Genomic DNA, 57,671 nt, shown 5'->3' with positions numbered 1-57,671 from the left:
TAAAAGTGCCGATCCACGCTCCATCTGCCCTGTTGTCCCCGGTGAGGCGCTCGCAATTTATTTGGTAGCCATAGGTAAGCAAAACAACCCTGCGTGCGAGTCTACTAATATTCTTGTACAGGACAGAGTACCGGGGAAAAGTGACAACTTGTTGAACCCCACTATGGATGCTGACCATATGAACTCCTCCGTCAATCGGAAAGAACTCCATGCACGATCACGCCCATCATCACCGTGGCAGTGAACATCTCAGGCCCCTGATTTGGGGGCTCATCATCACACTCGCCTTCGCCATGGTCGAAGCCATCGGCGGCTGGATTTCCGGGTCCCTGGCACTGCTCGGCGATGCTGGGCATATGCTCACCGATTCATTCTCGCTTGCCCTGGGTGCAGTTGCCGCATTACTTGCACAGAAACCTGCCAGCCGGGAAATGTCATTTGGTTGGGGGCGCGCGGAAGTGCTCGCTGCTTTGACCAATGCGGTGTTGATGCTGTTGATCGTTATCGGAATTTCCATTGCCGCTTTTGATCGCCTGCGGGACCCGCAGCCGGTGCAGGGTGGCATGGTGATGGTGATCGCGGCCATCGGGCTGATGGTCAATATTGCCGTGGCCTGGGTACTGCACCGGGGTGAGCAGACCCTGAATATTCGCGGCGCCATGCTGCATGTGATGGGGGATTTGCTGGGGTCGGTGGCGGCACTGGTTGCCGGCGCGATCATCTATTTTACCGGCTGGACGCCCATCGACCCGCTATTGTCGATTTTGATCTGCCTGTTGATCCTGTTTGCCAGTGTGAAACTGCTGCGGGATGCGGTCGATGTATTAATGCAGCGGGTACCGCGAGAGCTGAGCTTGCCGGTGATTGGGGAAGCTATGGCAGCGGAAGAGGGGGTGCGGTCAGTGCACGATCTGCATATCTGGCGTCTGGACAGCAGTATGATTTCACTGTCTGCCCATATTGTTGTGGACGACCTCGCAGCATGGCCAGATGTACTGGGGCGCCTGCGAAAGACACTGATGGAGCGATTCGCCATTCAGCATATTACGCTACAACCTGAGCCGTTGCGCCCGGATCCGATACGGATTATTGATCGTGTGAGCCCGGGTAATAAATAGTTTCAGTCTTCCTCGCGATCCTCATCAGGATCCATGGTTGATTCGCCGCTCTTGTTCAGCGGTGTTTCGTCATGGCTCCCGTTTGAATCTTCTGACGCGGCTTCTGTTGAGGGGGTGGCGGTTGCCGCTCCTGCTCCCGTTTCTGCAGAAACGGGCTCTGCTTCCGCTGTAACCTCCTCTGGTGCCGGAATCTGTTCTTCCGGTGCCTGAATGCCTATGTGGTAGGCGGCAAAGCCCGGTTGCACCACCTGGTTCATCGCCATACCCAGAATGCGGCCGTTGTATTCGGAGCGGATTTCCTTGCGGACGTTGGTGATGGGGTTGGTTACCGTTCCCAATAGGTCCCCTTTGCTGACGGATTCACCCAGCTCCACCTTACTGAAAATAATGCCGCCAGTGGTGGCGCGTTGCCAGGTGGAGTTGTAGTACACCGGCTCGGGGTCACCCCACAGGCGGAATTTGCTCACCATCCCCAATTGGTTCAACAGGGTGCGAATGCCTTTTACGCTGTGGCTGACGGAGGGTTCGTCCAGCACCATGGGCGCGCCGGCCTCTAATGTGACCGTGGGAATACCGGCTTCTACTGCCGCACGGCGCAGGGTGCCCTCGGCGCCGTCGCTGTGCAGCACCACGGTGGAACCGAAGCCCTTGGTGAGTTTTACCACTTTCGGATTCGTCAGGTCGCCGCGCAGCTGCGGCAGGTTGGTGCGGTAGAAGGAGCCGGTGTGCAGATCCACAATGGCGTTACAGTGAGTGACTACTTCATCGAAAAACGAACGTGCGATACGGGAGGCGGATGAGCCCTGCTGATGGCCGGGGAAGTGGCGGTTCAGATCCCGGCGGTCAGTGAGATAACGGGAGCCGCGGTGAAACCCCTGCAGGTTGACGATGGGGACACCGATAACCGCGCCTTTAAGTGTTTTCGGGTTCAGGTTGTACATCACCCGGCGCACGGTTTCGATGCCATTCAGCTCATCACCGTGAATCGCGGCAAACAGGCACAGGGTAGGTCCGGCTTCGGCACCGTTGACCACCAGCACCGGCGTTGCGCTATAGACCCCTTCAAAATGCTGGCTGGGAGACCAGGCCAGGCGGGTGGAGGTCGCCGGAGACACTTCCGAGCCGAGTAATTGCAAAGGCTGGCCGACGGGCTCTTCCGGCTCTGATGCTTCCGGGGCGGCGCTCTCGGCGGGTACCTGAGGCATGGTTTCTGACTTGGCTTCGGTATTGTCCGCTTGCGGGGGCGCTACCAGTTCCTGTTCACTGACCGGCTTATCCAGCTCGATGCTTTTTGCCTTCGGCATCGGCTTTTCCGGCTGGGCATCGGTTTCCAGCTGCTCGCCTTCACTCAGTCCTTGCGCGGGCGGATCACTCTTGGGCTGTTCTGATTCCTGTGGCTGTGATTCCTGTTGTTGCTTTTCCGTTACCGCCTCAAGCGGCTGCTGGATTTCCACCGGCTCGCCGTTCTCGTCAGACTCCTCCGCCGGCAGGTTTACGGCATAACTGGCGAGAGCAAAAAACAGGGGCAGACTTGCAGAGAGGCTCAGAGAGCGACGGCGCATGAAAAACTCCATTGCGGGAAAACAGGTGTCAGGTTGCTGAGAGCGCGAGTATAGCCAATCGGTTCCCGCAGATTTGCGCGGCATTTGGCGATTTCGGAATGCAAGCGGGTTAGTGGGGGCGTACCAATGCTTTGTGGCTGGTGCGGCGCAATCGCAAGATCAGTAATACCGCAGCGGTACCGAGGCCGATACAGATGCCCACCCAGTAGCCGTATACCCCCCAGAATTGCTCGCCCAACCAATAGGCAGAGCTGAGCCCCACGAGCCAGTAGGAAAACAGCTGCAGGTACATGGGCACTCTGGTGTCCTTGTACCCGCGCAGAGCGCCCCAGGCCATGGCCTGAGCCACGTCCACCAGCTGGAAGGCGGCGGCCAGCAACAGCAGATTGGTAGCAACGGCAATGATTTCCGGGTTGTCGGTGTAAGCGAGCACCAACAGATTGCGCAGGCTGATCAGCACGATGCCGGTACACAGGGCGTAAATCAGGCCGCTGCCGACGCCGACGATACTGACAAATTTGGCCCGTTTGGGGCGCCCCTGACCGAGTACCTGGGCGGTGCGAATACTCACGGCCTGCGCCAGTGCCAGTGCCACCAGATAGAAAATCGAACCGATACTCAGGCCGATCTGGTGCGCGGCAACGATGGTGGCGCCGTAGGCGGCCAGCAGCAGGGTAAGGCTGGCAAAGAAGGTCACTTCACTGGCGGCGCCAATACAGATGGGCATACCCACTGCCAACAGGTGCTTCAGGGTAGGCCAGTGGGGGCGCGGAGGTAGCAGTTTCAGGCTTAGCGCGCGGTAGGCGGGATCGTGACCCGCGTGCCAGTATAGGGCGATGGCAATACACCAGCACACCAGACTGGTGGCCCAGCCACAGCCGGCACCACCCATTGCGGGAATCGGCCCCCAGCCAAATACCAGCAGGACATCCAGGGGAATATTGAGCGCTGCGGCGGCGAGATAGATCCGCATCACCGGTCGCACCTGCGCCATTCCCTCGCAGTAACCGCGCAGGGCGCTGCCAAACGCAAAGGGCAGGGTGCCGGTGGCCAGTGCCAGCAAATATTGCACCATCACCTTGCGTACCGGCTCCTCGGTCTGGATCCACTGGCTCCAGAGGGGCGAGGCCAGCAGTGCGCCGGCTACCAGTAATCCGCCGATCAGCGCAATCCACACCGACTGGCTCATCTGTCGCGCGCAGCCCTGTTCGTCGCGAGCACCGCGCAGGTTTGCCACCACCGGCGAAACAGCGGCGAGCATGCCGATCAGCGTCACCGCACATACCGCCCAGATACTGGAACCCAGCGCCAGCCCAGCCAGGTCCACCTCGCCGGACTGGCCGGCAACGATGGTATCGGTGACGCCCATGCTGACCACCGCCAGATTGCTCACAACCAGTGGCCCACCGAGATTGGTGAGATGGCGCAGCTCCGTGGCTGTGGCGCGTTTGTAGAGTCTGAACATGGATTTGGTATGGGTAAAAGCTAGAGGCTGGCTAAACTGATCGAACTTGGTTCGGGACAGCGTGTAAGAATCCACTGTCTCCGGCGACCAGTCTTCAGTGAACAGTATGTTACTGAATTCAGTATTGTCGAAAACGGGAGCGGATTATGGATGGGGCACACAGCGGGTTCAATCGGATTTACAGCTGTTTTCTGCACGCACTGCGGCCATTGAGTGGATTGGGCCCACTGGCACTGCGCCTGTTTCTCGGCCCAATCTTTATTCTCGCGGGCTGGAATAAAATCACTGGCATCGACAATGTGGCGGCTTGGTTTGGTAACCCTGACTGGGGCCTGGGGCTGCCAGCGCCGCTGTTAATGGCGTGGCTGGCGGCGTTGACCGAGTTTTTCGGGGGTATCGCCCTGGTGCTGGGTTTGGGGGTGCGCCTCGCGGCCATTCCGCTGATGTTCACCATGGCGGTTGCCGCGCTAACGGCGCACTGGCAGTACGGCTGGCACGCGCTGCCGGAGCAAACACTGACCATGCCCTGGGAGTGGCGCAAGGACCTGATCGAAGAGGCGGTGGTACGCAAGGAGAAGGCGGTAGAGCTGCTCAAAGCGCACGGCAACTACCAGTGGCTGACAGAGGCGGGCAGCTTCACCGTGCTCAAGAACGGGATCGAGTTTGCGGCCACTTACTTCGTCATGCTGCTGGCGTTGTTGTTTACCGGTGGCGGACGTTATGTGAGCCTGGATTACTGGATCGCCCGCCGGCGGGGGCTGCTGCGGGATTGATGGCCGGTAATGGCTGGAACAGTGGAGTTTGCGCCAGTAACTCGCAATTCGCATATAGATGATATACTCGCCGATTATTTAACCCGTTTCCGTGGCCCGCTGGTCACGGCTGCAACCCCGGCCCGGCCATTTCCGGCCCCGCTGGCGCAATTGAGCGAGCAATCTTTTGATAGGCAAGTTTTTCCGTCGTTCCGCTGAGCAATCAGGCGCAGACAAGTCTGACAACGCATCCAAAGGGCAGAAGCCCGAGTCCAAGAAATCCGCTTCTGGCTCTGAAAAGCGCGTCGCAGAGAGCGGCAAAGCGGACGGTCGCTCCGGCGGTCGCCAGCGCAACCGTCGCCGCGGCGGGGGTGAAGGTGGCGGACAGGGCGGTCGCGACAAGCGCAAAGACACTCGCCAGAAGGCACCGGAAAAGCCCTGGAGCCTGGACGAGTTCCAGGTCCCGGAGCAGGAAGGCAAGGTGCGCTTCCACGATCTGGACCTGCCGCTGCCGCTGATGCACGCCATTGCCGATCTCGGCTTCCAGTACGCCTCGCCGATTCAGGGGCAGTCACTGCCCCACACCCTTAACGGCCACGATCTGGTGGGCAAGGCCCAGACCGGTACCGGCAAGACCGCGGCCTTCCTTATTACCGTGATCGACGACCTGCTCAAGAACCCATTTGAGGGCGAGCGCTACGCCGGTGAGGCCCGCGCGCTGATCATCGCGCCGACCCGCGAGCTGGTGATGCAGATCGCCGACGACGCCAAGGGGCTGTGTAAATACACCGATCTTGAAATACACACCCTGGTCGGCGGTATGGATTACCAGAAGCAGCAGAAGGCGCTGAACGAGCGCCTGGTGGATATCCTCGTTGCTACCCCTGGCCGGCTGCTGGACTTCGTCAGCAAACGCGACTGCTTCCTCGACCAGACCGAGATACTGGTAATTGACGAGGCGGATCGCATGCTGGATATGGGCTTTATTCCCGACGTGCGCCGCATCGTGCGCCAGACCCCGCGCAAGACCCACCGCCAGACCATGTTCTTCTCTGCCACGTTTACGCCGGAAGTGGACGACCTGGTAGAGCAGTGGACGTCGGAGCCCGTCATCGTGGAAATCGAGCCGGAGCACGTGGCCACGGATACCGTAACCCAGCATGTCTACATGCTGTCCGGCGACGAAAAATATCCGTTGCTGTACAACATCGTGCAGCAGGACGATGTAGAAAGCCTGATCGTTTTTGCTAATCGTCGCGATCAGTGCCGTCGCCTCCATGAAAACCTGGTGGCTCATGGTATTGCGGCGGGCCTGCTGTCCGGTGAAGTGGCGCAGAACAAGCGTGTGCGCACCCTGGAAGACTTCAAGACCGGCAAGTCCAAAGTGCTGGTGGCCACCGATGTAGCGGGCCGCGGTATTCATATCGACGGTATCAGCCACGTGGTGAACTACACCCTGCCGGAAGAGCCGGAAGACTACGTACACCGCATCGGCCGTACCGGCCGCGCGGGCAAGAGCGGCACGTCTATCAGCTTTGCCTGTGAAGACGATGCGATGCGCCTGGAGCCCATCGAAAAGCTGCTGGGCAGTAAACTGAAATGTGAAGTCCCGCCGGAAGAGCTGCTGGTGGCACCACCCAAAGTACACGTGAAGCGCAGTAGCGGTGGTGATCGCAATGACCGCGGTGGTCGGGGTGGAAGCCGTGATGGGCGCCGCGGCGGTGGACGTCCGCGCCGTTAATTGAGCGGTAGATGCGCTGCGCTTATCTACCCTACAGGTGGGGTATCCTTGTGTTCGTAGGGTGGATAAGCGCAGCGCATCCACCAGGTTATTTATCCGGGCCCTGAATGCCTTTCGGCCATTTTTTTTCGGAGGCCGCCGACTGCTCTACCGGAATATTCCTTCCATTGGGGCCCTTGCCCGGGTCACCATCGGCCCAGATTCTCTCGACCCACAGCGCAGTTCCCCCCGCCACTGCGGCAGGCATTACAAAAATATTCAGGATCGGCACCATCTTTGCCAGCATCACCGCACCGCCAAAGCCCAAGGTGGTGAACTTCTTGCGCATCAGGACACTTTTAAGCTCACCGAAAGAGCGCTGATGGTTGTCCAGCGGATAGTCCACATACTGGATTGCCATACACCAGGCTCCCCAGAGTGCGCCGAGAATTGCGGGGATAAACACCGTCCAGCTGGTAAGCAAGGCGATCACAAAAATCACGAGTCCCCAGCCAATAAAGTACATCAGTTTGCGCAGTTCCCGGCCGAGCGTTCGGAGTACCATGCTGTGCAGGGCTTCCGGGGGCGGTGGGTGGCCGGTAAGAAGTTCTTCGACTTTTTCTGCGAGAAAGCCGTTAAACGGGGCGGCGATGATGTTGGTGATAATGCCGAACAGGTAGCCGTAGACGAAGAAGAACAGGAGCACCACGACAATGGCGATCAGCCATGCGAGCCACTGGAATACACTCGCGGCCCAGTCTGCGCCTTTGGCGAGAATCGCACGCCACCAGGACATGTTGGAGGTGTCGACGGGGGTATCGGAGAGCAGGCTGCCGATATAGCGGCCGAGGTCGTCGAACTGGCTGATCATCAGGACACCCAGTCCGATAAACAGTACCAGGTTGATGAGCAGGGGAATAATGATGAATGGGCGCAGCTCTTTCCGGGTAAGCAGCTGCGCCCCCCGGATCAGTGCGTGTACGCCATGTGCCGGGTTGGAAGTCATGTTTTACTGTGCTCCTGCTGCCTTCAGAATGGCGGCGTATTCCGCACTCTGGTTGTGTTCGCTGATGCGCGCGAGCAGAGTCTGGCCTTCGGGGCTCTGGCTGTTCAGGTCCAGGCCCTGTTCTTTGAACAGGCGCACGAAGGTTTCAAAGTTCTCTGCTTTCATACCGCGGTAGGCGCGCTCCAGCAGGTAGAAATCCCGATTGAATCCTTCCGGTGCGTCACCCTCCAGAAAACCGGCGATACGCTCATCGTCGAATACTTCACCGAGGATTTTTTGTTTGTCTTTTTTCAGGCTCACTTGTTAATTCCTTTCGTGGTCTGTTTTCTACGTTTGTGTCTTTACCACCTCCGCTCCTTGTCGGGCGGTTTGGTGGCGGCGCTGCCGCCGGTATTTGTTTGCGAAACACGAGCTAGGCGCCCCCCCGTTAACCCATCCATGGGGGCTCTTCCGCGAGGTCCCTCTCGCGGAAGGTTTCGCAAACAAATCCCGGCGACATCGCCTTCGCATCAATTTTTAGAGTGCTTGGTTAGCTCGCCGAGTTGATACGAAGTACATTTGTCGAAATTTAAGGTTGGGTGCCGGGTGAAGCTTTTCGAAAGCGTCGCAAACAGGGACGTTTGCGACGCAGCGTACAGGGACGTATTCCCAGGGGGACGCCTAGTTCGGTTTCGAAAAGCTTCACCCGGTGCACGACCGCCACTGAAGGTTGCTAGTAGGGACCTCTGAGCTAGAAGAACCCGACATGCAAGACTTCTACAGCAGTGCGTCCAGTTTCTCTTTCAGAATCTTGTTGATCATCTGCGGATTCGCCTGCCCCTTGGAAGCCTTCATGATCTGGCCAACAAAGAAGCCCATCATTTTCGGGCGCTTGTCCGGGTCGGCATTGCGGTAGTTTTCTACTTGAGAAGTAGAGGCCGCGATTACATCGTCCACCATCTTCTCAATGGCACCCGTGTCAGAAACCTGCTTCAGGCCCTTGGCCTCGATGACTGTGTCCGCATCACCGTCACCATTCGCCATCGCCTCAAACACCTGCTTGGCGATCTTTGAGGAAATGGTGTTGTCCTTGATGCGCGCGATCAGGCCCGCCAGGTGCTCCGCAGAAACCGGAGAATCGGCGATAGATTTTTCCTCGCGGTTCAACAGCGCCGCCAGTTCACCCATCACCCAGTTAGCTGCCAGTTTAGGCTCGCCAGACTTGGCTGCCACCTGCTCAAAGTAATCTGCAGTGGCGCGCTCCTGGGTCAGCTGATCCGCATCGTAGGCAGACAGGCCGTAGTCCTTCTCGAAACGCGCACACTTCGCATCCGGTAGCTCCGGCAGCTCGCTGCGAATCTGCTCCACGTAATCGTCGGTCAGAACCACCGGCAGCAGGTCCGGGCAGGGGAAGTAGCGGTAGTCGTTGGCCACTTCCTTGCTGCGCATGGAGCGGGTTTCGTTCTTGTCCGCATCGTACAGGCGGGTTTCCTGCGTCACCTTACCACCGTCCTCGATCAGATCGATCTGGCGCTGGGCTTCCACCTTGATCGCCTTCTCGATAAAGCGGAAGGAGTTCAGGTTCTTGATCTCGGTGCGGGTACCCAGTTCCTCTTCGCCTTTCAAACGCACGGAAACGTTGGCGTCACAGCGCAGGGAGCCCTGAGACATATCACCGTCGGAAATACCCAGGTAGGTGACGATGCTGTGGATCTTTTTCAGGTAGGCAACCGCTTCCGCAGCGCTGCGCATATCAGGTTCGGATACGATTTCGATTAGCGGCGTACCGGCGCGGTTGAGGTCGATGCCGGACATGCCGTGGAAGTCTTCGTGTAAAGATTTGCCCGCATCCTCTTCCAGGTGCGCGTGGTGCAAACGCACAGTCTTGCTGCTGCCATCTTCCAGGTGAATTTCGATCTGGCCGGCGCCGACGATCGGTTGTTCCAACTGGGTGGTCTGGTAGCCCTTGGGCAGGTCCGGGTAGAAATAGTTTTTGCGCTCGAATACCGAGCGCTTGCCAATTTCCGCATTCATGGCGAGGCCGAACATTACCGCAAAGCGGAAAGCCTCTTCATTGGGTACCGGCAGGGTGCCCGGCATGGCCAAGTCGACCGCGCAGGCCTGGGTGTTCGGCTCCGCACCAAAGGCGGTGCTGGCTCCGGAGAAAATTTTTGATTGGGTGGCCAGTTGCACATGCACTTCCAACCCGATGACGACTTCCCATTCCACGTCTCGTCTCCTTATTCTGCTGCCGGGGCGGTTTTCTGGTGCCAGTCACTGGCTTGCTGGAACTGGTGCGCGACGTTGAGCATGCGCGCTTCATCCAGATAGTTGCCAATGATCTGCAGGCCGACGGGCAGGCCGTGGGCAAAACCGCAGGGGATGGACATGCCGGGCAGGCCGGCCAGGTTGGTGGCGATGGTGTAAATGTCTTCCAGATACATGGCCACCGGATCGGCATTTTTCTCGCCCAGCTTGAACGCCGGGTTGGGGGCGGTGGGGCCCATAATGACGTCGACCTTGTCGAAGGCGTCGACAAAATCCTGTTTGATCAGGCGGCGCACCTGCTGGGCCTTGTTGTAGTAGGCGTCGTAGTAACCGGCAGACAGGGCGTAGCTGCCCACCAAGATGCGGCGCTTCACTTCCTCACCGAAACCTTCGCCGCGAGAGCGCATATACAGGTCGCGCAGGTCCGCCGGATTTTCACAGCGGTAGCCGTAGCGAACGCCGTCGAAGCGGGACAGGTTGGCGGAGGCTTCCGCCGGGGCGATCACGTAGTAGGCTGGCACCGCCAGTTTGCTGTGGGGCAGGCTGATTTCCACCAGTTCCGCGCCGAGTTTTTCGTAGTCTTTCAGTGCTTCCTGCACACGCGCACCCACTTCGCTATCCAGGCCTTCACCGAAGTACTCGCTGGGCACGCCGATCTTCAGTCCCTTGATGGAGTCGTTCAGATTGGCGGTGTAGTCCTGGGTCGGGCGGTCCAGGCAGGTGGAATCTTTCTTGTCCGGGCTTGCCATCACCGACAGCATCAGCGCGGCGTCTTCCGCGGTGCGGGTAATGGGGCCGCCTTGGTCGAGGCTGGAGGCGAAGGCAATCATGCCCCAGCGGGATACGCGGCCGTAGGTGGGTTTGAGGCCTGTGGTGCCGGTCATGGCCGCGGGCTGGCGGATGGAGCCGCCGGTGTCGGTGGCGGTGGTGCCGGGTACCAACAGCGCGGCCACCGCGGCGGCGGAACCACCGGAGGAACCACCGGGAATGCGCTCCACATTCCACGGGTTTTTTACCGCGCCGTAGAAGCTGGATTCGTTGGAGGAGCCCATGGCGAACTCGTCCATATTGGTTTTACCCAGGCTGACCGCGCCCGCCTGCTGGAAGTTATCCACAACGGTGGCGTCGTAGGGGGGCACGAAGTTGTCGAGCATCTTCGAGCCGCAGCTGGTGCGCACGCCACTGGTACAGAAGATGTCCTTGTGGGCGATGGGTACGCCGCACAGGGCCGGGGCGTCGCCCTGGGCCAGGCGGGCGTCGGCGGCGGCGGCTTCTTTGATCGCCTGGTCGCCGGTGACGGTAATGAAGCTGTTGAACTGGTTGTCCAGCTCCTGGATACGCTCCAGCAGATGGCTGGTGATCTCGACGCTGGAGAACTGTTTGTCGCGCAGGCCGCGAATGATCTCGGCGATGGTCAACTGATGCATTGGAAATCCGGTTTCTTGTCTATTCTGTATTCGCTCGGGACTGGTGATGCGATAATCAATGGCCTCTTAGTCGATGACCTTGGGCACCAGATACAGGCCCGCCTCTGTCTGTGGGGCCAGGGCGAGGAAGTCTTCGCGACGGTTGGACTCGGTTACTTCGTCTTTGCGCAGTACCTGCACTTCGTCCAGGGGGTGCGCCATAGGCGCGACGCCGTCGGTATTGACGGCCTGCAACTGGTCCACCAGTTGCAGTACATCGCCCAGGCGGCTGCTGACTTCGTCTATGGTTTCTTCGGAAATGGCGATGCGGGCCAGTTCGGCCAGCTTTTCAACGGTTTGCGCGTCCACGGCCATGGGGATAGAGACTCCAGCTTCTCATTGGCTAAATTGCGGCCAAACCCGGGTTTAGCCGGGCCGGCGGGAACAGAAGGTGCGCAAATTTAGCATATCTGTGGGGGAAACTCTTAATCCTCATTCTTTTATGCTTACTATTTCGCCTTGCCCTCAACCCGCGCCGTTGTTAGAGTTTGCCGATTCTGGCTAGGCTACGAGTGTGTCTGGCTAATTTGTCGAAAAGCGGACGAAAACGCCGTCCGGAACACAGAATTATTTGCGTGGACTAATTACCCTGTGGCGCATCTTCGCCCGGGGCTTCTGTCGGCGCCCGCGGCACCCGACCCGGATTGGGTGTTGTACATCAGAATTAAGGTAACCGAATTCCATGTTTAAACGTTTGCGGGGCATGTTCTCCAGTGATCTCTCTATCGACCTGGGTACTGCCAACACGCTGATCTACGTGCGCGATCGCGGCGTAGTCCTTGATGAACCCTCTGTTGTCGCCATTCGCCACTATAACGGCACCAAAATCGTGGAAGCGGTAGGTGTAGAGGCGAAGCGTATGCTGGGCCGTACCCCGGGCAATATCACCGCCATCCGCCCACTAAAAGACGGCGTGATTGCGGACTTCCAGGTCACCGAGAAGATGCTGCAGCACTTCATCAAGAAGGTGCACGAGAACAGCTGGATGCGCCCAAGCCCGCGGGTTCTGGTGTGTGTTCCCTGCCAGTCCACGGAAGTTGAACGCCGTGCGATCCGCGAATCCGCCCTGGGCGCCGGTGCCCGCGAGGTGTGGTTGATCGAAGAGCCAATGGCCGCCGCCATCGGTGCCGGCCTGAAAGTAGAAGAAGCCTCTGGTTCCATGGTGGTGGATATCGGTGGTGGTACCACCGAGATCGCGATCATCTCCCTGAACGGCGTGGTTTACTCCGATTCCGTACGTATCGGTGGCGACCGGTTCGACGAGGCCATCGTCAACTATGTGCGCCGCAACTACGGCAGTGTCATTGGCGATGCCACCGCAGAGCGTATCAAAGAGGAAATCGGCTGTGCCTACGCTGGTAGCGAAGTGCGCGAGATCGACGTGCGCGGTCGCAACCTGGCGGAAGGTGTACCGCGCAGCTTTACCCTGAACAGCGACGAGATTCTGGAAGCACTGCAAGAGCCGCTGACCGGTATTGTACAGGCGGTGAAGAGCGCGCTGGAGCAGTCTCCCCCCGAGCTGGCATCCGATATTGCCGAGCGCGGTATGGTGCTGACCGGTGGTGGCGCGTTGCTGCGTGATCTGGATCGCCTGTTGATGGAAGAGTCCGGTCTGCCGGTGATCGTCGCCGACGATCCGCTTACCTGCGTCGCCCGTGGTGGCGGTCAGGCGCTGGATATGATGGACAAGAGCCGTCTATACCTGGTTTCCAACTGATAACGCCTGCCTGATTGATGGTGGTGCTCATGGATAGGGCGCCGCCGCTGCACCCGCGCACGGAATCGCGCCACAGCCAATAACAACATCATTGCTGAACTGGTCAATGGGGGCCGCCCATTAAACCGCTATTTACCCGAGGACCGTCGCCGGAGTCCCGCATCATCGTGCTGGGGGCATTGGCGACGGCGCTGATTCTGGTCAACCTTTACACCGACTGGCTTGACCCGGTACGCGAGCGCCTCTCCAGTCTCGCTGCACCTTTCTACTGGATTACCGGAACCCCGTCCCGTGTGGGTGACTGGGCCGGTGAGCAGCTGCGTACCCGCGAAGAGCTGGTGGAGGAAAACAGTCGCCTCAAGCACCAGGTGATGCTGCTGGAACAGCAGGCTCAGCTGCTGGCCGCAGTGCGCGCAGAAAATACCCAGCTGAAAGAGTTGATGAACTCTGCGGAAAGCGTGGACGAGCGAGTACTGGTGGCTCAGGTGATCGGCGTTTCTCCGGATCCCCTGGAGCACGTACTGATTATCGACAAGGGGCGCAGTGACGGTGTGCGGCAGGGTACCGCGATCATGGATGCCAGTGGCCTGCTGGGGCAGGTGATTGAAGCGGGAGACTTTTCCAGTCGGGTACTGCTGATTACCGACGCCAACCACGCTCTGCCGGTGCAGGTGCTGCGTAACAGTGTGCGTGCGGTGGCCGAGGGCACCGGTGACCTGTACCGTCTCAAACTGCGTCATCTGGCGAATACCAGTGATATCCGCGAAGGTGATCTGCTGCTGAGTTCCGGTCTTGGTGGCCGCTTCCCCGCAGGATATCCGGTGGGCGAGGTGATCTCCGTCAAGCGCGACCCGGGGAGGGCGTTTGCCGATGTGGATGTGCAGCCTCGCGGTCTGATGAATCGCAGTCGCTTCGTGCTTGCGGTGCTCAGCGAGACGTTGACAGACGGGCAGAACTGATCTCATGGATGCCCACAATCGCTGGTTTATCCTGTTCACCTTTGTCGTCGCCCTGCTGCTGGCGGTGATGCCTCTGCCCGCAAACTGGTTGTGGTTTCGCCCCGCCTTCTGTGCACTGCTGGTGATCTTCTGGACCACCCGTATGCCCCAGGAGCTGGGAGTGGGGTTTGCCTGGATCGCCGGGCTGGCGGAAGACCTGGTCACCGGTTCTACCCTTGGCGCCCACGCACTGGCGTTGGCGGTACTGGCTTATTTCAGTCTGCTGACTTATCGGCGCACACGGGCGTTCAATCCCGGGCAGCAGTTGATGTGGGTATTTGTGCTGGTGGGGATCAATCAGCTCCTCGGCAATTGGGTGCACAGTCTGGCGGGAAAGACGGTGCCCGGGCTGACATTTCTGTGGCCAGCGCTGACTACCGCATTGCTGTGGCCGCTGGTGACTCCCTGGCTGCACCGTATGGCTACCAGTCTGCGAATCCGGTAGTGGCAAGTGGTAGGGTCCTTAAATAGACGGTTGTCTTATTTGTGGCGTTGCCGGAGTCGAGAAGAACAATTGAAAAATAGTGTTAAGTGTCCGCGCAGGCCGGTTATTTTTCGAGCGTGGCCGCTATAATCAGGCCTTCTGCCAGCAAACACATAATCATAAGCGTTGCCCGTGCCACGATCAGACTCCCGACAAGCCAGTCCTTCCTCGCGCCTCATTCTCGCCTCCGGGTCCCCCCGGCGTGCAGAGCTGCTGATGCAGATCGGTGTTCCCTTTTCCTCCGCAGCGACCTCAGTTGAAGAGATTCGCCAACCCGGTGAATCCGGGCGTGAATACGTGCTGCGGCTCGCTCAGGAAAAATCCCGTGCGGGCCTCGCACTGGCCCATAACGATGCGACAGCCTGGTCATTGGGGGCGGATACGCTGGGTCTGGTAGACGATGAGATCCTGGAGAAACCCCGTGATTTCACCGATTTTGCGCGCATGATGCGGCTGATGTCCGGGCGCGAGCATACCGTGTTGACCGCCATCAGCCTGACTGGCACGGAGCAGTCATTTTGTGACGTTGTCGAAACCCGGGTGCGTTTTCGCCCGCTGGACCGAGCGCTGATTGAGGGTTACTGGAATACCGGTGAACCCCAGGACAAGGCCGGTGGCTACGGTATCCAGGGTATGGGGGCGCTGTTAGTGGAATCCATCCATGGTAGTTACAGCAACGTAGTGGGGCTGCCGCTGGAAACCCTGGCCGGGTTTCTGCAGCGAGCGGGTATTCCCTACTGGCAATTTGACAAGCGCTCTTCTGGGGCGGATGCAGGGACGATTTAGGAGTTACGCCCGTGAGCGAAGAATTACTCATCAACGTGGCGCCCATGGAAACCCGCGTGGCGCTGGTGGAAAACGGTGTGCTGCAGGAAGTGTATCTGGAGCGAACCGCCAGCCGTGGCATCGTCGGCAATATCTATAAAGGAAAAGTTGTACGGGTGCTGCCGGGGATGCAGGCTGCGTTTGTGGATATTGGTCTGGAACGGGCGGGGTTTATCCACGCATCGGATATCGCGCCCCTGGACGATGAAGGCATGGAATCCCGCGAAGGCGAAGTTGCCGATATTCGCGCTCTGGTGCGGGAGGGGCAGTCGCTGGTGGTGCAGGTGGTCAAAGACCCCATCTCCAGCAAGGGCGCGCGTCTCACCACGCATCTGTCCGTATCCGCACGCTACCTGGTGTATATGCCCCAGACCCGTCATATCGGTATTTCCAACCGCATCGAGGACGAATCTGAGCGCGAGCGCCTGCGCGAGCTGGTGGATCTTGCCTCGACCAAACTCGCCGATGAAGGATTGAGCGGCGATGGTGGTTTTATCCTACGCACCGTGGCCGAAGGTGTCAGCGAGGAAGAGTTACTGCGGGATATCCCGTTTCTTTACAAACTGTGGAAAGAGCTGGAGCAGCGGATCAAGTCGGAGAAAGAGCCGGCCATCATCTACGAAGACCTGCCGCTGTTTATGCGCGCCCTGCGGGATCTGGCGCGGCCGCATACGGAAAAGATCCGTATCGATTCCCGCGAGGCACACGCCCGCGCGGCCAAGTTCACCAGCAAGTACGCGCCGGAAATTGCCCCGCGTATCGAGCACTATCCCGGTGAGCGCCCGCTGTTTGATTTGTACGGTGTTGAAGAAGAAATCCGCAAGGCACTACAGAACAAGGTGACCCTGAAATCCGGCGGCTACCTGATCGTCGAGCAGACCGAGGCCATGAGTACCATCGATGTGAACACCGGTGCGTTTGTCGGCCATCGCAATCTCGAAGAGACCATTTTCAAGACCAACCTGGAAGCGGCCACTGCCATTGCCCGCCAACTACGCCTGCGCAACCTGGGTGGCATCATCATCATCGACTTTATCGATATGCAGGACACCGAGCACCAGCGTCAGGTCCTGCGCACCCTGGAAAAAGCGCTGGAGCGGGATCACGCCAAGAGCAGCATTACCGGCGTGTCCGAACTGGGCCTGGTGGAGATGACCCGTAAGCGTACTCGCGAATCTCTCGGTCAGATGCTTTGTGAGCCGTGCTCCGTCTGTGCCGGCCGCGGCACACTGAAAACGGCAGAAACCGTCTGCTACGAAATCTTTCGCGAGATCATTCGCGAGGCGCGAGCCTATGACAGCGACAAAATCATGGTCCTGGCCAGCCAGGTGGTGATCGATTTACTGCTGGATGAAGAGTCCGCAAATGTGGCGGACCTGGAAGAATTTATCGCGCGCCCCATCCAGTTTCAGGTGGAACCCATCTACAACCAGGAGCAGTACGACATTGTTCTGGTGTAACCGCCCGACTGTGACGGCTTTCGCGCGTGTCACCCCTGTGGGGGAGGCCGGCTGATGCTGTGGTTGCGCTGGTTTGCCCGCAAGTTCTGGTTGCTGGTGGTGATCACTGTGATCACTCTGGCAATCCTTGTGCAGACCGGTCGTATGCTCTCGCCACAGGTTGGCAAATACAGCGCGCAGATTGGCCAGGCGCTATCAGAACGCCTGGGAGCGCCGGTAGCGCTGGAACACATTTCTCTACAGTGGCAGGCCCTGGAGGTCGCGCTGCAGATCGATGGGCTGAAAATTGGCGCCGAGGGTCAGGTAAAACTGCAACGGGGGCTGTTCCACCTGGATCTGCTGGCGAGCCTGTGGAATCGCGAGCTGATCTGGAAAAACCTGGAAGTGGACGGTTTTTCCGCAGAACTGGAGCAGCGTCCGGAAGGCGGCTGGCAGGTGCGTGGTTTTCCCCTGGCCAGTAAACCGGCAGAGGAAAGCCGTGGCGGCGTGCGCCTTGGTGATCCGGCGCGTATCTTTCAGCTCGGCCCCAAGGTGCTGGTGCGGGATGCCAGCATCAGCCTGTCTCTCACCGATGGACAGTCCGCCAATCTGAATCTTAAGGAAATTCTGCTGGAGAACAGCGGCGGGTTTCACCGGCTGGTGGCCCGGGCATTTGTCACTGGCGCCATGGAGAGTCTACACAGCGGCGAAGAAAGCCTGCGGCTGGTACTGGAAGGACGCGGTAACCCGCGGCGCAGCGATGATTTTTCTCTGCGCGGATACGTTCAGCTCAATGAGCTATTGATCGATGCTGATCTGGTGGGGCTTCTGTACCAGCTGTCACCGCTACCGGAAAAACTGTATTGGCCAGGACGCAAGCTCGCCGGTGGGCGCTTGTGGTTGAGTTCGGATGCAACCTCCGGGTACAGCCTGCGCGGTAATTTGAGTCTCGCCCAGCAATCGGAAGAAACCGCCGGTGCTGTCGCCTCGACAAGTGCCGCCGGCGCACTGGAGACTCTGAATGCGACTTCCAGCAATATTTCCGGTCATTGGCGGCCGGGGAAAAACTGGGAGTTGGTGTTACAGGATCTGGGGTTGAACTGGCAGCAGCTGGAAGTTCCCGCCGTCAATATTCAGGCCAGCGGTGACCAGGATGGTGGCTTGCAGCTCGCCGTGGATCAGATTGAACTGCAGGCCTGGCACCGGGTATTGAAGGTGCTGGAACTGATTCCTGCGAAAGCCGATGAATGGCTGCAGGCGCTTGAGCCCTCGGGGGAGTTGTTGAATGTGCGTCTGTCCCGGTTGGATGGTGAAGTCACGGTTTCCGCGAACTTGCGCGATGTCGCGGCGGGAGCGCATCGCGGCGCACCGGCGGTTACCGGGGTCAACGGTTTCCTGTCGTTGAATGGAAAGGGTGGGCGCGTCGAACTGGACAGTGAGCAGGGTTTCAGTGCCCATTTTCCCAAGTTGTATGACACCCCGTTTCACTTTTCTATGGCTCGCGGCACCGTAGCCTGGGAAGTCGACCGGGAACACGAAACCGTATCGGTGTATTCGGGGCCGCTGTCTCTGGACGCAGTGGATAATGCAGGTAATGAAACCATACCCGGTGGCGGGGTCTTTATGGGGCAGTTCCTGCTGCAGATCCCGCTGGTGCCATTTACCCGGGCTGCGGACTTTACCCTGGCGCTGGGGCTGCGTGATGTGGCCGTTTCCGAACAGCGCCATCTGGTACCCACGGCGGTGAGCGACGACCTGCGTAACTGGCTCAACAGCGGTATCGGTGCAAACAATAAGGGCCGTATCCCCGCAGCGGGCTTTGTCTACCGCGGATATAGCTATCGGGATGGGGAGGACCCGGCGCTCCTCGCACTGGGACAGCATGCTCAGCGTCAGACAGTGCAGTTGCAGGCCGATATTGCCGATAGTCGATTGCAGTACAGTCCTGGCTGGCCAGCTGCCGAAGATGTGGATGGACACCTGGGGATTAATGATACCGAGGTCGTCGTCATTGCTCCCACGGCAAGGTTGTGGAATGTCGAAGGTACCAATGTCGCGGTGCGGATATCTCCCGCGCCCGGTGGCTCGCGTCTGGATGTATTTGCAGAATTGCAGGGGCCAGCGGCGGATGGCCTCAAATTGCTGCGGGAGTCGCCATTGCGTAACAACCTGGGGGACGCCTTTGACAGCTGGTCGTTGGACGGCGCCATGCAGGGAACACTGGAGATTGCGCAACCTTTAGGGGGGGCCGAATTTACCCCACAACAAACCGTCGAGCTGGCACTTTCCGATGCCAGCCTGGAACTGCAACGTCTGAATCTGGAAATTCAGCAGCTCAATGGCAGCGTGCGCTATCACAGTGAGACCGGCCTCGAGGGCTCGCGTTTTCGCGGCCAGCTGTGGGGACAGCCGCTTCGGGCGTCAATTCAGCACCTGGGGCATGGCGATGAGCGAGATACCCAGGTCGTGGTGAATGGTACAGCGAGTACCGATGGTATCGGCGTGTGGAGTGGACGCCCGGAATTGCAGTGGTTGGACGGAGAGCTCGATTACCAGGCCCTGGTGACCATCCCTGCCAAATCCAAAGAAAAACCCTATCGTGCGATCCTGGAGCTGACATCTGACCTGCAGCAGGTTGCGGTCAACCTGCCAGTGCCTCTCGGTAAGCCCAGTGGCGACAAGTCCCGTTTCGTAATGCGCGTGCCTGTCGGCGATCAGGGGAACCTCTATCACATCAGCTACGGCGAGCATCTGCAGGGGCAGTTGTGGCAGGTGGATGGCAGGCTCGAGCGTGCAGCCATTGCCCTGAATGCGCCGGCGAAATTGCCGGATACACCCGGTATTTCGGTTGTGGGGGACCTCTCGCTGGTGGAGCTGGCGCCATGGAAGAAAGCGCTTGAGATATACACCGCGCCGACCGCCGAATCCAGCGCGGAACCGAGCGAGTCACCGCTGCCGATCAATCTGGACCTCAGCACAGATCTGTTGAAGGTGTCTGATGCGGTGCAGATTGACAATATTCACGTGCGTGGCCGCGGCCTTGGTGCGGATTGGCAGCTTGCGTTCGACAGTGAAATTGCCGCGGGTGAACTGAGTGGCATGCTTAACTCCGCGTCACCGCTGCGAGTAAAACTGGAACACCTGCGCTTGCCTGCGTTCGCAGCAGAAAACCCGCCGAGGGAAGACGCTTCAGAGGCGCAGCCTGTAGATGCGCTGATGTCAGACAGTGGACTTTCCCGGCCGGATCGCTGGCAAGGTTTTGATTTTACCAGTCTGCCACGAGTGGACTTTTCTACCGAACACCTGTGGTTGGGCGACGAGGCCATGGGGCCCTGGTCATTCCGCCTGCGCCCATCTGAGCAGCGCCTGGTCATCAGTGAAATTCAGGGTGCCATACGAGGTATCCGTGTCGAAGGGCGCGGTGAGGGCGAAAACAAGCTGGGCGCACAGTTGATGTGGATGCGCGATGAGGATGGTACCGAGTCCTCCCAGTTTATCGGTCGACTGCGTGGGGACAACCTTGGAGATGTCTTGCAGGCCTGGGGGCAGGAAGCGGCGATCGAGAGCCGCAGTGCGGTATTTGACACGGCTTTGCGTTGGAGCGGTTCCCCCGCCATGGTCAGCCCGAATGGTATGAATGGCGAGATCAGTATTGATATTCGCAATGGCCGTTTCCTGCGCGCCAGTGATAACGCGGGTACTTCACTGCTGCGTCTGCTGTCACTCTTCAATTTCGATACCTGGGCACGTCGCTTGCGTCTGGATTTTTCCGACCTGGTACAGAGTGGTCTTACCTTCGACCAGGTGCGCGGCGAAGTTTACTTTGAGGGGGATGGGGAGTTGCTGATCGCGGTGCCCATTCAGGTGGAAGGCCCGACCAGTGAACTACAGATGGCGGGGCGGGTGAATCTGCGCCGGGAAGACCTCAATCTGACGCTGGTGGCAACCTTGCCAGTGGGGAACAATCTCGCGTTTGTCGCAGCGTTGGCCGGAGGCCTGCCGGCGGCGGCGGGTGTCTACCTGATCAGTAAGGTGTTCAAGAAGCAGGTGGACCGGGTGGCTAGCGTGAGCTATCGGATCAGTGGCGAGTGGTCGGATCCGAAAGTGCAGTTCGACCGCCTGTTTGATGACGGTGCCGGGGCACAGGAGGCTGAGCGCGCGGGGGCGAACTGAATCTGTCTGTTGGTCAATCTGCATACGGATGGTTGCATAAACCGAACAATTATTCGATATTTACGTATCTTGCCGTGGATTACTGGCCGTTGGTTCTCGGTTAGGGCTGGGCAGAATAAAACAATAATTACGTGATCGAGGTGCGTCGCCAATGTCCGAGGTGGTTTCTTTGGCTGGTCTTTCTGCTAACCGCTATACCCTGTTCAAAATCTTCAAGTACACCGTTTACTGCCTTTTGGCGTACAACGTGTATGCGTTCTTCGTCGAGAACCACGCAGCGGCCGGTACGGTATTTGCCGACGGTGTAAGCCTGAGCAAAATCATTGAGGCCTATAACGATTCCATCGATACGCTGGCGTGGGTATTACTGCTGTTGGTGTTCGAGCTGGAAACCTGGGTGCTCTCTGATGAGCGGCTTAAAGGCGCTACCAAGTGGGCGCTCAATGCGGTTTCCGCATTCTGTTATGTATTTATCATCTATTCGTTTTATGGCTATTTCTCGGAGATGGTGTCGCTGACGCATCTTTTGCCGGTAACCGGTTCTGCCTGTGATCTGGCGGCCAGCGGTGGCTGGTCGATGGTGCTGGAACAGGACGATTACGTGGCGCTGACGGCGGCAAATTGCGGGTCGCTGGCGGATACGAGCTTGCTTCGTCTTGCCGATGCACAAATCGTGGGTGATGCGGAGATCTGGCGAGAGATTCAGTGGCTGGCGTGGGTGGATGTGATCAATGCCGGTGCCTGGCTGCTGGTGGTGGCGATCCTGGCATTCGATGTGTGGCTGCAACTGCGTCACCAGCTGTCGGACTCCATCATGCGTTATTCCCAGGTCATCAAGGGCCTGCTCTATTTCACCCTGCTGCTGTGCGCCATTTACTGGGGTATCAACGGCAGCTTCCTGGATTTCTGGGACGCCTTCCTGTGGCTGGTGGCCTTCTTCTTTATCGAGATGAACCTGTTCGAGTGGCAGGCTGAGACTAGCGCTGAGTAATGTGTTTGTAGTCTTGTGGTTCACGGGCGCTTCGTATCTGGCACCGTGGCGGTTCCGCTGTCGGGGGCAGTCTTACGAGACACGCCGTGAACCCATCCCTGGGGGCTCTGCAAAAAGTACCCAGCCGCTCCATGTATTCACGGCGCCTTCAGCCCTGTTTTTGAAGGTCTCGTAAGACTGCCCCCGACATCGGCACCTTCGATTCAGGCTTCAGTATTTCTTACGTGATGCGTGAATCGCGATATCAATCGGTACGGCTAGTTACTTCCAACAGGTGATAACCAAACTGGGTTTTCACCGGACCGTGTACCTTGTTCAACTCATCGTTGAAAACCACCTTGTCGAATTCCGGCACCATCTGACCCTGACCAAACTCACCCAGGTCGCCACCGTTGCGGCCGGAGGGGCACTTGGAGTATTGCTGGGCAACCTTTCCGAAATCGGCGCCGTCTTCAATTTGCTTTTTCAGGTCCTGACACTGGGCTTCGCTTTCTACCAGAATGTGGCGGGCTGTTGCTCTTGGCACGGGAATCTCCCTAATAGTTTGGTAATGAATAATTTCGTGAGCGGCAAGCTTAGTGTGTAACGAACTAAGGAGCCAGCATACACAGCCTTATAAGGACTCAAACGCCGAAGCGAAAGTGTCGATACCGGGTGCGGCTTCGCGAGACCTTCTAAAACAGGGATGTTTTAGGAGAGCCCCCATGGATGGGTTGAGGGGGGCGCCTAGCTCGTGTCTCAAAAGGTAGTACCCGGTAGCGGCGCTGCCACCGGGCTCGATTTCGACGTTTTTTTCGGACTACGAGGTACTGAACTGTTACTGCCCAGATAGTGCCGCAAAGGTATTGCACTTGTTGACGTCACCGGTGCTGAACCCCTGCTGGAACCAGTAGGCCCGCTGTTCGGCGCTGCCGTGGGTGAAGGCGTCGGGGGAGACGGCGCGGCCGGCTCGGCGTTGCAGGTGGTCGTCGCCTACCGCCGCAGCGGCACGAAGGCCTTCTTCAACATCACCGGGCTCCAGCATCTGCTTGTCGCGATTGGCATAGAACGCCCAAACTCCTGCATAACAGTCTGCCTGTAACTCCAGCATTACCGAAAGGCGGTTCGCCGTTACCTTGTCTGCCTGCATGCGCGCTTGCTGTACTTTCGCGGAGATACCCTGCAGATTCTGCACATGGTGACCCACCTCGTGGGCTATCACATAGGCGAATGCGAAGTCACCCGGCGCCCCCAGTTTTTTCAATTCGTTTAAGAAGCTCAGGTCCAGATACACCTTCTGGTCCCCGGGGCAGTAAAAGGGGCCGACTGCTGCGGAACTCAGGCCACACGCGGAGCGCACAGCATCCGTATAAAGTACCAGTTTGGGGGCAGAGTACTGTGAGCCCGCTTGCTGGAAAATCTGCCCCCAAACATCCTCAGTCGTTCCCAGAACAACAGAAACAAACTCCGCGACCTCGTCGTCCGCTGCCGGCGCTCCAGGTGCCGTCTGCGCGTCGGGCCCAAGGCTTGGAGATTCCGTGCTCGGCATACCGCTGAACAGGTTACCGCCAAAGTAATACAGCGCTGCCAGTGCCAGCAGAATCAGCCAACCTTTCTTGCTGCGCAGTAGGAAGGGTGCCAGTGCCAGCAGGTTGCCCAGGCCGCCCATGCCCCCGCCGCCTCCCGCAGAGCGTTGCCCGCGGCGATCTTCAACGTTCGAACTTCTGCGACCTTCGCGCCAGCGCATGGGATACCTCTCACTGAATAACCGTTCGCATATAGATTTGAGCATAGAACAGTTGGCGCGAGTTTTTGTTTTGAGGTGGGGAGATTATTCTTGTGCCATCCACAGGAGTGGTATCTTTGTCGCCACCCCAAAATAGCCAGAGAGTCGAAATTTTGTCCCTTATCCCACTCTTTCCCCTCAACATGGCGCTGTTTCCTGGTGTGACCCTGCCGTTGCGAATTTTTGAGCAGCGTTACCTGCGGCTGGTGACCGACTCGTTGAAATCCGATACCGGCTTCGGGGTGGCACTTATCCGTAGTGGCAGGGAAGTGGGGCCGGCGGAAGTCTGGCCGCTGGGGTTGTATGTGCGTATCGTCGACTGGAGCCAGGGAGAGGAAGGGCTGTTGCATATCGATGTGGCCGGCGAGTCCCGCTTCCGCATTGTGGAAACGTTCCCCGAGGAAGATGGCCTGTTGATGGCAGAGGTAGAGTGGTTGCCGGATGAAGACGCCCACCCGGTACCGGAAACCTACGACGGGCTGATGGCCGTGTTAAACGAACTCAAGCAACACACCGCCACGCTCTCGCTGAAGTTTGCCCCGGTGGAAACTGCCGAAGCATTGTCCTGGCAGCTCGCCCAACTGCTTCCCCTGGACGATGCCGCACGTGTGGAGTTACTGGCCAGCCACGACCCTCTGGAGCGGTTGGCAAATATCGCGGCGAATCTGGATCGCTGGGCTAAAGAGTAACCGTCGCGTGGTGACATTGCGCAATGGGGTTGCGCAGGCGGACAATAAATAAACATAAAGAAACCCGATTTTTCCTATGGATAACTTTGTCTTTATCGGTGTGATGCTGATTCTCGCCATCATCATCGGTTCCTTTCTGGGCATTTTTGCATTCGCCGAAGTCAGGCAATTGCGCCGCGAAGTCACTCGCCTGCGAGAGCGGCTGGATGAGGTCGTGGATGGGCTAGCACAACCTCCTGCCACAGTGTCTCCGCCTCAAGAGCCGGCACTGGATGAGCTGAAACTCGATATCGAAATTGACGAACCAGAAACGGCGAGGCCGGCTCCGTCCCCGGCTCCGCAGGCCCCCAGCGATAAGGCGCGCTGGTCGAGTGCTCAGAATGCCAGGCCCGGGGCGCCAACGAAAAGTGGCCGTGGCAACCCCATTGTCGAAAGTCTGCAGGAAAACTGGATGGTGTGGCTGGGCGGCGCCTGTGTTGCGTTGTCCGGGGTTTTTCTGGCCCGTTACGGTATCGAGCAGGGGCTACTGGGGCCGAAGGTGCGGGTGATCCTGGGACTGCTGACCGCGCTTGCTCTGTATGTGGCAGCAGAAGTGCTGCGACGCAAAACCGGTAACACCCACCCCACGTTTGCCGCACTCGCCGGTGGCGGCGCCATTACCGCCTTTGCCGCGGTATTGTCCGCGGTGCACCTGTACACCCTGGTGGAGCCCGGCGTGGCCTTCGGCGTACTGACGCTGGTGGCCCTGATCACCATGTGGCTGGCGCGACTGCATGGCCCGGTACTCGCCGCCATTGGCATGCTAGGCGCCTATGCGGTGCCCATTCTGGTATCCACAGGCTCAGGCAATGTGCTGGGTGCGATGGCGTACGCACTGATTATTTCCATCTCGGTATTGTTGCTATTGCGTTATGTATACCGCAGTTGGCTATGGCTCGGACTGATGGCTGGCGCGCTGATGTGGTGGTTGATTTCACTGGTCGGGCACCAGGCCGATGGCTGGCGCGGTCCATACCTGGCGGCGCTGGGATACCTGGTGATTGCGGTCATTCCCGGGAACTGGCTGCTGCGGGAGCGGCTGCCGGCAAGCGGGTCGTCGGCGGCACTGGTGCTGCCGAGCCTGCTGGTGATTGCGACGGCTCAGTGCTTGTCGATTTTCCGTGAAGGTATTGAGCTTTCGGCGGTTTCAGTTCTCTCTCTGCTCGTCACCTGGAGCCCGCTGGCCCTGGTAGCGCTGATCGCCGGGCGCAGAAATTCCACACTGGCGCCGGTGTCATGGGCGCTGTTCCTTGGACAATTGGCGGCCTGGTTCGCTAGCCGACTGGATCAGGGGGACGCGGTGCGCCTGTTACCTGTGGCCGCGGAGGTGCAGGGCGCTTTTCTGTCGTACCTGCTGGTCACTGCGGTTCTGTTCAGCGCTATGGCCATATACAACTATGTCTCAATCAATCAGGCGAAACAGGGTAGCCATCGCGCTGCAGGTGCCTGGTGGGCGTCCCTTGCGGTGATGGTCCCGCTGCTGTCTCTGCTGATCGGATACGCACTGGCTGGGGACTATCTCTCCAAGTTCTGGTGGTGTCTGTACGCCGCTATTTTTGGTGCGGTGTTTATGTTTTTGGGCAGTCGCGGTGTCGGCCGGCACTGGTCCCGGGGCATGGTGGTGTGGCTGTTTATCGCCGCCCATTTCGCCTACAGCCTGGCGGTGTGCCTGTGGTTGAAGCAGGCGAGCCTGACCCTTGCGCTGGCGCTGCAGGCAATTTCTCTGGCCTGGGTGATTCGCCGGTTTGAAGTGCCGGCGCTGGGCTGGCTGCTGAAAGCAGTACTGGTACTGGTGGTTGTGCGCCTTACCCTGAATCCCTGGCTGCTTTCCTATGACAACGTGGCCCACTGGTCCCTGTGGACCTACGGTGGTTCCGCCCTGTGCGCGTGGCTGGCTGCGCGTCTTTTGCGGGAATCTCAGTTGAACCTGGCCCGCTGGGCTGAGGCGGCGGCACTGCACCTGCTGGTACTGACTCTGTGGGCGGAATGTCGCTACTGGCTTTACGACGGCAATGCCCTGGCCGGGGAATACCGATTTGTCGAGGCGGTGATCAATATGTGGCTGTTTACCGCCCTGGGGCTGGTGTATTACCGCAAAAGCCTTATTGCCGGCAGCTTTGCCAACTGGTACGACCGCTACGGTCGGCTGCTGATGGCTGGGGGGCTGATCAATTACCTGTGGATTCTGCTGGCCACCGCCACCAGCGAGCCCTGGGCGTGGCGCGCCATCGGCGAGCGGCCACTGTTCAATATGCTGCTGCCGGCGTTTGCCGGGCCGGTGTTGCTGGCTTTCGCTGTGAGTCGTCTCTATCTACCTGCGGTACGCCGCTACGCGGCGCTGCTGGCGGCATTTGCGGCGTTTGTATGGGTATCCCTGGAGGTGCGGCACCTGTGGCAGGGCAGTATCCGCCTGGATACATCTGCTGCCACCGGTGAGCTCTACACCTATTCTGCGGTATGGCTGGCGTTGGCGGTCACGGCCATTTTACTGGGTAGCTGGCGCGGCTGGCGCAACTGTTACCAGGGTGGTATGGCGGTGCTGGCACTCGTCATCGTCAAGTTGTTCCTGGTGGATATGTCGGGTCTTGAAGGACTGCTGCGGGTGGCGTCGTTTATGGGGATGGGGCTGGCGCTACTGGGTATTGCCTTTCTCCACCAGAAACTGGGGCAGCAGCGGCCGGAAGAAACGGTTCAATAACCATTTCTGGCCAATAACCGCTTTCGTTGGGCAATTTTCCGGCGCTGTTGCGGTATACTGCGCGGCCGTTTTCCGGCGGCCATGCCGGGAGATGAGAGATTTGAAGCGGGATTGGCGAGAATCCCGGCGAGATAGCGTGTTTTGCAAGGAGATCAGCAATGAACAGTGTCAGCGCCACCGAGCGAGAGCAGGAATCTACCGGCTCTACATCTGCCATGGAAACAATGCAGGCCATGGGCCGTGCCGCCCGCGCCGCTGCCCGCCTGATGGCTCGCGCTGACACCGGAATCAAGAATGCTGCCCTCAAGGCCATCGCCACGGAGCTGAACAATCAGCGACCACAGCTGGCGGCGGCCAACGCCCAGGATATGCAGAACGGCCGCGACAACGGCCTGGATGCGGCCCTGTTGGACCGCCTGGAGCTGAACGATGCGCGCATCGACGCCATGATCGACGGGCTCAACCAGATTGCCGAGCTGCCGGACCCGGTGGGTGAAGTCAGCGACCTCAAATACCGCCCTAGTGGTATCCAGGTGGGCAAGATGCGGGTGCCTCTCGGGGTAGTGGGGATCATCTATGAGTCCCGCCCCAACGTGACCATCGATGCGGCCAGCCTGTGCCTGAAATCCGGTAACGCCACCATTCTGCGGGGCGGCTCCGAGGCGCTGCACTCCAACCGCGCCATTGCGGTCTGTATCTCTGCAGGCCTGAAGCAGGTCGGCCTGCCGGAAACCGCGGTACAGGTGGTGGGTACCACCGATCGCGCTGCGGTTGGCGCACTGATTAGCATGCCGGAATACGTGGACGTGATCGTCCCCCGCGGTGGCAAAGGGCTGATCGAACGCATCAGTAACGATGCACGGGTGCCGGTGATCAAGCACCTCGACGGTATCTGCCACGTGTACCTGGACGATCGCGCGGATACGGAAAAGGCGTTCAACATTGCTCTGAACGCCAAAACCCACCGCTATGGTGTGTGTAACGCCATGGAAACCCTGCTGGTGGCGGAAGCGGTGGCGGCAGAGTTCCTGCCGCGCCTGGCCGCGGCCTACGGGGAAAAGGGCGTTGAGCTGCGGGGTTGCGACAAGACCTGCGCCATCCTGCCCCAGGCACTGCCGGCAACGGAAGAAGACTGGGGTACGGAGTACCTGGCCCCGGTACTGGCGATTCGCGTGGTGGCGGATATGGACGGCGCCATGGAGCACATTGCCCGTTACAGCTCCGGCCACACCGAGGCCATTGTCACCGAGGACTACAGCCGTGCCCGCCGGTTTATGGCGGAAGTGGATTCCAGTTCGGTGATTGTCAATGCCTCCACCCGCTTTGCGGACGGCTTTGAATACGGCCTCGGTGCGGAAATCGGTATCAGTACCGACAAGATTCACGCCCGCGGGCCGGTGGGCCTGGAAGGCCTGACATCGCAGAAATGGATCGTGTTCGGGGACGGCCAGATTCGTCAATGAACCCGAACCTATAATGAACCAGACGTCAAAAACCCTGGCCCTGTTTGGCGGCACCTTTGACCCGGTGCACTTCGGTCACCTGCGTATGGCGCTGGAACTGAAGCAGGTCCTGGGTTTTCAAGAGATGCGCTTGCTGCCGTCCCATCAGCCGGCGCACCGCGCCGCCCCTGGCGTCACCGCAGAAAGGCGGCGGGACATGCTGGCACTGGCATTGCAGGGCTGCCCTGAGCTGGTGCTGGATCCACGCGAGTTGCAACGAGCCGGCCCCACCTACACGGTGGATACCCTGGAAGAACTGCGCAGTGAGCTGGGAGATCAGATCTCTATCAGCTTCTGTATGGGGATGGATTCCCTGCTGGGCCTGCCCGGTTGGCATCGTTGGCAGCGGCTGCTGGAGCTGGCGCATCTGGTGGTTGTCGCCCGCCCCGGATTCGACATCCCCGGCGAAGGGGAGGTGGCTGAACTGGTGGCGGCAAAGCGCGGCGCCTTGGTGGACATCCAACAGCAGCCAGCGGGCTCTATTTTGCTGCAGGAACTCAGCCTGCTGCCGATTTCCGCTACAGACATTCGCGCTCAAATTCACAGCGGCCATTCTCCGCAGTTTCTACTGCCGGAGCGGGTGCTGGACTACATTCAAACTCATCGGCTCTATCTGTAAGAAAGAGCTCGGATCTCAGACTAGAACGGCGGAGCCCAGGCTCCCGAAACAGGTGTTATGACGGATATCAGATCAATTGCGGTAAACGCACTGGAAGACCTCAAGGGTAAAGACATTGTATCCATGGACGTGTCGGAGCTCAGTGACGTGATGGACACGCTCATCATCTGCACCGGTACCTCCAACCGTCAGGTGAAGTCCCTGGCCAACAATGTGGTCGAGGACGGTAAGGAAGCGGGCATTCGCCCCATCGGTGTGGAAGGCATGGAGCAGGGCGAGTGGGTACTTGTCGACTATGGCGACGTGGTGATTCATGTGATGCAGGCGGAAACCCGCGGCTTCTATGACCTGGAAAAACTCTGGTCCATGACCCCGAACACCCGCGAGGATGCGGACGGGTCCGACCCTCACTAAGCCCCAGGTGTCATTGTTCTTCCTATGAAGATTCGAATCATCGCCGCCGGTGGCAAGATGCCCGGGTGGGTGCAGGAGGGCTACCACGAATACGCCAAGCGCCTGCCCCGGGAACTGACCCTGGAGATGGTGGAAATCCCCCTCGGCAATCGCGGCCAGAAAAATTCCCCGGCACTGGCGGAAAAGGCTCGCCAGAAAGAGGGAGAGGCGATGCTGGCGGCGATCAATCCGCGGGAGCATGTGGTGGCGCTGGAGGTAAAGGGCAAGGCCTGGAGCACCGAGCAGCTGTCCCGAGAGCTGGCGGACTGGCAGATGGGCGGCGACAATGTCTGTCTGCTGATCGGCGGTCCAGACGGGCTGGCACCGGCGTGCGTGGCGCGAGCCAATCAGAAGTGGTCCCTGTCCGCGCTCACCATGCCCCATCCTCTGGTTCGGGTGTTGCTGGCGGAACAGATCTACCGGGCCTGGACATTGCTTGCCGGGCACCCATACCACAAATAACGGCTAGCCAGTTCCCTATCAGCGTCGCGGTAGAGTGAACTGCTGCCAGCACTGGTTGTCATATTTCTGTGGCGCGGTGTTCAACCGATTTGCCCGTTGACCTGTTTCGAATTTGGCGTCATCTCCGCCGTTATCTCCGCATGAGCGGCAAACTTGTGTACACTCCGTGGTCATTTTCGCGCCACCGAAGAATCTGTTTTCACCAGCATGTCTGAAAACCTGCACTTTAAAGATCACCACTCGGAACAGCGGCTATTCCGCAACCGTATGCTGGTGGCCATCTTCGGTGTCGTGGCGCTGCTGAGTGTGCTGGTGGCGCGTCTGTACAATCTGCAGGTAGTCAATTATGAAGACTACCGCACCCAATCCGATCAAAACCGTATCCAGGTTCGCCCGGTGCCGCCCACCCGCGGGCTGATCTACGACCGCAACGGGGAACTGCTTGCGGACAACCGCCCCAGTTATACCCTGTCGATCGTGCGTGAACGGGTCAAAGACCTGGACGCGACCCTGGAGCTGCTCGGCCAGCTGGTAGAGCTGGATGATAGCGATGTAGAAAAATTCAAGCGCCGTCTGCCTCGTCGCCGTCCATTCGAGCCCGTTCCCCTGCGCTACCGCCTGAGCGAGGAGGAAATTGCCCGTATCAGCGTCAATGAGTTTCATCTGCTCGGGGTATCTGTAGAGGCGGAGCTGGTCCGCTACTACCCGGAGAGGGAACTGTTCGCCCACAGTGTCGGGTATGTGGGGCGGATCAATGAGCGTGAGCTATCGAGCTTTTCCGAGGAAGACGTGAGCCGCTACCGGGGCACCCAGAGTATCGGCAAAGTGGGATTGGAGCGTTCCTACGAGGACTTGCTTCTGGGTGAAGTCGGCTATGAAAACGTCGAGACCAATGCCCGTGGCCGGGTTCTGCGGGTGTTGGAACGCCAGGACCCCAAACCCGGCGCGGAGCTGACCCTGCACCTGGATACCCGTCTGCAACAGGTGGCGACCGAGGCGTTGGGAGATAACCGCGGCGCGGTTGTGGCCATCGATGTGAAAACCGGTGGTGTACTTGCCTTTGTCAGCCAGCCATCCTTCGACCCCAATCTGTTTGTGACCGGCATCAGTTTCAAGGACTACAGTGCGCTGCGGGATTCCCTGGACGTGCCGTTGTTCAATCGCGTGGTGCAGGGGCAATATCCGCCGGGCTCAACCCTTAAGCCGATGATGGGGCTGGGTGGGCTCGCCGCGGGGGTGATCACCGCTGAGACCAAGGTGGCGGACCCGGGTTTTTTCAAGTTACCCAACGATTCTCGTATCTATCGCGACTGGAAGCGCTGGGGCCACGGCAAGCACGTGGATCTGATCCAGGGCCTGGCGCAGAGTTGTGATGTGTACTTCTGGGATATGGCGCATCGCTGGGGCATTGACGGCATGTACGATATCGCCACCCGTTTCGGTCTCGGCGAGAAGACCGGCATTGACCTGCCCCGGGAATATCCGGGGCTGTTCCCCTCACGGGACTGGAAGCGCGGCGCGCGCGGTGTGCCCTGGTTTCCTGGCGATAGCCTGAATGCGGTGCTGGGGCAGGGCTTTGTGCTGGCGACGCCTCTGCAGCTTGCGGTGATGACCGCCACCATCGCCAATCGCGGTACGCACTATCGGCCGCAGGTAGTAATGGCGGTGGATGGGATCGAACAGCCACCGGAGATACTGCACCACGTGGACGCTCGCCCGGAACACTGGGATCTGGTGTTCGAAGGTATGGAGGCGGTGGTCTACAGCACCCATGGCACCGGTAAGCGCGCCGGTGCCGGCCTCGACTTCAAGGTGGCGGGCAAGTCCGGTACTGCTCAGGTCGTCGGTATCGCCCAGGGGGAGAAATACGACTCCGAAGCGCTCAAAGAGCGCCATCGGGACCACGCATTGTTTGTGGCCTTCGCGCCGGTGGACGACCCGCAGATTGCGGTGTCGGTCCTGGTGGAAAACGGCGAGGGTGGAGGCAGAGTCGCTGCACCGGTGGCCCGGGAAGTGTTCTTTGACTGGATGTCGCGGACCTATGAGGATAGCGCTATGGGCACAGGCTGGCGGCCGCCAATGTCGCCGTCCGCCTTAAACGGACACAGGGAGGCGGGGTAAGTGGCGAGCCGCGATTATATGAACCGGCTGCCGGATACCGGCAGTAGTCTGCGCCGCCCGGAAAGCTTTTCCCGCCGCTGGCATATCGACTTGCCGCTACTGCTGTTGTTGTTGGCACTGGCGGGTGTTGGGCTGGTGGTGCTCTACAGTGCAGCCGGCGAGGAATTCCATTACGTGAAACGCCAGGCTGTGTTTATGGGGCTGGCGTTTATCGGCATGCTCATTGCGGCGCAGATCCCTCTGGAATTTTATCGCCGCTGGTCCCCCTGGTTTTATCTGGCCGGCTGTTGCCTGTTGGTGGCGGTACTGTTTGTGGGGGTCGGTGCCAAGGGGGCCCAGCGCTGGCTGCAAGTGGGTGGGTTTCGCTTCCAGCCATCTGAAGCCCTCAAACTGGCGGTGCCCATTGCTGTGGCGGCCTATTTGCACAAACGCACACTGCCACCGTCGTTGCTGACGGTACTGGGCGCGCTGGTGATTATCGCGGTGCCGGCGGTACTGATCGTGCGTCAGCCGGATCTGGGCACTTCCATTCTGATCGCCGCCTCCGGCATTTTCGCCCTGTATCTGTCTGGTCTCAGCTGGAAGATGATCGGCAGTGCCATCGTCATGGGACTGATGGCGGCCTGGCCCATGTGGATGTGGGGACTTCGGGATTATCAGAGACAGCGGATTCTCACCCTGTTCAATCCGGATGCAGATCGGTTGGGCGCCGGCTGGAATATTTTCCAGTCCAAGGCCGCTATCGGCTCCGGGGGGTGGTCTGGCAAGGGCTTTATGCAGGGCACCCAGTCGCAGCTGGATTTCCTGCCAGAAAGTCACACGGATTTCATCATCGCGGTACTGGCAGAAGAGTGGGGAATGCGGGGTGCACTGATCCTGTTGGCCCTGTACCTGTTGATCATCGCTCGGGGCATCTATATTAGTTTTATGGCCCAGCACGTATTCGGTCGGTTATTGGCGGGCAGTATCACGCTGACCTTCTTCGTGTACGTGTTCGTGAATATCGGAATGGTGACCGGCCTATTGCCAGTGGTAGGGGTACCTCTGCCGCTGGTCAGCCACGGTGGCACATCGGTGATTACCCTGATGGCGGGGTTCGGTATTCTCATGGCCGTCAGCACGGAAAGGCGCAGAGTACTTTTCTGACGATGCAGGCTGGAATTCCATCGCGAACGCAAGAACGTGAGCCGGTTCAGGCTGCCTTCACTTTTTCGGGTGTATCGTGCCACTTTTTGGCGCGGTTGTAGTCACAATAGCCAAACGCATCGGTCACCGGTTGGCCAGCGGGCGCGACTGAACAGCAAACATCGATAAGTGAAAAGTAGTTGGAAGTACTTTATGAAGACAGGAGCGGTTGTTTTGAAGTGGACCACGGGATTGTTGGCCGGCTTGGGGCTTGTGCTTGGCGCCTGTGCCCAGGAGCAGGGGCACGATGAAAATGCCCAGGCCAAGGCCTTTGTGGATTACATGGTGGCCGAGCACAATTTCAGCCGCGATGAACTTCAGGGGCTGATGCGGGAAGCCAAGCGTAAGGAGTCCATTCTCAAAGCCATCAAGCGCCCGGCGGAAAAAGCCAAGCCTTGGTACGAATACCGCAAAATCTTCATTACCGACTCCCGTATTCGCGGCGGAGTGGACTTCTGGGATAAAAATGCCGAGGCGCTCAAGGCCGCTGAAGAAAAGTACGGGGTGCCACCGGAGCTGATTGTGGCGATCATTGGAGTTGAAACCCGCTACGGTGGCAATATGGGAAGCTACCGGGTAATTGATGCGCTTTCCACGCTCTCGTTCAACTATCCCCGTCGCTCCAAGTTTTTCACCAAAGAACTGGAAAATTATCTGTTGCTGACCCGGGATGAAAAAATCGATCCCACCAGCCTCAAGGGATCTTACGCCGGTGCCATGGGGTTCGGCCAGTTTATGCCGTCCAGTTATCGCCACTACGCGGTGGACTTTAATGGCGATGGCCGAGTGGATATCTGGGAAGATACCGAAGATGCCATTGGCAGTGTGGCCAACTATTTTGTGGAGCATGGCTGGAAGACCGGTGAGCCGGTCACCGTAATTACCCAGCCGTTACCCAATGCGGATATGACCATCGTCAACGATGATCTCAAGCCCAACTGGACGGTGGGTGAGGTTGAGGCCAAAGGCTTCCCAACCACGGCACAGGTGACCAAAGATATGCCGGCCAATGTGTTTTCATTGAAAACCGAAGACGGCGAGCAGTTCTGGATCGGGCTGAATAATTTCTACACCATCACCCGGTACAACCACAGCCGCCTCTACGCGATGGCGGTTTACGAGCTGGGGCAGGAAATCATAAAAGCCCGTGGCGGCCGGTCCTGAACCGCCGCGAGCTCCAGCGACAAAGTGAAAACATAACGAATTAGAGCGATAACACACGGTTGCGGGCGGCGTCTGCCCGGCACCAGGGGGAAGTCATGATAAAACCACGATTCGGGTTTTCCGCCCGAATAGGCGGCGCCTGTGCGCTGTTATTGCTGTCGGCCTGTAGCACCGTGCCACTGAACGATAGTGGCCGTGCCAAGGTGGAGCCGGATGATGTGCCTTTCGATCAGATCCGCGACAGCGGTCCGGCTGTGCCCGTAGACATGCTGGCGACTCCGGAGGTGACGCCGGTGCGTGAGCCAATAGGTGTCGCTGGTAACAAATCCCCGTATGTTGTGAATGGCGTCAAGTACCGGGTGCGTGAGGATGTAAAAGGGTATCGTGAACGGGGCCACGCCTCTTGGTACGGTACCAAGTTTCACGGACGCAAGACCGCAAATGGTGAGGTGTACAACATGTACGCCATGTCTGCCGCCCACAAAACCCTGCCATTGCCAAGTTACGCAAAGGTCACCAACCTGGATAACGGCCGCAGTATCATCGTGCGGGTAAACGACCGCGGTCCCTTCGTCCCCGGGCGTATTATCGATCTCAGCTACACCGCTGCGCAGAAGCTCGGTTATATCGACAAGGGGGTAGCGCGCGTCGAGGTAGAGGCGCTCGACCCAGAAAGTCTGCCCAGTGCCATCGAAACCCTTGCTGTGGAAAAAGATGCCGCAGCACGCAAAGGGCTTCCGCAGGATGCCAGCTTCAAACTCCCCGATAATACCTACCTGCAGGTAGGTGCCTATAGCTCATCCAGTCAGGCAGAAGAGATTCGTGCGCAGCTCGCCGCCGCATTCGGCTATCCTGTATCCGTTAGTCCGGTAAATCGCGGCGGGAAAATGCTGTACAGGGTCCGGATTGGGCCTATTGAACAGCAGCGGGCACTGGCTGCCTTGAGGGAATCCGTTGAACAGAAAAACTTCGGTCAACCTCAGGTAGTGGTGGATTAACCCTTATACTCGCACCGTCTTTTCCCCTGGCAGGCGCCGGGGATCTGACACACATTGATTGCAAGGAATAAAGAGAGACCCATGTTCAAACGCTTATTTGCCTGTCTGCTCCTGATCGTCAGCGCCAGCGTGGCCCAGGCCGATAAACCCCTGATTCCCGCGCCCCCGCAACTTGCGGCTACCGCTTACATCCTGGTAGATGCCCACACCGGTCAGGTACTGGTGGAACACGACGCCGATAAACAGATTCCCCCGGCCAGCCTCACCAAGATGATGACCAGCTACATCGTTTCTGAAGAGCTGGAAAAGGGCACCATCAAAGAGCAGGACTCAGTCAATATCTCTGAGAAGGCCTGGCGCAAGGGTGGCTCAAAAATGTTCGTCAAGGTTGGCGACAAAGTGCCGGTCATTGACCTGTTGCGCGGCGTTATCGTCCAGTCCGGCAACGACGCCAGCATCGCCCTCGCGGAATACGTCTCCGGAAGTGAGGAAGTTTTCGCGGAAGTCATGAACCAGCAGGCGCAACTGCTCGGTATGGACGACACCCACTTCGTCAACGCCACCGGCTGGCCCGCGGAAGGGCACCTCACCACCGCTCGTGACCTCAGCAAACTGGCGCGCGCGTTGATTCAGGATCATCCCAGCCATTACGCGCTGTACTCGGAAAAATACTTCCGTTTCAACGGCATCAACCAGCCCAATCGCAACCGCCTGTTATGGCGTGATCCCGCTGTTGACGGCATCAAGACCGGTCACACTGAGGAAGCGGGGTACTGCCTGGTAGCCTCCGCGGTCAAGCGGGGTATGCGCCTCATCTCCGTTGTCGTCGGCACCGACAGTGACGAAAAGCGCGCTGCGGAAACCCAGAAGCTGCTTGCCTATGGATTCCGTTACTTCCAGACCCACAAGGTGTATGGCAGCAACGACGTCTTGCAGACCGAACGCGTATGGGGCGGTAAAGCCGACACCGTCGGCGTCGCCGTCTCCCGCGATGTTTTCGTCACCATCCCCCGCGGCGGTGAAGAGAGCATCAAAGCCGACCTGATCATTGACGGCGAGCTCAAAGCCCCACTGGCCAAAGGCCAGCAGGTGGGTAAAGTCGTGGTGAATCTGGACGGCGAGACTGTTGCCGACGTAGCGGCGGTGGTAGCCGAGGATGTGGAAGAGGCCGGCTTCTTCAAGCGCCTTTGGGATTCCATCAAGCGCTTTGTGATGGGGTTCTTCCAGTAAGTGGGTCCAAAACTCAAGAACGGACAAAACCAGATGCGAAGGCACTGCTAGCAAGGTACCGCCTTCTGAGACCTTCGCCGCCATGGATGGCGGTACAGAGCCCCCAGGGATGGGTGCACGGCGTGTCTCAGTAGGCGGTACCTGCTGGCAGTATCGCCACCGCACTTTCCAAGAACTAGAACCCGGCAACTGCCCAGCATGTTTCATCTGCAATCTATCATCCCTGTCCAGTGCCTCGTCGGCACTGTATAATCGCCGCCCGGCCGCAACTCTTGCCGGAATAGTGACCGGCGATCCCACTTCTGACCTGCGGCCCAGTGAGAGTGGTATGACCCAGGATTCAGAGCAGCAACCTCCCAAAATCGAGTTTCCCTGTGAAGACTACATGGTCAAAGTCGTACGCGACTCCGATGACCAGGTACACGAATTCGTTCTCGAAGTAATGCGCCGTCACGCCCCCGAGCTGGACGAGAGCAAACTGACGCTCAAGCCCAGCCGCAACGGCAAATTTACCTCAGTGACCTTTTACATCCTTGCCACCGGCAAAGATCAGCTGCAGGCACTGACCGACGAACTCACCGCCCACTCGGGCGTTTATATGGTGATTTGATGCCCGCTTCAGAACCGGTTATCACCAAACCGGCCATCTGCAATTTGGGCCGCCGCGACTACGAAACCGTATGGCGCGCCATGGCCCACTACACAGACAACCGCGGCAACGACGCCGAGGATCAGATCTGGTGTGTCGAGCACCCCCCGGTATTCACCCAGGGCCAGGCCGGCAAGGCCGAACACCTGCTCAACACCGGCGATATTCCCGTAGTCCAGGTCGATCGCGGTGGCCAGGTCACCTACCACGGTCCCGGCCAGCTGGTGGTGTACCCGCTGCTGGACCTGCGCCGCAGCAAAATTGGCGTGCGTGATCTGGTCACGGCTCTGGAAGAAGCCACCGTCGCCATGCTCGGGGAATTCGGCATTGCCGCCGCACCGCGCGCCGATGCTCCCGGCGTGTATCTGACCGAGGGCCCACGCGCTGGCAACAAGATTGCCTCTATCGGTCTGCGGGTACGCCGGGGCTGCAGCTTCCACGGTATTGCCATCAATATCGATATGGACCTGGGTCCCTTCCTGCGGATCAACCCGTGCGGTTACGCAGGTATGCAGATGGTACAGATGGCGGAAATTATCCAGCCCACCCCCCAGTGGGATGCGGTAGCGAAATGCTTTGTCGCGGCTCTGCTGGATAAGCTGCAGTTACCGGAAGCCGACTGGCAGCCGGTGGATGAGCGAATATTTGACGACTCCTCGTCTGACGAGAAAGTAATTGAGGCGGCCGCACCTACGCAGGCTGCCGAATCAGGAACCAACAATGTCTGAACGATTCGACGCCGACCAGTCCGAAGTCAAGGCGACCACCGTGAATCCAGGTGAAGGAAAGGGTGCCAGCGCCAAGCCGGAAATCACTCCGGTAAAACGCACCCGTCGCCTGCAACAGGGTGAAAAACTCCGCGATGGCGACAAGGTAGAGCGCATCCCGGTGAAGGTGATCGCTAGCGACCAGACACTGCGTAAACCGGACTGGATCCGGGTAAAGGTGCCTTCGGTCAAAGCGTCCAAGGAAGTGGATCGGATCAAGAGTATCCTGCGCTCGCAGAAGCTCGCAACCGTGTGTGAAGAAGCCAGCTGCCCGAACCTGGGCGAGTGCTTCAGTGGTGGTACCGCCACCTTCATGATCATGGGGGAAATCTGTACCCGCCGCTGCCCCTTCTGCGATGTGGGCCACGGCAAACCAAACCCGCTGGACCCGGATGAGCCGCAGCACCTGGCCGAAGCCATCGCCGCCATGAGCCTGCGCTACGTGGTGATCACCTCCGTAGACCGCGACGATCTGCGCGACGGCGGTGCCGAGCACTTTGCTGAATGTATCAAACGCTCCCGCGAACTGTCGCCCAATCTGCAGGTCGAGATTCTGACTCCGGATTTCCGCGGGCGTATGGATATTGCTCTGGATATTCTGGAAGCGGACGCTCCAGACGTATTCAATCATAACCTGGAAACCGTACCGCGCCTCTATCGGGAATCCCGCCCGGGTGCCAACTACAAGTGGTCGCTGAAACTGCTGCAGGAGTATAAAAAGCGTCGCCCGGATGTGCTCACCAAATCTGGCCTGATGGTAGGACTCGGTGAGACCAGGGAAGAAATTTTTGAAGTGATGGACGATATGCGCGCGCACGATATCGACATGCTCACCATCGGTCAGTATCTGCAGCCGAGTAAAGAACACCTGCCCGTGCAACGTTACGTGCACCCGGATGAGTTCGAAGACTATCGCGTGTATGCCGAGAAAATTGGCTTTAAACACGCGGCCTGTGGGCCAATGGTACGCTCGTCTTACCATGCAGATAAGCAGGCGCACGGTGAAGTCGTCAGCTGATTAGGTACGCTGCCTGAAAAATCCCGGCCTGGTGTCGGGATTTTTTTTGCCCAATTTTTACTGTGATATCCCCCTCGTTTTACTTCCGTAACGGTTCACGCTGGTGATCCAGAAAAAATAAATTATTTCTCAACTGTAAAAAAATGGCCTGAAACTCATCTTTTTACGGGGTTCATTTTCTTTTTCCGCACGTTGCATCAGAGCGTCTCGAATGAGAACGCACTGTGAAAATACTATTGAAAATACGTTGTTTCGCCGCTTTTTATCGGGGAATTGGTGCCTATCAATTTTCCACAGATCGATGATCGGTGGTGAATCAGTTACAACGACCGGAGAGAAAAATGGAAGCAAGTGTTTCGGGTAAACGACCCTTTCAGCGGCAATCGCTGTACCGGGCCTGCGCCAAGGCCGGGTTGGCCTTCTGGCTGGCCTCGTCATCGGCTGCGTTGATGGCGGCGGAAGCGGAAATGCGGATTGTCAGTGACTGGGGCGGTGGATTCCAGGGGGAAATTCTTGTCGTCAATGACGGCAGTGAGCCACTTACCGACTGGACTGTATCATTCGACATGGATGTGGATATCAACAACCTGTGGAACGGTGTGCTCGAGTCGCAAAGTGCCAGCCAATACGTTGTGGCAGCCGCCTCGTACAACAGTACCATTGCACCCGGCGGTGAAGTGATCATAGGTTTTATCGCCAACCCCGGCGGCCAGGCACCCGTGCCGGTGGTTGTGGATGGAAATGGTGGTGGTTCTTCCTCGGGCGGCTCGTCCAGTAGCTCCTCGTCCAGCTCCTCCAGTTCATCCGGCTCCTCTGGCGGCAGCTCTTCCAGTTCCTCGAGCTCCTCCGGTTCGTCGGGTGGTTCAAGTTCCGGCAGTGGTTCTTCCAGCTCATCCGGTGGTTCCAGCTCAGGTAGCGGCTCGTCCAGCTCGTCCAGTTCCTCCGGTGGCAGTTCCGGTGGTGAGCCCACGGCAGGTCGTTTCCGTGTGGACGCAACCGGTAATATCACCAAAAACGGAGAAGTCATCCCGGTAAATTGTGGTTCCTGGTTCGGTCTGGAAGGGCGTCATGAGCCGTCCGATGCAGAAGTGAACCCCAGCGGTGCGCCTATGGAGCTCTACGTGGGCAACACCTTCTGGGCCAACGGCAGTGCGGGTACCGGTCGTACCATTCAGCAGACCATGAGTGAGATCACCGCAATGGGAGTGAACGTGGTGCGCTTCCCGGTGGTACCGCAAACACTCGACCCCAACGATCCGCAGGCCAGCGGCGAAGTGTTGAAGAACCATGAATCTGTGCGTGTACCTAATGCGCGCCAGGCGATGGAAGAATTTATTATCGCCGCAGATCAGAACAACATTGAAGTCATGCTCGATGTGCATTCCTGCTCCAACTATGTGGGCTGGCGTGCGGGTCGCCTGGATGCCCGTCCTCCCTACGTGGATGCGGATCGGGAAATGTACGATTACCCGCGGGAAGACAGCTCTTGTGCCGCCACCGGCAACCCGGATTCCGTCACCAATGTGCAGGCGTATAACCGCGACATCTGGCTGGATAACCTGCGTGAGCTGGCTGGCCTCGAAGAAGCGCTGGGTGTGGATAACATCATCGGTATCGATATCTACAACGAGCCTTGGGACTACACCTGGGAAGAGTGGAAAAGCCTGACCGAAGATGCGTTTGCTGCTATCGACGAAGTCAGCCCGCATATGCTGTTGTTTGTGCAGGGTGTTTCCGCCACTGCCGGTAATCAGGACGGTACCCCGGACACCATTGTCCAGGTGCCGCACGGCAACGAACTGACCAACCCGAACTGGGGGGAAAACCTGTTTGAAGCCGGTGACAATCCGCCGGATATCCCCAAAGACCGCCTGGTATGGTCACCGCATACCTATGGTCCGTCCGTATTTGTGCAGAAAGGCTTTATGGACCCGGTGTCGCAGCCGGAATGTGAGGGCCTGGAGGGCGATGCGGCCGGCGATGCAGACTGTAATATCGTGATCGATGAAGAGTTGCTGCGCGCCGGTTGGGACGAGCACTTTGGTTACCTGCGGGAAATGGGCTATGCCATTGTGGTCGGTGAGTTCGGCGGCAACCTGGACTGGCCGGCAAAAGCCGCTCTGCGCGATCAGGCGCGCTGGGATCACATTCAGCCGGGTGTGGTTGATGCGCAGTGGCAGGATATTTTTGTCGATTACATGGTCGAGAAAAATATCCAGGGCTGCTACTGGTCCATCAACCCGGAGTCTGGTGACACCGGTGGCTGGTACGGCCATGCCTACGACCCGCAGAGCAATACTGCCGGGTGGGGTGAGTGGCTTGAGTTCGATCAGCGGAAAACCAATCTGTTGAACCGCCTGTGGGGCAATGCACCCGAGCAGTAACTGCAGAGAGTAATCTAGAGGTAGCAGTTGAGGGCTGGCAGAAAGCAATCTGCCAGCCCTTTTTCATTTGTGGCAAGGGCAGCACTCGGTTACGTGTGCAGATGAGGCTTACTGTCGGGGCTCAGTGGGCGTAGGTCAGGCAGTTGACGGAGTCGCCACTGTAGCCGAGTTCTATCTGATCTGCGCCGCACTCGAAATCGACATTATGGCTGCACCCGGTGACCTTGCAGGCGCCAACACCGGCATTGCGTTCGCGCTTGGTGTGATGGCTGTTGCTGAAATAGGTGTCACAGTCCGGACTGGTGCCATCGCCGACCGTAATGGCGCGGGCGTGGCAGGCGGCATCGGTGTTGTAAGCGCATTCGATGGCGGTACAGCTGGATACTTCGGGCATATCGGTGGCGATGATCATGGCGCGATACTCTTTGATAATTGTCGAAGGGCCAAACTTCCCCATTAAGCCTAGTTCAGCATCGTGCCGAGTCAAGCCACGTGGGAGCGATCGATTGCCGGCCAACTGATCTACCGGGGCTCGAGGGTCTCAAGCGCACCATACGCTTCGACCTTTCTCCAATTGCCCCGGGGCCATTCCATCGGGTATACAGGTACGCCGAACCGGTTGCGCGAGGAACTCATGATCGGCACATCTCTGTTGCTGTTGTTTGCCCTGCTTTACGTGGCACTCCTGTTTGTGGTTGCCTGGCGGGCAGGGCGGCATATGGGGTGGATCCAGCATGTGCGCCCACTTCTGTACGGCCTTACCCTCGCGGTCTACTGCAGCTCGTGGACGTTTTTTGGCGCCGTGGGACAGGCGGTGAGCGATACCTGGAGCTACCTGCCAATCTATCTGGGGCCTATTCTGCTGTTTCTTTTTGCCGGCGGCTTTTTGCACAAGCTGGTTCAGGTGGGGGAGCGCCAGAAGATCACTTCCATCGCCGACTTTATTGGCTCCCGCTATGGCAAAAGTCGCGGGCTATCCGCTTTGGTCACCCTGTTGGCGATTGTTGGCAGCCTGCCGTATATCGCGCTGCAGTTGCGCGCGGTGACCATGGGCTGGGAGGTTATTGGCGGCGGTGATAGTGGTACGGACAGGTTTGCCAGTTTGGATACGGCACTCGCCACCGCGCTGTTGATGGGGTTGTTCGCGATACTGTTCGGTACTCGTCACCTGGAAGGGCGGGAACGCAATGTGGGGGTGGTGGCGGCCATCGCCCTGGAATCTCTCGTCAAGCTATTCGCCTTCGCTGCGGTGGCAGTGCTGGCTCTGTGGTTGTTAATTACTGGTGGCAGCGGATTGCCCGAAGTACCCTGGCAACCACAGCTACAATGGCTGATGCCGGATATTAATTTCGTTACCCAGACGCTATTGGCGATGGCCGCGATCGTCTGTCTGCCGCGCCAGTTTCATATGGCTGTTGTGGAATATCGCACGCCGGAAGATCTGCATACTGCCCGCTGGCTGCTGCCAGCCTATCTCGCCTTGTTTTCTATTTTGATTTTACCGATATCTCTTGCCGGCCAACCGTTGGTGGCAGCGGGGTTGAGTTCACCGGATACCCTGGTTCTGACTTTGCCGTTGCAGGCCGGTAGCACCGCGCTGACCACCCTCGCGTATATCGGAGGTTTCTCTGCCGCCACAGGAATGGTGATCGTTGCAGTATTGACGCTCTCGATCATGGTTTCCAATGAGTTGGTAGCGCCGCTTTGGCTATTCCTGAGTCGATTTACTCGCCTGACGGCGGTGTCTTTGGGCACACATCTTCGACTGATCCGCAGCCTCAGTATCCTTTTGCTGATGTTGATGAGCTGGGGTGTACACCACGGAATCTCCGGAACCGAAGCGTTGGCCTCTATTGGACTACTGTCGTTTGCCGCCGCGGCGCAACTGGCCCCTGCACTGATTGCAGGGCTCTATTGGCCACGGGCACACCGCCGCGGTGTCTGGGCCGGGTTGATCGCTGGTTATGGCCTGTGGTTTTTCTGCCTGGTACTTCCCTCCATGTACCCGGAATCGGATGTTTTGCGTCACGGTTTATTTGGAGTTGCTTTACTTCATCCGCAACAGCTGCTCGGTGTTTCTGGGTTGGACCCGTTGAGCCATGGGGTTTTCTGGAGCCTGTTGGGGAATATCCTGCTATTGGTCGGTGTGTCGTTTTCCTGCCGACAGAACGAGAATGATCGGCGGCAGGCGCGGGCGTTTGTCACTCCTGCCCGGTCCGGGGAGCCGGCACCGGATCTGGTGCCTACCGGAATCCGCATGGGGCAGGTACGTAGCTTGCTGCAACCTTTCGTCGGGCCGGCGCGACTGGAGGAAATCTGGAATGATTTTGAGCTGCGCAGTCAGCAGCGACTGTTGCCGGATGATGCAGCCTCGCGCTTTGTGATTGCTGACGCCGAGCACATACTCGCGGGTATTGTGGGTTCCGCGGCGGCGAATCAGGTAATGGGGCTGCTCTATAGTAATCGCCCGCTGAAACTGGAAGACATTGCACGGCTGGTGGACAGTACCTCTCAGCGCCTGCGCTTTAGCCAGGAATTGCTGCAGACCACGGTGGAAACCATCAGCCAGGGAATCAGTGTGGTGGATGCGGATCTGAGGCTGGTAGCCTGGAACCGGCAGTACCTCGAACTGTTCGATTACCCGGAGCGGTTGTTGTATATCGGTTGTCCGGTGGCTTCCCTGTATCGCCACAACGCGCAGCGAGGGTTGTACGGTGATTCTGATAACCCCGAAGCGTTGGAGGCCCATGTACAGCGGCGCCTTGATCTGCTGCGCCACGGCAGCGCCCACCGCTTCGAGCGTCGTCTGCCCAGTGGTGCCATTGTCGAGGTGCGCGGCACACCCATGCCTGGTGGCGGCTTTGTAACAACCTTTACCGATATCAGTGAATACCGCGCAGCGGTGGATGCCCTGGAAGAAACCCGCCGCAGTCTCGAAGACCGGGTGCAACAGCGCACCGCAGAACTCTCCGAAAGTAATCGTGCGCTGCAGGAAGAAAACCGCCGCCGCGGGGAGGCGGAAATCAAAATTCGCGAACTGCATTCGGCAAAAACCCGTTTCCTCGCCCACACCAGTCACGATCTGTTGCAGCCGATCAATGCGGCGCGCCTGTTTATTGCCTCACTGCAAAACAAGGCTGCCGCCGGCAGCTGGCGGGAGATGGGTGACGACATTCACTACATCGACAGCGCACTGACGTCTGCCGAGCAATTGATTGGCGCCCTGCGGGAAATCAGCCGACTGGACGCGGGCAACCTGACACCGAAGCGGGACCATTTTCCCCTGCGTCATTTACTGGATGGCCTCAATGCGGAATTCTCCGCACTGGCCAGCGAGCGCGGCCTGACGCTGCACTATGTGCCTACCGACGCCTGGGTATACAGCGACCGCTATCTGTTGCGCCGGATTTTGCAGAACTTCCTGAGCAATGCGATCCACTACACCGCGCGCGGCCGCGTGTTACTGGGGGTGCGTCACCGCTCAGACCCTGCGGGAAATTCGTTGCTGGAAATTCAGGTGTGGGATACCGGTCCCGGTATTACCGACGACGCCAAAGAACAGATCTTCGATGAGTTTGTGCGCCTCGGCAGCAGCGAGCGCAGTGCCGATAAAGGCCTTGGTCTGGGTCTTGCCATTGCCCGCCGCAGTGCGGATCTGTTGGGCCACCAGTTGGGGTTGGCGTCTACCCCCGGGCGCGGTTCCATGTTCAGTATTCGCGTGCCGGTGGGCGAGCGTCGGGTAGCGCCGGTGGAATCCGATAGCGCCAGTGAAGCGGAGAATACGTCCGCTATACCTGTGCTGTGTATCGACAACGAGCAACAAATTCTGCGGGGTATGCAAAGTCTGCTGAGTGGCTGGGGGTGCCGGGTGGTTACGGCAGCGTCTCTGGATGAAGCGCTGGAAAACTGGGGCCAGCGCAAGCCACCGGCGCTGGTGATTGTGGATTACCACCTGAATGGCGGGGCGACGGGTGTCGATGCATTGGAATCGCTGTGCGAACACTGGCAGGTCGAACTGCCAGGCATTGTGGTGAGTGCGGATACGTCCGAGGAAGTGCGCAGTGCGGCCACCGGCCGCGGCTGGTTCTACTTACCCAAGCCGGTCAAGCCGGCGGTATTGCGTAACCTGGTGCGGCGATTAGGGCGGAGGTAGTCTTGGCTGTTCTGGGGATGGTGGATGCGCTTCGCTTATTCACCCTACAGGGCGGACTGCGGGGTAAGAACCGTAGGTTGGATAAGCGAAGCGCATCCAACAAAGCCGGGCTTTGAATCAATTGACTGAATTGTTTTTGGCTGCGGGTTTTTGCGGCGGGGCGAACTGCCCTGGCGCTTCCACATCCAGGCTGCTCAGTGCCAGTACTGCCTGGGTGCGGGAGTTGACGGCCAGCTTGCGAAATAGCGCGGTGAGGTGAGCTTTTACGGTGGCCTCGGTCACCTGCATTTCATAGGCAATCTGCTTGTTCAGCAATCCTTCTGCCAGCATGGTGGCCACGCGAAACTGTTGCGGTGTCAGCGTGGCGATCACATCCACCACTTCATTTTCTTCCGCACTATTGCCGGCTTTATAGCGGTCTGCAACTGCCGGCGGTAACCAGATTTCTCCGTTCAGGGTCTGCTGTAGGGAAGTGGCAATCTGTTCTACCGGGGCAGATTTTGGCAGAAAACCACAGGCGCCGTAATCGATGGCGCGGCACATGATTTCCGGCTTTTCATTGGCGGAGACCACCATTACCGGCAGTTGTGGATACTGGCCACTCAGAAAAATAAGCCCGCTGAAACCGTGGGCCCCGGGCATATGCAAATCCAGTAGCAGGAGATCGCAATCCGGGTGCTCGGCCACGCACTGCTGCAGGCTCTGCATATCGCAGGCTTCATGAATGGTCGCGTCGGGAAAGCTTTGCTGTATGGACAGGCGCAGGGCATTGCGGAACAGGGGGTGGTCGTCCGCAATAATAAATTGTCGGGCCGGGTGTCCGCTGTCGCTTTGCCCGGAAGCGGCTTGATTGTTCATCGCTTTGCATCCCTAGCGGGAGATTTTCCCGGCTCACTTTCACAACGTCGGGTGAAAAGTGTACCGAGAAAACCCCACCACTTCCTGTAAATTTTTACTTGTTGTTATTTTTTGACGGGTCTGCTGCTTTGCTGTGTTTTGGCGGCGGAGGTGGAGGTTCGCTTAAACCGTTGCCGCCGCGCGGTTGGCCACCAGGTTGTCCACCACGCCGGGGTCGGCGAGGGTGGAAGTGTCGCCCAGCTGGTCACACTCGTCCGCGGCTACCTTGCGCAGGATTCGGCGCATGATCTTGCCCGAGCGGGTTTTCGGCAGCCCCGGCGCCCACTGAATTACATCCGGAGTGGCGATGGGGCCGATTTCCGCGCGCAGCCAGTTGCGCAGGGTCTGGTGCATTTCCTCGCTGGGTTCCACGCCGCTGTTCAGAGTGACGTAGATGTAGATGCCCTGGCCCTTGATGTCGTGAGGGTAGCCCACCACGGCGGCCTCGGCCACCGCTTCATGGGCTACCAGTGCGCTCTCCAGCTCCGCGGTGCCCATGCGGTGGCCGGATACATTGAGCACATCGTCCACGCGACCGGTAATCCAGTAGTAGCCGTCCTCGTCGCGGCGGGCACCGTCGCCGGTGAAATACATGTTTTCAAAGGTGCTGAAATAGGTATCGACAAAGCGCTGGTGGTCGCCGAACACCGTGCGCATCTGCCCGGGCCAGCTGCCCAATAACACCAGGTTGCCGTCGGCGGCACCGTCCAGAATATTGCCGTCGTTGTCCACCAGTGCCGGCTGTACGCCGAAGAAGGGTCGGGTGGTGGAACCGGGCTTGAGGGGCGTGGCACCAGGCAGCGGAGTGAGCATATGGCCGCCGGTTTCCGTCTGCCACCAGGTATCCACAATCGGGCACTGGTTGCGGCCGAAGGTGCGGTGGAACCATTTCCAGGCTTCGGGGTTGATCGGTTCGCCCACGGTGCCCAGCAAACGCAGGCTCTCCAGGCTGGCACCGGCCACTGGCTTGTTGCCCTCGGCCATCAGTGCGCGAATGGCGGTGGGAGCGATATACAGCACATTGATCTGGTGATCGTCGATGATCTGCGCCACCCGGGTCACGTCCGGGTAGTGGGGGACCCCTTCGTACATTACGGTGGTGGCGCCGTTGGCCAGCGGCCCGTAGACGATATAGCTGTGGCCGGTAATCCAGCCCACGTCCGCCGCGCACCAGTAGCGCTCGCCACGGCGGTAGTCGAAGACGTATTCGTGGGTGAGGGAGGCGTAGGTGATGTAGCCACCGCTGGTGTGCAGCACGCCCTTGGGTTTGCCGGTGGAGCCGGAGGTGTAGAGGATAAACAGCGGGTCTTCCGCACCCATCACTTCCGCCGGGCAGTCGTCGCTCTGGGCGGCCACCAGTTCGGCATAGTCGCGATCAATGGCCGGGTTCCAGTCGGTGGCGTCGTCGGTACTGTGCTGGGGAGAGCGGAACACCACCACGTTTTCCACGGTGGTTTCCTTGCACAGGGCAACGGCGCGGTCCACGTTCTGTTTGAGTGGCACCGAGCGGCCGCCGCGGCGACCGGCATTGGCGGTGATCAGGATGCGGGACTGACCGTCGTCCATGCGCCCGGCCAGCGCCTCCGGTGAGAAGCCGGCAAACACCACCGAATGCACCGCACCAATGCGGGCGCAGGCCAGCATCGCTACCGCCGCTTCCGGCACCATGGGCATGTAGATGGTCACCACATCGCCCTTCTGAACCCCCAGGCTCTTGAGACCGTTGGCAAAGCGGCAGACATCCCGGTGCAGCTCGCGGTAGCTGATCTCGCGGGAGGTGCCCGGTTCGTCGCCCACCCACAGGATGGCGGTGTCATCGCCGTGTTTTTCCAGATGTCGGTCCAGACAGTTGGCGGCCACGTTCAGCTTGCCGTCGGCAAACCAGCGGATATGCAGGTCGTCTTTCGCAAACGACGTGTCCTGTACCTGGGTAAATGGTTGGATCCAGTCGATGCGCTGGGCCTGCTCGCGCCAGAAACCATCCGGGTCCTGCACGGAGCGGTTGTACATTTCAAAGTAACCCGCTTCGTCCAGCAGTGAACTGGCGGCGTAGCTATCGGGAACGAGGTATGTCTCTGGTTGACTGGTCACGGATAGGCCTCTCATCAGTGCAATTTCTTATGCAGTGCATTCTGGCACTGGCGCCGCGACAGGTCGTATTAGACAAAAGTCGAAAGGCTGTACTGGAGGGAGATGGTTACCATGTGTTTCTATCTAGACATTGGTCGAATGTAGACCATTGGTTAATACCAGATTGATCCGCGAAGTTGTTTGCTTGGAGTGCTCACTCCAACAAACGACGGCAAGGACAAAGACTATGTCGGTAACAATAATAAAAAGCAGTTTGGCCGGTGCGATCGCGCTGGCAGCGATGGTGAATGGCTTACCCGCAACCGCGGCCGAGTCAGACAACCTTTCATCCCAAGCAATGACCGCCGAACAGTTGCAGCAGCGCATTGCCCAGCTACAGGCTCAGGTGAACCAGTTGGCGGCCAGTCAGCAGGCTCAGATTGTGGAAAATCCGGAACCGCCCAAAACGGCCACCTTTGGCAGTACCGAGATCCAGATTGGTGGTTACATCAAACTGGACAGCATTTTCAGTGATTACTCCGATGGCAGTGCGGCAACCGCGGGTATCGGTGAAGATTTCCTGGTGCCTTCCACCATTCCAATCGGTGGCGAGAGCGGGGGCGTGCACTACAACGCCCACGCAAAATCCACCCGCCTGTTCTTCAAGTCATCCACTCAGGCCGGTGCCGGCAGTGTGGATACCCATATCGAGATCGATGCCATGGCGGGCGGGCAGGGGGATGAACGTATCAGTAACTCTTATGCCCAGCGCCTGCGTCACGCCTATGTGAACTGGAATATCGATGGCGACCGTTCACTGCTGGCCGGTCAGGCCTGGTCCACGTTTTTCAATGTGGGTACCCTGCCGGAAGGGCTGGATTTTGTCGGCCCGGTGGGCACGATTTTCGAGCGCCAGCCGCAACTGCGCTATACCCAGGGCTTCGGCAGTGGCAAGGTGATGATTGCTGCGGAAAACCCGGCCACGACCCTCTACAACGGCGCCGAAAACCCCTACGACGACAACAGTCGTCCGGATATGGTGTTGCGCTATGACAACAATATCGGTGACCTGAGTTATTCCATTGCCTCCATGAGCCGCGAACTGGCCTACGACCACGCAGATGGCAGCAACGAATCCGAGCAGGGCTACGCCATCAGTCTCGCCGGTAAATGGCAACTGGGTCGCGACGACCTGCGCTTTATGTACAGCTACGGCAATGCCCTGGGCCGTTACCTCGGGCTGAACAGCTACCGCGGGGGTATTATCAATCCCGTTGATGGCAGCATAGATCTGATCGACCAGCACGGCGGCTATGTGGCCCTACGCCATTTCTGGAGCGATCAGTGGCGCAGCAATCTGGTGCTTTCCGCTACCGCGGCGGACAACCCTGAAATGGTTTCCGATATGACGCCGTCTTCCTACCAGAGCCTGCACCTGAACCTGATGTATTCGCCGGTACCCAAAATGACCCTGGGTGGTGAGTATATTTTTTCCAGTAAGGAAGTGGAGAACGCGAGTGGATTACTCACCGACGATGAAGGATCCCTTCAGCGCATGCAGCTTTCTGTGAAGTATGTTTTCTGACGGGAAATATCTTTTCTGATATTTTTTTGGGAATAGTTTCCATATTCAAATCGACAATAAGTAAACGATAAAGTGGAGTGAAGACGATGAGTTTCGAGAGTAAACAGAAGGCCAGTGATTACTGGCGGGAGAACCTCAAGCTGATGCTCAGCTTACTGGTGGTGTGGTTTGTGGTTTCGTTTGGTTGCGGCATTCTGTTTGTGGAAGAACTGAACCAGATCCGCATGGGTGGATTCAAACTGGGCTTCTGGTTTGCCCAGCAGGGCGCCATCTATATGTTCCTCGCGCTGATTTTTGTTTACGTCTACAAAATGAATCAGCTCGATAAAAAGTACGGCGTCTACGAAGACGACGAACCTGCCGAGCAGACGAGTACCGCCGCTGCACCCGAAGCGCGACAATCCCAAGCACAACAGCTGCAGGGAGGTCACTAAACTATGGACGTACAGAGCCTTACCTTCCTGATAGTCGGTGCGACTTTCGTTCTCTATATCGGCATCGCCCTCTGGGCCCGTGCCGGCTCCACTAACGACTTTTACGTCGCCGGCGGCGGCGTACACCCGGTGGCCAACGGCATGGCCACGGCGGCGGACTGGATGTCGGCGGCCTCGTTTATTTCCATGGCCGGCCTGATTTCCTTTATGGGTTATGACGGTGCGGTATACCTGCTGGGCTGGACCGGCGGTTACGTGCTGCTGGCACTGTGCCTCGCGCCTTACCTGCGTAAGTTCGGTAAATTTACCGTACCGGACTTTATTGGCGACCGTTACTACTCCCAGGCTGCCCGTACCGTGGCCGTGATCTGCGCCATTTTTGTGTGCTTTACCTATGTGGCCGGGCAGATGCGCGGTGTGGGCGTGGTCTTCTCCCGCTTCCTGGAAGTGGATATCGCCACCGGTGTTGTGATCGGCATGGGGGTGGTGTTCTTCTACGCGGTCCTCGGCGGTATGAAGGGCATTACCTACACCCAGGTTGCCCAGTACTGCGTACTGATCTTTGCCTACATGGTGCCGGCGATCTTTATCTCCATCATGATGACCGGCCATGTACTGCCGCAGACCGGTTTCGGTGGCATGCTGTCGGACGGAACCTATCTGTTGGATAAACTCGACGGACTTTCTGCGGAACTCGGGTTTGCTGAATACACCTCGGGGACGAAAAGTACCATCGATGTGTTCTTTATCACCGCCGCATTGATGGTGGGTACCGCGGGTCTGCCCCACGTGATTGTGCGCTTCTTCACCGTGCCGAAGGTACGCGACGCGCGTAAATCGGCGGGCTGGGCACTATTGTTTATTGCACTGCTTTACACCACCGCACCGGCCATTGCCTCCTTCGCCCGTGTGAACATGATCGACACCATCAACGGTCCGGACGGCAATGGCACCGCCCACGCTGAAGCGCCGAGCTGGATTTCCAACTGGGAAGAAACCGGTCTGATCAAATGGGAAGACAAGAACGGCGATGGCAACATGTTCTACTCCGGTGACGAGCGCAACGAGATGAGCGTCGACCGCGACATCATGGTGCTGGCGAACCCGGAAATTGCCAATCTGCCGGCCTGGGTAATTGCCCTGGTGGCCGCCGGTGGCGTGGCGGCAGCGCTGTCCACCTCTGCAGGTCTGTTACTGGTAATTTCTACATCGATTTCTCACGACCTGTTGAAGCGCAACCTGATGCCGAATATCAGTGAGAAGAAGGAGCTGCTCTACGCTCGCGGTGCGGCCGCGGTGGCCATCTGTATTGCCGGCTACCTCGGGATCAATCCACCGGGCTTCGTGGCGCAGGTGGTCGCCTTTGCCTTCGGGCTTGCGGCGTCGTCCTTCTTCCCGGCGATCATCATGGGGATCTTCTCCAAGCGGATGAACAAGGAAGGCGCTATCGCCGGTATGGTTTCCGGTATCCTGTTTACCGCGGCCTATATCTGCTACTTCAAGTTCATCAACCCGGCGGCCAACACCCCGGACAACTGGTGGTTTGGTATCTCCCCGGAAGGCATCGGTACTCTCGGTATGATTATCAACTTCGCGGTGGCGATCGCGGTGGCGAAAGTGACCCGTGAGGCCCCGAAAGATGTGCAGGAAATGGTCGAGAGCATTCGCTTCCCGCAAGGCGCTGGCCAGGCCAGCGCGCACTGATCAATGGTGTGACCCCTGCTTAAGGGGTCACAATATTGAACCAGAAGGGGAAGTTATCCAGTAAGCCCACAAATTGGACAAAACTATCGGAGTCACCATCAATCTTGACATCACCCTGATTCACCGCTGATTTCAGGTCGGTCTCACCCAGCTGAATGGAATCCAGTACGGTTTTCGGGATATTGATGGTGGCATCCGGTTTAGTCATCGGCGTAGGGAAGTAATTCAGTACGCCATTTTCAACGATGACCGCGTATTCCTTTTTCAAATCCGGGAAATTCATATTCAGTGCGATTCTCTTACCGGCAGCTTTTGGACCATTGAGCCTGACCGCGAGGTAGTCAAACAGCATTTCCGGTGACATGGCACGTATAGTGTCCGGACTGGCGGCGTTGACACCGCCGGATGAGGGAGTGCCATTGCGTAATTCGAAGGCGGCCTGCAAATACTCCGAACGCCAAGTGCCGGCTTCCGCCTGGTAACCGAGCTGTTCGTAGGTATCTGCCAGCAGGTTTTTCGCTGCGGTATTGTCGGGTTCGGCAAACACCAGCTGGTTGAGTGCTTCTGCCACCCAGCGGTAATCGCCCTTGTCAAAATCTGCTTTGGCGCGCTTCATGATGGCGTCAGCACCGCCCATGTACTCGACATACTTCTTCGAAGCTTTTTCCGGCGGCAGTCGGTCCAGATGGGCGGGATTGCTGTCGTACCAGCCCATGTAACGCTGGTACACGGCGCGGGAATTGTGGCGCAAGGTGCCATAGTAGCCGCGGTTTGGCCAGAAGTCGTTCAGCTCTGGCGGCAGCTCGATCATGTCGGCAATTTCCGGCCCGGTGTACCCCTTGTTCAACAGGTTTACCGTTTGATCGTGGATGTATTTGTACAGATCCCGCTGCTTTTTCCAGTAATCCACAATTTCCCTGTTGCCCCACATGGGCCAGTGATGGCTCTGGAATTTCACTTTGACCTTGCCGCCATACAGGGCGATGGTCTCATTCAGATATTTTGCCCATACCAGCGGATCCCGTACCTGAGCGCCGCGCAAAGTCAGGATATTGTGCATCGTATTGGTTGTGTTCTCGGCCATCCACATGGCATCCCATTGCGGGAACCAGGTGTTCATTTCTGCCGGTGCCTCGGTCCCCGGGGTCATCTGGAATATCATTTTCACGCCGTCAACAGTGATTTCTGTACCGGTTTTGGAAACGATCTCCGTAGGGGGAATCATTGTGATGGTGCCGGTGGAATTAGACTGCCCCAAGCCTGCATTCACACTGCCCTGGGCGTTGCGTGGTAGTACCGCGCCATACATAAAGACCGCGCGCCGTGACATGGCATTACCCGCCAGAATCATTTCGCTGACGGCGTGCTCCATAAAGCCCTCCGGCGCAATGATTTTCACCTTGCCCGCGTCAACATCGGCTTGACTGACGATGCCTTTGATTCCCGCGTAGTGATCCACATGGGAGTGGCTGTATACCACGGCCTGGATCGGGCGTTCGCCAAGTTCTTTTGTGACCAGCTCGTGCGCCGCCCTGGCGGTTTCGGTAGAAATCAACGGGTCGAAAACGATCCAGCCGCTATTGGTTTTCACATAGGTGATATTGGTAATGTCATAACCGCGGACCTGAAAGATGTTATCGGTTACCTTGTAAAGTCCGTACAGCATATTCAGTTGTGCATTGCGCCAAAGGCTCGGATTGACAGTGTCCGGGGCCGATTTGTCGAGACCGATGAATTTTTTGTAGGCCTCCATATCCCATACCACATTGCCTTTGGCATCTTTAATCGTCAGGCTCTCCGGTCGTGCGATCAAACCACGTTGGGCATTTTCAAAGTCGGCCTTGTCATTGAATGGTAATTCTTTCAGTACCTGGGCATTGGCGGCTTTGGTGGCCGCCGATGCAGGTTTGGGCTCTTCGCTGGATACCGCTGCCATCTGCAGTAGTAAAAATGCACCGAGCAACGCGCGCATTGGGGGATTGAGTTGGCGTGAATTTCTCATAAGTATCTGCTGGTTCCGTAAGCCAATTTGCGAATATGCGGAAAGCCTAGACCATGTCTTCATCCGGGAATGCGCTGAAAACTTCCTTGGTAGATGAATTTGAAGATTATTCACGCCAAAAAGCGCCAGCAGAAGGAAAACGAAATGGAAGGCACAGTTAGTCTGCCGTTGTTTTGGGAGGTATGACTTTTCGTCTGGCTCTGGTTTCCACGTTGAGCCGCGTTACTGGTAGAGCGTTTTATGTGGCTGAAGTTTATTTTTTCGGTTACCACACGATGCCGCGACCACTGGTGAGGTAATGTGTAGCGTTTAGTAGGGGCAGAAAGATACAGAAACCGGTAGTGGCAGGAAGTTGGTTCGGTGGGGGCAAGCGGTTTCAGAGAAACCGCGGATTAGATTTTGAGTGCCGCTTTGTCAAACTTCCCAGACCATCAGTAGCAGTGGGTCATTACTTCCAGGTAGGGTAATTCGACCTTGCTTCTTGAGCCCTATTTCCTCCAACACCCCAATGGATGGATGATTTTCCGGAGATGCAATAGCGACGATACGTTGTAGCCCCAGTTGCTCTTGCGCCCAGGCCATTACCGCGTGGGCAGCTTTTCGCGCGAATCCCTGTCCGCGATACTGCGGAAGAAATGCAAAGCCGATATCTACATCGTCCAGTCCATCGCGGCGAATCAGTCCTGCCTGACCGATGGGTGTGCCATTGTGCAGCTCCACACAGTACATGCCAAAGCCATGGGTCTTGTACATGGTTAGCGGGCCATTTTTGAGGTACTCGCGGGCATCTTCCAGGGTCCGCACACCGCGGTCGCCAATAAAACGGTGAAAATCCGGGTCGTTCACCAACGCGAGGGTGAAACGGGCATCGTCGTCGCTTTGCGTGAGCTCACGAAGCTGCAGGCGGGTTGTAATTAGTGGGGGCATGACCGGAGCACTCCATGGTTGATCCGGCCATTGTAACGGCAATTACGCGATAGGCTTAGCGTAGAGAGTGGAGGAACTGCAGGTGCCGTTCGTACTGGGACAGAATGTCGGTCAATAACTGATCGCTGGTCCAGCCCATTACATCGTAATCCTGGCCTCCCTCACTCAGGTGCACTTCAGCGCGAAAATAAATATCCGGGGAGCCATTGTCGTGGTTGTCGTCCAGCACCGTATCCGCATTGCTGGCATTGGGCTTCAGGTGTGCTTTGGGGTAAATACTGTAGAGAAAATCCACTTCATCACCTTGGTAGACGGTGAGATGAATAACTGCGTTCTCGTCTTCGGTGACTTCTGCAACAAATCCATTCTTCTGCATCTGCGCGGCAAATTTGTGCAGAGCCGGTTCGGCAATCTCTCGGATATACTCGTGTACCTCCTGCAGCGAAGGCAACTGCACCAGGTTGCGCAATCGACGCTCCCAGGAGACCGGGTTGCGTGCACTGATAGGAGCCACCGGTGCTGACTGTGCATCTTTTTTCGCTGAGTCCATGCGCAGTGCCTTGACCAGGCCGTATATGGCTACCAATAAAATGATGGAGAAGGGGAGTGCACTGGCAATGGCGGCGGTTTGTAATGATGCGAGCCCGCCGGCAAGAAGCAGTGCGATGGCCACGACCCCGATAATTGCTGACCAGAATATCCGTTGCCAGGCGGGGGTGTCGTCACGCCCGTGAGAAGAAAGCATGTTCATTACCATGGCTCCGGAATCTGCAGAGGTGATAAAAAATATCACCACCAGAATAATAGCGAGGCCGGATAGCGCCTGGGAGAAGGGAAATTGCTCCAGAAACTGGAACAGTGCCAGAGACTGGTCTTTCTGAATCATATCGGCGAGAGACTGCAAGCCGTCGTCCCGAATCAATTTGATCGCTGAGTTGCCAAATACCGTCAGCCAGATGATGGTAATCAGTGTAGGCATCAGCAGGGTGCCCACAGCGAATTCCCGGATGGTGCGGCCGCGGGAAATACGCGCGATAAATAACCCGACAAAGGGGGACCAGCTCAGGCACCAGCCCCAGTAGAAAATGGTCCAGCCACCGATCCAGTCTGTGGGGGCGTAGGCGTAGAGATTGAAAGTGCGGTTGACCAGAACAGAAAGATAGCTGCCGAGGTTCTGCACGAACGCCTGAAACAGAAATACAGTACTGCCCAGAACCAGAATGGTCAGGCACAGCAGCGCCGCCAACCCCATATTCAGTTGTGAAAGTCGCTTGATACCTGCATCCAGCCCCACTACCACGGAGACTGTGGCAAGGGAGGTGGTCACCACGATCAGTATGACCTGGGTTACCTCGCCCACGGGAATACCAAACAAATGATTCAGCCCCGAGTTCATTTGCAGCACGCCGAAGCCTAGTGTCGTGGCAACACCGCATACAGTACTGACAATGGCAAATACATCAATGGCGTGTCCGATTGGCCCGTGAATTCGTTCGCCAATCATCGGGTAGAGTGCCGAGCGCAGAGTCAGGGGAAGGTTGTGGCGGTAGCTGAAGTAACCGAGAATCAGCGCAACGCCGGCAAAAATAGCCCAGACGTGAAAACCCCAGTGGAAGATACTCAGGATCATCGCCTCACGAGCCGCCTCGATTGTACCCGGCTCGGCATCCGGCGGGTTTATATAGTGCATTACCGGCTCGGCCACACCAAAAAACAGCAGCCCGATACCGATGCCGGCGGAAAACAGCATGGCGAGCCAGGACCAGAATCCGTATTCGGGTTTTTCATGTTCCGGCCCGAGTTTGATGTCACCGAGCCGCGACATGCTGATGATGACTACCGTCACCAGTAACACCGCGACAATCAACACGTAGTACCAGCCCATGTAAGTGACGATGCCGCTCTGCATGCTCTGGAAGCGAGTGGTTGCATCCTCTGGAAAAAACACCGCGTACGCCACCAGTAAAAGCAGTAGGCCGGTGGCGGTATAGAACACCGGGGGATCAAATTTTGCTTTTCCGTCTTCCGTGGTGTGCGATTGCATTGGTCTGACTCGGTCGGGAAATGTCGGGTTGAATCAATCTCTCAGGGTTTTTACCGAAGAGACTAGCGCAAGGTGTGCAGAAATTGCAGGTGGCGTTCGTACTGGGTCACCATATCCGTAAGCAACTGATCTTTGGTCCAGCCCATGAC

At 58.2% G+C, this 57,671-nt stretch carries 46 protein-coding genes (2 of these 46 running past the window's edge); 29 read left to right on the top strand and 17 right to left on the bottom strand.

Going from position 1 to position 57,671, the window contains the following annotated elements; all coding sequences use genetic code 11:
- On the bottom strand, nt 1-24 hold the 5' portion of the coding sequence (locus AAFH99_RS14255) for an RNA polymerase sigma factor (protein WP_406828033.1). It extends 516 nt beyond the left edge of the window; 24 of the gene's 540 nt are visible here — the first part of the coding sequence; the start codon lies at nt 22-24; the stop codon falls past the left edge of the window.
- Nucleotides 25-209: 185 nt separating this feature from the next.
- Here AAFH99_RS14255 and AAFH99_RS14250 point away from each other — a divergent pair, with 185 nt between their 5' ends.
- On the top strand, nt 210-1,118 hold the full coding sequence (locus tag AAFH99_RS14250; RefSeq protein ID WP_406828032.1) for a cation diffusion facilitator family transporter: 909 nt from the start codon (nt 210-212) through the stop codon (nt 1,116-1,118).
- Between the two features lie 2 nt (nt 1,119-1,120).
- On the opposite strand, the gene AAFH99_RS14245 is transcribed toward AAFH99_RS14250, so the two are convergent.
- Nucleotides 1,121-2,680 carry a succinylglutamate desuccinylase/aspartoacylase family protein gene (locus AAFH99_RS14245; protein ID WP_081848170.1) on the bottom strand — a complete coding sequence of 520 codons (1,560 nt, stop codon included), beginning with the start codon at nt 2,678-2,680 and terminating at the stop codon, nt 1,121-1,123.
- 109 nt (nt 2,681-2,789) lie between these two features.
- Entirely contained in the window at nt 2,790-4,145 is a 1,356-nt protein-coding gene (locus tag AAFH99_RS14240; RefSeq protein ID WP_043320264.1) for an MATE family efflux transporter, read from the bottom strand.
- A gap of 146 nt (nt 4,146-4,291) precedes the next feature.
- On the opposite strand from AAFH99_RS14240, the gene AAFH99_RS14235 reads away from it, so the two are divergent.
- Nucleotides 4,292-4,918, top strand: coding sequence for a DoxX family protein (locus AAFH99_RS14235; RefSeq protein ID WP_081848026.1), 627 nt, complete (start codon nt 4,292-4,294; stop codon nt 4,916-4,918).
- Nucleotides 4,919-5,084: 166 nt separating this feature from the next.
- Nucleotides 5,085-6,638, top strand: a complete 1,554-nt coding sequence (gene rhlB / locus AAFH99_RS14230) for an ATP-dependent RNA helicase RhlB (RefSeq protein ID WP_043318725.1) — start codon at nt 5,085-5,087, stop codon at nt 6,636-6,638.
- An 88-nt stretch (nt 6,639-6,726) separates the two neighbouring features.
- Here the strand turns inward: rhlB and cysZ are convergent, their stop codons facing one another.
- The 5 genes from cysZ to gatC form a co-directional block, all read right to left on the bottom strand.
- Complete coding sequence (gene cysZ / locus AAFH99_RS14225; RefSeq protein ID WP_043318723.1) at nt 6,727-7,623, bottom strand: sulfate transporter CysZ; 897 nt, start codon at nt 7,621-7,623, stop codon at nt 6,727-6,729.
- A gap of 3 nt (nt 7,624-7,626) precedes the next feature.
- On the bottom strand, nt 7,627-7,923 hold the full coding sequence (locus tag AAFH99_RS14220; protein WP_043318721.1) for a PA4642 family protein: 297 nt from the start codon (nt 7,921-7,923) through the stop codon (nt 7,627-7,629).
- A gap of 456 nt (nt 7,924-8,379) precedes the next feature.
- Nucleotides 8,380-9,831 (bottom strand): Asp-tRNA(Asn)/Glu-tRNA(Gln) amidotransferase subunit GatB, encoded by a 1,452-nt coding sequence (gene gatB, locus AAFH99_RS14215; protein ID WP_043318720.1) that lies wholly within the window; start codon nt 9,829-9,831, stop codon nt 8,380-8,382.
- 11 nt (nt 9,832-9,842) lie between these two features.
- Complete coding sequence (gene gatA / locus AAFH99_RS14210; protein WP_406828031.1) at nt 9,843-11,297, bottom strand: Asp-tRNA(Asn)/Glu-tRNA(Gln) amidotransferase subunit GatA; 1,455 nt, start codon at nt 11,295-11,297, stop codon at nt 9,843-9,845.
- Nucleotides 11,298-11,363: 66 nt separating this feature from the next.
- Entirely contained in the window at nt 11,364-11,651 is a 288-nt protein-coding gene (gene gatC, locus AAFH99_RS14205) for an Asp-tRNA(Asn)/Glu-tRNA(Gln) amidotransferase subunit GatC (protein ID WP_406828030.1), read from the bottom strand.
- Between the two features lie 367 nt (nt 11,652-12,018).
- Between gatC and AAFH99_RS14200 the strand changes: the two genes are divergently transcribed.
- The 7 genes from AAFH99_RS14200 to AAFH99_RS14170 all read left to right on the top strand — a co-directional run bounded on the left by AAFH99_RS14200 (nt 12,019) and on the right by AAFH99_RS14170 (nt 21,963).
- Nucleotides 12,019-13,053, top strand: a complete 1,035-nt coding sequence (locus AAFH99_RS14200; RefSeq protein WP_043318714.1) for a rod shape-determining protein — start codon at nt 12,019-12,021, stop codon at nt 13,051-13,053.
- Between the two features lie 167 nt (nt 13,054-13,220).
- Nucleotides 13,221-14,012: a rod shape-determining protein MreC gene (gene mreC, locus AAFH99_RS14195; protein WP_051687107.1), complete on the top strand. Its 792-nt coding sequence runs from the start codon at nt 13,221-13,223 to the stop codon at nt 14,010-14,012.
- Between the two features lie 4 nt (nt 14,013-14,016).
- Nucleotides 14,017-14,496 carry a rod shape-determining protein MreD gene (gene mreD / locus AAFH99_RS14190; protein ID WP_043318709.1) on the top strand — a complete coding sequence of 160 codons (480 nt, stop codon included), beginning with the start codon at nt 14,017-14,019 and terminating at the stop codon, nt 14,494-14,496.
- Nucleotides 14,497-14,667: 171 nt separating this feature from the next.
- Nucleotides 14,668-15,321: a nucleoside triphosphate pyrophosphatase gene (locus AAFH99_RS14185; protein WP_081848023.1), complete on the top strand. Its 654-nt coding sequence runs from the start codon at nt 14,668-14,670 to the stop codon at nt 15,319-15,321.
- An 11-nt stretch (nt 15,322-15,332) separates the two neighbouring features.
- A complete protein-coding gene (gene rng, locus AAFH99_RS14180) occupies nt 15,333-16,820 on the top strand; it encodes a ribonuclease G (protein ID WP_043318707.1) in 1,488 nt (495 codons plus the stop codon).
- A gap of 54 nt (nt 16,821-16,874) precedes the next feature.
- Entirely contained in the window at nt 16,875-20,972 is a 4,098-nt protein-coding gene (locus AAFH99_RS14175) for a YhdP family protein (protein WP_406828029.1), read from the top strand.
- Between the two features lie 151 nt (nt 20,973-21,123).
- Nucleotides 21,124-21,963: a hypothetical protein gene (locus AAFH99_RS14170; protein ID WP_406828028.1), complete on the top strand. Its 840-nt coding sequence runs from the start codon at nt 21,124-21,126 to the stop codon at nt 21,961-21,963.
- A gap of 244 nt (nt 21,964-22,207) precedes the next feature.
- On the opposite strand, the gene AAFH99_RS14165 is transcribed toward AAFH99_RS14170, so the two are convergent.
- Both AAFH99_RS14165 and AAFH99_RS14160 read right to left on the bottom strand, forming a co-directional pair.
- On the bottom strand, nt 22,208-22,489 hold the full coding sequence (locus tag AAFH99_RS14165; protein WP_043318700.1) for a peptidylprolyl isomerase: 282 nt from the start codon (nt 22,487-22,489) through the stop codon (nt 22,208-22,210).
- A gap of 291 nt (nt 22,490-22,780) precedes the next feature.
- Nucleotides 22,781-23,689: a neutral zinc metallopeptidase gene (locus tag AAFH99_RS14160; RefSeq protein WP_406828027.1), complete on the bottom strand. Its 909-nt coding sequence runs from the start codon at nt 23,687-23,689 to the stop codon at nt 22,781-22,783.
- Between the two features lie 152 nt (nt 23,690-23,841).
- Here AAFH99_RS14160 and AAFH99_RS14155 point away from each other — a divergent pair, with 152 nt between their 5' ends.
- The 15 genes from AAFH99_RS14155 (at nt 23,842) to AAFH99_RS14085 (ending at nt 41,706) form a co-directional block, all read left to right on the top strand.
- A complete protein-coding gene (locus tag AAFH99_RS14155; RefSeq protein WP_043318685.1) occupies nt 23,842-24,417 on the top strand; it encodes an LON peptidase substrate-binding domain-containing protein in 576 nt (191 codons plus the stop codon).
- Between the two features lie 76 nt (nt 24,418-24,493).
- Nucleotides 24,494-27,154, top strand: coding sequence for a DUF2339 domain-containing protein (locus tag AAFH99_RS14150; RefSeq protein ID WP_406828026.1), 2,661 nt, complete (start codon nt 24,494-24,496; stop codon nt 27,152-27,154).
- A 158-nt stretch (nt 27,155-27,312) separates the two neighbouring features.
- On the top strand, nt 27,313-28,617 hold the full coding sequence (locus AAFH99_RS14145; RefSeq protein ID WP_081848022.1) for a glutamate-5-semialdehyde dehydrogenase: 1,305 nt from the start codon (nt 27,313-27,315) through the stop codon (nt 28,615-28,617).
- 13 nt (nt 28,618-28,630) lie between these two features.
- Nucleotides 28,631-29,275 carry a nicotinate-nucleotide adenylyltransferase gene (gene nadD, locus AAFH99_RS14140; protein ID WP_043318683.1) on the top strand — a complete coding sequence of 215 codons (645 nt, stop codon included), beginning with the start codon at nt 28,631-28,633 and terminating at the stop codon, nt 29,273-29,275.
- 57 nt (nt 29,276-29,332) lie between these two features.
- A complete protein-coding gene (rsfS, locus tag AAFH99_RS14135) occupies nt 29,333-29,689 on the top strand; it encodes a ribosome silencing factor (RefSeq protein ID WP_043318682.1) in 357 nt (118 codons plus the stop codon).
- A 24-nt stretch (nt 29,690-29,713) separates the two neighbouring features.
- Complete coding sequence (rlmH, locus tag AAFH99_RS14130; RefSeq protein WP_406828025.1) at nt 29,714-30,190, top strand: 23S rRNA (pseudouridine(1915)-N(3))-methyltransferase RlmH; 477 nt, start codon at nt 29,714-29,716, stop codon at nt 30,188-30,190.
- Between the two features lie 207 nt (nt 30,191-30,397).
- Nucleotides 30,398-32,311: a penicillin-binding protein 2 gene (gene mrdA, locus AAFH99_RS14125; RefSeq protein ID WP_406828024.1), complete on the top strand. Its 1,914-nt coding sequence runs from the start codon at nt 30,398-30,400 to the stop codon at nt 32,309-32,311.
- A complete protein-coding gene (rodA, locus tag AAFH99_RS14120; RefSeq protein ID WP_231491774.1) occupies nt 32,312-33,457 on the top strand; it encodes a rod shape-determining protein RodA in 1,146 nt (381 codons plus the stop codon). It begins immediately after the preceding gene.
- A gap of 213 nt (nt 33,458-33,670) precedes the next feature.
- Complete coding sequence (gene mltB / locus AAFH99_RS14115; protein WP_043318680.1) at nt 33,671-34,660, top strand: lytic murein transglycosylase B; 990 nt, start codon at nt 33,671-33,673, stop codon at nt 34,658-34,660.
- Nucleotides 34,661-34,755: 95 nt separating this feature from the next.
- Nucleotides 34,756-35,658 (top strand): septal ring lytic transglycosylase RlpA family protein, encoded by a 903-nt coding sequence (locus AAFH99_RS14110; RefSeq protein WP_406828022.1) that lies wholly within the window; start codon nt 34,756-34,758, stop codon nt 35,656-35,658.
- A gap of 81 nt (nt 35,659-35,739) precedes the next feature.
- Nucleotides 35,740-36,888: a D-alanyl-D-alanine carboxypeptidase family protein gene (locus tag AAFH99_RS14105; RefSeq protein WP_043318676.1), complete on the top strand. Its 1,149-nt coding sequence runs from the start codon at nt 35,740-35,742 to the stop codon at nt 36,886-36,888.
- 328 nt (nt 36,889-37,216) lie between these two features.
- Nucleotides 37,217-37,498, top strand: a complete 282-nt coding sequence (locus AAFH99_RS14100) for a YbeD family protein (RefSeq protein ID WP_043320255.1) — start codon at nt 37,217-37,219, stop codon at nt 37,496-37,498.
- An 80-nt stretch (nt 37,499-37,578) separates the two neighbouring features.
- On the top strand, nt 37,579-38,265 hold the full coding sequence (gene lipB / locus AAFH99_RS14095; protein ID WP_406829185.1) for a lipoyl(octanoyl) transferase LipB: 687 nt from the start codon (nt 37,579-37,581) through the stop codon (nt 38,263-38,265).
- The gene (gene lipA, locus AAFH99_RS14090) at nt 38,258-39,322 is read left to right on the top strand and encodes a lipoyl synthase (protein WP_231491771.1); all 1,065 of its coding nucleotides are present in this window, start codon (nt 38,258-38,260) and stop codon (nt 39,320-39,322) included. Before lipB ends, lipA begins: the two co-directional genes overlap by 8 nt.
- Before the next feature lie 341 nt (nt 39,323-39,663).
- Complete coding sequence (locus AAFH99_RS14085; RefSeq protein ID WP_406828020.1) at nt 39,664-41,706, top strand: cellulase family glycosylhydrolase; 2,043 nt, start codon at nt 39,664-39,666, stop codon at nt 41,704-41,706.
- A 121-nt stretch (nt 41,707-41,827) separates the two neighbouring features.
- Here the strand turns inward: AAFH99_RS14085 and AAFH99_RS14080 are convergent, their stop codons facing one another.
- Nucleotides 41,828-42,118: a DUF1540 domain-containing protein gene (locus AAFH99_RS14080; protein WP_043320249.1), complete on the bottom strand. Its 291-nt coding sequence runs from the start codon at nt 42,116-42,118 to the stop codon at nt 41,828-41,830.
- 222 nt (nt 42,119-42,340) lie between these two features.
- On the opposite strand from AAFH99_RS14080, the gene AAFH99_RS14075 reads away from it, so the two are divergent.
- A complete protein-coding gene (locus tag AAFH99_RS14075; RefSeq protein ID WP_406828019.1) occupies nt 42,341-45,859 on the top strand; it encodes a PAS-domain containing protein in 3,519 nt (1,172 codons plus the stop codon).
- Nucleotides 45,860-45,976: 117 nt separating this feature from the next.
- Here AAFH99_RS14075 and AAFH99_RS14070 read toward each other — a convergent pair whose 3' ends face one another.
- Nucleotides 45,977-46,717 carry a response regulator gene (locus AAFH99_RS14070; protein WP_406828018.1) on the bottom strand — a complete coding sequence of 247 codons (741 nt, stop codon included), beginning with the start codon at nt 46,715-46,717 and terminating at the stop codon, nt 45,977-45,979.
- A 162-nt stretch (nt 46,718-46,879) separates the two neighbouring features.
- Nucleotides 46,880-48,847 (bottom strand): acetate--CoA ligase, encoded by a 1,968-nt coding sequence (acs, locus tag AAFH99_RS14065; RefSeq protein ID WP_043320243.1) that lies wholly within the window; start codon nt 48,845-48,847, stop codon nt 46,880-46,882.
- Between the two features lie 226 nt (nt 48,848-49,073).
- Here acs and AAFH99_RS14060 point away from each other — a divergent pair, with 226 nt between their 5' ends.
- From AAFH99_RS14060 to AAFH99_RS14050, 3 genes are all read left to right on the top strand, one after another.
- A complete protein-coding gene (locus AAFH99_RS14060) occupies nt 49,074-50,411 on the top strand; it encodes a DcaP family trimeric outer membrane transporter (RefSeq protein WP_197023807.1) in 1,338 nt (445 codons plus the stop codon).
- 86 nt (nt 50,412-50,497) lie between these two features.
- Nucleotides 50,498-50,845 carry a DUF4212 domain-containing protein gene (locus AAFH99_RS14055; protein WP_043318672.1) on the top strand — a complete coding sequence of 116 codons (348 nt, stop codon included), beginning with the start codon at nt 50,498-50,500 and terminating at the stop codon, nt 50,843-50,845.
- 3 nt (nt 50,846-50,848) lie between these two features.
- Complete coding sequence (locus tag AAFH99_RS14050) at nt 50,849-52,549, top strand: sodium:solute symporter family protein (protein WP_043318670.1); 1,701 nt, start codon at nt 50,849-50,851, stop codon at nt 52,547-52,549.
- Nucleotides 52,550-52,568: 19 nt separating this feature from the next.
- On the opposite strand, the gene AAFH99_RS14045 is transcribed toward AAFH99_RS14050, so the two are convergent.
- From AAFH99_RS14045 to AAFH99_RS14030, 4 genes are all read right to left on the bottom strand, one after another.
- Nucleotides 52,569-54,551, bottom strand: coding sequence for an alkyl/aryl-sulfatase (locus tag AAFH99_RS14045; protein ID WP_051687100.1), 1,983 nt, complete (start codon nt 54,549-54,551; stop codon nt 52,569-52,571).
- Nucleotides 54,552-54,965: 414 nt separating this feature from the next.
- The gene (locus AAFH99_RS14040; protein ID WP_406828017.1) at nt 54,966-55,478 is read right to left on the bottom strand and encodes a GNAT family N-acetyltransferase; all 513 of its coding nucleotides are present in this window, start codon (nt 55,476-55,478) and stop codon (nt 54,966-54,968) included.
- 55 nt (nt 55,479-55,533) lie between these two features.
- Entirely contained in the window at nt 55,534-57,522 is a 1,989-nt protein-coding gene (locus AAFH99_RS14035; protein ID WP_043318665.1) for a choline BCCT transporter BetT, read from the bottom strand.
- 62 nt (nt 57,523-57,584) lie between these two features.
- Nucleotides 57,585-57,671 carry the 3' portion of a choline BCCT transporter BetT gene (locus AAFH99_RS14030; protein WP_043318663.1) on the bottom strand. It continues 1,905 nt past the right edge of the window, so the window shows 87 of its 1,992 coding nt (coding positions 1,906-1,992); the start codon falls outside the window, past its right edge; its stop codon occupies nt 57,585-57,587.

This window comes from Microbulbifer sp. ARAS458-1, assembly GCF_045348205.1.
In the GTDB taxonomy this organism is placed as follows: domain Bacteria; phylum Pseudomonadota; class Gammaproteobacteria; order Pseudomonadales; family Cellvibrionaceae; genus Microbulbifer.
The sequence above is the reverse complement of the archived record's forward strand: the minus strand, read 5'-3'. Positions and strand labels throughout refer to the sequence as shown.

What these genes read in the sequence shown, in the direction of transcription:
- AAFH99_RS14250 (WP_406828032.1), top strand. Translation starts at nt 210, where the DNA reads ATGCACGATCACGCCCATCATCACCGTGGCAGTGAACATCTCAGGCCC.
- AAFH99_RS14245 (WP_081848170.1), bottom strand. Translation starts at nt 2,680, where the DNA reads ATGCGCCGTCGCTCTCTGAGCCTCTCTGCAAGTCTGCCCCTGTTTTTT.
- AAFH99_RS14240 (WP_043320264.1), bottom strand. Translation starts at nt 4,145, where the DNA reads ATGTTCAGACTCTACAAACGCGCCACAGCCACGGAGCTGCGCCATCTC.
- AAFH99_RS14235 (WP_081848026.1), top strand. Translation starts at nt 4,292, where the DNA reads ATGGATGGGGCACACAGCGGGTTCAATCGGATTTACAGCTGTTTTCTG.
- cysZ (WP_043318723.1), bottom strand. Translation starts at nt 7,623, where the DNA reads ATGACTTCCAACCCGGCACATGGCGTACACGCACTGATCCGGGGGGCG.
- gatA (WP_406828031.1), bottom strand. Translation starts at nt 11,297, where the DNA reads ATGCATCAGTTGACCATCGCCGAGATCATTCGCGGCCTGCGCGACAAA.
- gatC (WP_406828030.1), bottom strand. Translation starts at nt 11,651, where the DNA reads ATGGCCGTGGACGCGCAAACCGTTGAAAAGCTGGCCGAACTGGCCCGC.
- AAFH99_RS14200 (WP_043318714.1), top strand. Translation starts at nt 12,019, where the DNA reads ATGTTTAAACGTTTGCGGGGCATGTTCTCCAGTGATCTCTCTATCGAC.
- mreD (WP_043318709.1), top strand. Translation starts at nt 14,017, where the DNA reads ATGGATGCCCACAATCGCTGGTTTATCCTGTTCACCTTTGTCGTCGCC.
- AAFH99_RS14175 (WP_406828029.1), top strand. Translation starts at nt 16,875, where the DNA reads ATGCTGTGGTTGCGCTGGTTTGCCCGCAAGTTCTGGTTGCTGGTGGTG.
- AAFH99_RS14170 (WP_406828028.1), top strand. Translation starts at nt 21,124, where the DNA reads ATGTCCGAGGTGGTTTCTTTGGCTGGTCTTTCTGCTAACCGCTATACC.
- AAFH99_RS14160 (WP_406828027.1), bottom strand. Translation starts at nt 23,689, where the DNA reads ATGCGCTGGCGCGAAGGTCGCAGAAGTTCGAACGTTGAAGATCGCCGC.
- AAFH99_RS14150 (WP_406828026.1), top strand. Translation starts at nt 24,494, where the DNA reads ATGGATAACTTTGTCTTTATCGGTGTGATGCTGATTCTCGCCATCATC.
- AAFH99_RS14145 (WP_081848022.1), top strand. Translation starts at nt 27,313, where the DNA reads ATGAACAGTGTCAGCGCCACCGAGCGAGAGCAGGAATCTACCGGCTCT.
- nadD (WP_043318683.1), top strand. Translation starts at nt 28,631, where the DNA reads ATGAACCAGACGTCAAAAACCCTGGCCCTGTTTGGCGGCACCTTTGAC.
- rsfS (WP_043318682.1), top strand. Translation starts at nt 29,333, where the DNA reads ATGACGGATATCAGATCAATTGCGGTAAACGCACTGGAAGACCTCAAG.
- rlmH (WP_406828025.1), top strand. Translation starts at nt 29,714, where the DNA reads ATGAAGATTCGAATCATCGCCGCCGGTGGCAAGATGCCCGGGTGGGTG.
- mrdA (WP_406828024.1), top strand. Translation starts at nt 30,398, where the DNA reads ATGTCTGAAAACCTGCACTTTAAAGATCACCACTCGGAACAGCGGCTA.
- AAFH99_RS14110 (WP_406828022.1), top strand. Translation starts at nt 34,756, where the DNA reads ATGATAAAACCACGATTCGGGTTTTCCGCCCGAATAGGCGGCGCCTGT.
- AAFH99_RS14105 (WP_043318676.1), top strand. Translation starts at nt 35,740, where the DNA reads ATGTTCAAACGCTTATTTGCCTGTCTGCTCCTGATCGTCAGCGCCAGC.
- AAFH99_RS14100 (WP_043320255.1), top strand. Translation starts at nt 37,217, where the DNA reads ATGACCCAGGATTCAGAGCAGCAACCTCCCAAAATCGAGTTTCCCTGT.
- lipB (WP_406829185.1), top strand. Translation starts at nt 37,579, where the DNA reads ATGGCCCACTACACAGACAACCGCGGCAACGACGCCGAGGATCAGATC.
- lipA (WP_231491771.1), top strand. Translation starts at nt 38,258, where the DNA reads ATGTCTGAACGATTCGACGCCGACCAGTCCGAAGTCAAGGCGACCACC.
- AAFH99_RS14085 (WP_406828020.1), top strand. Translation starts at nt 39,664, where the DNA reads ATGGAAGCAAGTGTTTCGGGTAAACGACCCTTTCAGCGGCAATCGCTG.
- AAFH99_RS14080 (WP_043320249.1), bottom strand. Translation starts at nt 42,118, where the DNA reads ATGATCATCGCCACCGATATGCCCGAAGTATCCAGCTGTACCGCCATC.
- AAFH99_RS14075 (WP_406828019.1), top strand. Translation starts at nt 42,341, where the DNA reads ATGATCGGCACATCTCTGTTGCTGTTGTTTGCCCTGCTTTACGTGGCA.
- AAFH99_RS14070 (WP_406828018.1), bottom strand. Translation starts at nt 46,717, where the DNA reads ATGAACAATCAAGCCGCTTCCGGGCAAAGCGACAGCGGACACCCGGCC.
- AAFH99_RS14060 (WP_197023807.1), top strand. Translation starts at nt 49,074, where the DNA reads ATGTCGGTAACAATAATAAAAAGCAGTTTGGCCGGTGCGATCGCGCTG.
- AAFH99_RS14055 (WP_043318672.1), top strand. Translation starts at nt 50,498, where the DNA reads ATGAGTTTCGAGAGTAAACAGAAGGCCAGTGATTACTGGCGGGAGAAC.
- AAFH99_RS14050 (WP_043318670.1), top strand. Translation starts at nt 50,849, where the DNA reads ATGGACGTACAGAGCCTTACCTTCCTGATAGTCGGTGCGACTTTCGTT.
- AAFH99_RS14045 (WP_051687100.1), bottom strand. Translation starts at nt 54,551, where the DNA reads ATGAGAAATTCACGCCAACTCAATCCCCCAATGCGCGCGTTGCTCGGT.
- AAFH99_RS14040 (WP_406828017.1), bottom strand. Translation starts at nt 55,478, where the DNA reads ATGCCCCCACTAATTACAACCCGCCTGCAGCTTCGTGAGCTCACGCAA.
- AAFH99_RS14035 (WP_043318665.1), bottom strand. Translation starts at nt 57,522, where the DNA reads ATGCAATCGCACACCACGGAAGACGGAAAAGCAAAATTTGATCCCCCG.